Consider the following 57,671-nt stretch of genomic DNA (forward strand, 5'->3'; position numbering starts at 1 on the left):
GTGGTGCCGGATGAACTCTATAAAGACGGACTGAATAGAAATCACATTCTTCCATTCATCCGTTCTTTGAGTGAGCGAATGAGTGTCATCCATTTGGATGCGCCGACGGATTACCGCCTCGAGAAGCTCTCTGGCTCCGACACGTATCTTGAGCCGCTTGGTCCTGAAAGTCTTCAGAAAATGGAGAAACTTTGGGCTAGTATGACTTATGGCCTTCAGTGCCATCTTATTGAGTTGGAAAATAAAGGCCGGAAAATACCCGTGAGCCGCACCTGTAGCGCGATTGCCTGGTTCACATTTCAGGAATTGTGTTGCACCCCGCTAGGGCCCTCTGATTACCTGCGTATTGCACATGCTTTCAACACAGTTTTCCTCGAAGGTGTACCTGTCTTGGACAAGGCGCGTAGGAACGAAGCAAAGCGATTCATCAATCTGATTGATACGCTCTACGACAATCACGTTCATCTCGTGATTCAGGCAAGCGCAGAGCCGCAGGAGCTCTATGTTGCCTCATCTGGAACCGAAGCATTTGAGTTTGATCGGACAGCTTCGCGCTTGATCGAAATGCGTTCGGAAGAGTACTTGATGCGTGAGCATAATATCGAAATCTGAAAAAATTTAATTTTATTCAGAAATGACGTATTGAGAGCTTATCCAAACTGCTAAAAAAACGTCATTTTACGGAAAATAACGCGGATGTGTGCTTCATTTGGGTTGCGCACATCCGTCAAAACCGCTACCCACTGCGACAAATAGGCACCATATATCATGGTTCTATGTTACGTAAAGGGGAGCTCCTCATGGCGCGCAACAAGATTGCTTTGATTGGATCCGGTCAGATTGGTGGCACACTTGCACACCTCGCTGGTCTGAAAGAACTGGGTGATATCGTTCTGTTCGACATCGCTGAAGGTATGCCTCAGGGCAAAGCTTTGGACTTGGCAGAATCTTCTCCAGTTGACGGCTTTGACTCTGGTCTGTCTGGCACAAACACCTATGAAGGCATCGCTGGTTCTGATGTCGTCATCGTGACTGCAGGTGTTCCTCGTAAACCTGGCATGAGCCGTGATGATCTGCTTGAAATTAACCTGAAGGTTATGGAGCAGGTTGGTGCTGGTATTAAGAAGTACGCTCCAGACGCTTTCGTAATCTGCATCACCAACCCACTCGACGCGATGGTTTGGGCTCTGCAGAAATTCTCCGGTCTTCCAGCAAACAAAGTTGTTGGCATGGCTGGCGTATTGGATAGCGCTCGCTTCCGTTACTTCCTTGCAGAAGAATTCAAAGTATCCGTAGAAGACGTAACCGCATTCGTTCTTGGCGGTCACGGCGATACAATGGTTCCACTGACACGCTACTCCACTGTTGCTGGCGTTCCACTCACCGATCTGGTGAAAATGGGCTGGCTCACTGCTGAGCGTCTCGCAGAAATCGTTCAGCGCACCCGTGATGGTGGCGCAGAGATCGTTGGTCTTCTGAAAACAGGTTCCGCATTCTACGCACCAGCTGCATCTGCTATCGCAATGGCAGAAAGCTACCTCAAAGACAAAAAGCGCGTTCTTCCATGTGCTGCATACCTTGATGGCCAGTATGGTCAGAAAGACATGTACCTTGGCGTGCCAACTGTTATTGGCGAAAACGGCATCGAACGTATCATTGAAATTGATCTCAATAGCGATGAAAAAGCGATGTTCGACAAATCTGTTTCTTCTGTAAACGGCCTTGTTGACGCTTGTAAGAAAATCCAGCCTGCTCTGGCATAAGCCACGCAAGCTATGATCTGAAAGACTGGCAGCACTAGGCGTTGCCAGTCTAGCTCCCTGCTTCGGCAGGGCCCCTTAGAATGGGAAGGGCAGATGAACATACATGAATACCAGGCCAAACAGGTCCTGAAGGAATACGGCGCACCTGTTGCTGAAGGTGTTGCAATTTTCTCCGCTGATGAAGCTGAAGCTGCTGCAAAAAGCCTTCCAGGCCCGTTGTGGGTTGTGAAGTCCCAAATCCACGCAGGTGGTCGCGGTAAGGGTAAGTTCAAAGAACTTGGCCCAGAAGCAAAAGGCGGCGTTCGTCTTGCATTCAACTTGGATGAAGTAAAGTCCCACGCTGCTGACATGCTCGGCAACACTCTGGTGACTGCACAGACCGGTGATGCTGGTAAAGTCGTAAACCGTCTCTACATTGAAGACGGCGCAGACATTGACCGCGAACTGTACCTCTCTCTGCTCGTCGACCGCACGTGTGGTCAGGTTGCTTTCGTAGCATCCACCGAAGGCGGCATGGATATCGAGGAAGTTGCGCACAACACGCCAGAACTTATCCTCACTCTGCCAATCGATCCGCTTCAGGGCGTGACCGAAGACAAAGCATCCGCTCTTTGTGACACCCTCAAGCTTGAAGGTGAAGCACGCGCGGATGGCATGAAGCTGTTCCCAATCCTCTACAAAGCATTTGTAGAAAAGGATATGGCGCTTCTCGAAATCAACCCACTGATCGTTATGGAAAATGGTCGTCTGCGCGTTCTGGATGCGAAAGTGTCCTTTGACGGCAACGCACTGTTCCGCCACGAAGACATTGTTGCCCTGCGCGATAAGACCGAAGAAGACGAAAAAGAGATCGAAGCTTCCAAGCACGACCTCGCTTACGTTGCTCTCGACGGTAACATCGGCTGCATGGTGAACGGTGCTGGTCTGGCAATGGCGACCATGGACATCATCAAGCTGTATGGTGCTGAGCCTGCAAACTTCCTCGACGTTGGTGGCGGTGCGACCAAAGAGAAAGTAACCTCTGCGTTCAAGATCATCACGTCCGATCCAAACGTACAGGGCATTCTGGTTAACATCTTCGGTGGCATCATGCGCTGTGATGTGATCGCAGAAGGCGTTCTGGCTGCTGTTAAAGAAGTTGGTCTTCAGGTTCCACTCGTTGTGCGTCTCGAAGGCACCAACGTTGAGCTTGGTAAAAAGATCATTAGCGAAAGCGGCATGAATGTTATTCCTGCTGACGATCTCGACGATGCAGCTCAGAAAATCGTGGCTGCTGTGAAGGAGGTCGCATAATGTCTATCCTCGTCGACAAAGACACCAAAGTCATCGTTCAGGGTCTGACTGGTAAAACCGGTACATTCCACACTGAGCAGGCACTGGCTTACTTCGGCACCCAAATGGTTGCTGGCGTACACCCTAAAAAAGGCGGAGAAACCTGGTCTTCCGGACTTGAATCCGCTGCTGAACTGCCAATCTTTGCTTCCGTTAAAGAAGCTAAAGAAGCAACCGGTGCAAACGCTTCTGTTGTTTACGTCCCACCAGCAGGTGCAGGCGCAGCAATCATCGAAGCTATCGACGCTGGCATTCCTTTGATCGTTTGTATCACTGAGGGTATCCCGGTTGCAGACATGGTGAAGGTTAAAGCTCGCCTCGACGCATCCGACAGCCGTCTTCTCGGTCCAAACTGTCCAGGTGTTCTGACACCTGAACAGTGCAAGATTGGCATTATGCCAGGCTCCATCTTCCAGAAGGGCTCTGTAGGTATTGTTTCCCGTTCAGGTACACTTACTTATGAAGCAGTCTTCCAGACTTCGCAGGAAGGCCTCGGCCAGTCCACGGCAGTCGGTATTGGTGGTGACCCTGTAAAAGGCACTGAGTTCATCGATATGCTGGACCTGTTCCTGGACGATCCAGAAACAGAATCCATCATCATGATCGGTGAGATCGGTGGTTCTGCAGAAGAAGAAGCAGCTGAATGGCTCAAAGAACAGGCTGCAAAAGGCCGTTCTAAGCCAATGGTTGGCTTCATTGCTGGTCGTACAGCGCCTCCAGGCCGTACCATGGGTCACGCAGGTGCTGTGATCTCTGGCGGTAAAGGCGGAGCGGACGACAAGATTGCTGCAATGGAAGACGCGGGCATCCGTGTATCTCCATCCCCAGCTAAACTTGGCAAGACCCTTGTTGCTCTTCTCGAAGAGTTGAAGCAGGGTGCTTAAAAATTACACCTCCTATACTTTTTAGGAGGCATACTAAATCGACTGTCGGTGAATCACTTTCATCGACAGTCTTGAGAAGGCAGTAAGTCCCCAGGCTTGCTGTCAGTCGCGGGACCCAAGGGTATGTGGTGTGTGACACCCGCCCAAAGAAAGTAGGGCGGATCAACAGTCCGCTTAAAAACGATGGCTCGGCAGGACGCGAACAACGTATTCGCGCTGACGTCGTTTCTTTACGGCGCCAACGCTCCTTATATTGAAGAGCTTTATGCTCAATATCAGGAAAACCCGAATTCACTCGACCCCGAGTGGAAAGAATTCTTTTTTTCGCTTCAGGACAATCCAGAGGACGTAATCAAGGAAGCTCGCGGAGCAACCTGGCAGCGTTCTGATTGGCCAGTTCCAGCAAATGGTGAACTGGTTTCAGCTCTTGATGGCGACTGGCCTGCTGAAAAAGAAGTCAGCAAAAAGATCAAGTCCACGGCCAAGAAGAATGGTGTTGAGCTAACCGAAGATCAGGTGCTGCAAGCAACTCGCGATAGTGTTCGTGCGATCATGATGATCCGTGCTTACCGTATGCGTGGCCACTTGCATGCTGATCTTGACCCGCTCCGCCTTGCTGTTCCTGGTGACCATGAAGAGTTGCATCCCGCGACCTATGGCTTCTCTGAAGCGGACTGGGATCGGAAGATCTTCCTGGACAACGTTCTGGGTATGGAATTCGCCACCATCCGTGAGATGCTGGAAATTCTGAAACGGACCTATTGCTCCACCCTCGGTGTTGAGTTCATGCACATTTCTGATCCAGCTGCCAAAGCATGGATCCAGGAGCGCATTGAAGGTCCGGACAAGCATGTTGCCTTCACACCAGAAGGTAAGAAAGCGATCCTCAATAAACTTGTTGAGGCCGAAGGCTTCGAGAAGTTCCTTGATGTAAAATACACCGGTACAAAGCGTTTCGGTCTGGACGGTGGTGAAGCACTTATTCCAGCGCTCGAGCAGATCATCAAACGTGGTGGTGCTCTTGGCGTTAAAGACATCGTCTTGGGAATGGCTCACCGTGGTCGCCTGAACGTTCTATCCCAGGTTATGGGTAAGCCACATCGCGCGATCTTCCACGAATTCAAGGGCGGTTCTTACGCTCCCGACGACGTAGAAGGCTCCGGTGATGTTAAGTACCACCTCGGTGCCTCTTCTGACCGCTCTTTCGACAACAACAACGTTCACCTGTCTTTGACAGCGAACCCGTCTCACCTTGAGATCGTAAACCCGGTTGTTCTGGGTAAGGTCCGCGCGAAGCAGGACCAGCTTTCTGACTGGAAAGAGACATCGGAAATTGATCGCAGCAACGTCCTTCCATTGCTTCTGCATGGCGATGCCGCGTTTGCTGGTCAGGGTGTTGTTGCTGAGTGTTTCGGTCTGTCCGCACTTCGTGGTCACCGCACTGGTGGTTCGATCCATGTGATCATCAACAACCAGATCGGCTTTACAACCAACCCACGTTTCTCACGATCTTCACCTTATCCGTCTGACGCCGCGAAAGTGATTGAAGCGCCGATCTTCCATGCAAATGGTGATGATCCGGAAGCTGTGACTTTTGCCGCAAAGATTGCAACTGAATATCGTCAGAAGTTCGGACGCCCAGTCGTGATTGATATCATCTGTTATCGCCGCTTTGGCCATAACGAAGGTGACGAGCCTGCGTTTACGCAGCCAATCATGTACCGCAAGATCCGCAAGCATGAAACAACCCTTCAGATCTATGCTGACAAGCTGGTCAAAGAAGGTCTGATGTCTGCTGAGGACGTTAATAAAGCAAAAGCTGATTGGCGTTCGCATCTGGATCGTGAGTTCGAAACAGGCCAAACCTACAAGCCAAACAAAGCCGACTGGCTTGATGGCCGTTGGTCTAAGATGAAGATTGCTAAGGAAGTCGATGAGCCGCGTCGTGGTTCTACTGGTCTTTCAATGGATGAACTCAAGGAACTTGGCGGCAAGCTGACTAATGTTCCTGATGACTTCAATGCACACCGCACGATCCGCCGCTTCATGAACAACCGTGCCAAAATGATTGAGACCGGTGAAGGTATCGATTGGGCAATGGGCGAAGCAATGGCATTCGGTGCATTGCTGAAAGAAGGCCATTCCGTTCGCTTGTCCGGTCAGGATTGTGAGCGCGGTACCTTCTCTCAGCGTCACTCTGTTCTGTATGATCAGGAAGACGAAGACCGTTACATCCCGCTGAACCACGTTGGTGAAAAGCAGGGTCGTTACGAAGTCATCAACTCAATGCTTTCTGAAGAAGCAGTGTTGGGCTTTGAATACGGTTACTCGTTGACAGAACCAAATGCGCTGACCATGTGGGAAGCACAGTTCGGTGACTTCGCAAACGGTGCGCAGGTGCTGTTTGACCAGTTCATCTCCTCTGGTGAGCGTAAATGGCTTCGAATGTCCGGTCTGGTATGTTTGCTGCCGCATGGCTATGAAGGTCAAGGGCCTGAGCACTCCTCAGCACGCCTTGAACGTTTCTTGCAGATGTGCGCGGAAGACAACATGCAGGTAGCCAACTGTTCGACACCGGCAAACTACTTCCACATCCTTCGCCGTCAGTTGAAGCGTGACATTCGTAAGCCACTCGTTCTGATGACGCCAAAGTCTCTGCTCCGCCACAAGCGTGCAGTTTCCAAACTGGAAGACTTCGGCGCAGACGAAAGCTTCCACCGTCTCCTTCACGATGATGCTCAAACGAACCCGGGTTCAACTGTTGAGCTGAAGAAGGATGAAGACATCCGTCGCGTGATCCTGTGTACAGGCAAGGTCTACTATGACCTGCTCGAAGAGCGTGAGAAACGTAACATCAATGACGTTTACATTCTCCGCGTTGAGCAGCTCTACCCGTTCCCGACCAAGTCTTTGTGCGTAGAGATGGGACGCTTCAAGAATGCAGATGTAGTCTGGTGTCAGGAAGAGCCAAAGAACATGGGCTCCTGGTTCTTCATTCAACAATATATTGAATGGGTTCTGGAGCATGTGAATGCAAAAGTGCATCGTCCGCGTTACGTTGGCCGTCCACCAGCTGCTGCAACAGCAACCGGCTTGATGTCAAAGCACTTGGCTCAGCTACAAGCTTTCCTCGACGATGCATTCGCCGAGTAAGTACCTCGTAATCAGGTAAGTCCGACAGGCCTTTTAGGGGCCCTGAAACGAAAAGAGATAGAGACAATGGCGACGGAAATTCGAGTACCCACTCTGGGTGAATCCGTAACCGAGGCAACAATCGCTCAATGGTTCAAAAAACCGGGCGATGCGGTGAATGCAGATGAGCCACTGGTTGAGCTGGAAACAGACAAGGTAACTGTTGAAGTGCCTGCACCTGTAGCCGGTAAACTGGACAGCATTGATGTGAAAGAAGGCGAGACTGTTGAAGTTGGCACCCTTCTTGGTTCCATCGCAGAGGGCGCAGCTGGTGCTGTGTCCGCTCCTGCTGCCGAAGCTGCACCGGCTGCTAAAGCAGCGCCTACTGCAGCTGCTGAAACAGTTGAAGTTCTGGTACCACACGCTGGTGAAAGTGTTACCGAAGCTGAAGTTGGCGAATGGTCAGTTAAAGTTGGTGACGTTGTAAAGGCTGACGATATCCTCGTTGAGCTGGAAACAGACAAAGCTGCTCAGGAAGTACCTAGCCCAGTTGCTGGTACCGTGGTTGAAATCGCTCAGGCAACTGGCGCAACTGTTGAGCCTGGTAACCTGCTCTGCAAAATCGCTAAAGGCGACGGCGCAGCTGTTGCCGCTGCTGCTCCGGCAGCTGCCGCAACAGCTCCAGTGGTTTCTGGCACAAGCATGCCAGCAGCACCTTCTGCAGCAAAGATGATGGCTGAAAAAGGTCTCTCCGCTGATCAGGTTGCAGGCTCTGGCAAGCGCGGTCAGGTTCTTAAAGGTGATGTTCTCGCAGCTGTTGCTGCTGGCGTTTCTGCTGCTCCGGCAGCTGCTCCAGCTCCTGTTGCAGTGCGCGTCGTTTCAGCTCCGACTGACGAAGTGCGTGAAGAACGTGTTCGCATGACCAAGCTACGCCAGACGATTGCGCGCCGCTTGAAAGATGCTCAGAACACTGCGGCTATGCTGACCACTTACAACGAAGTGGACATGAAGCCGATCATGGACCTGCGCAAGCAGTACAAGGACATCTTTGAGAAGAAGCACGGCGTAAAGCTTGGCTTCATGGGTTTCTTCACCAAAGCAATTACCCATGCTCTTAAAGAAATCCCGGCTGTAAACGCTGAGATCGATGGCACTGACATCATCTACAAAAACTACGCTCATATCGGTGTTGCTGTTGGCACGCCTAAGGGTCTAGTGGTCCCTGTTGTTCGTGATGCAGACCAGATGTCTATTGCTGAAATCGAAAAAGAAATCGGCAACCTCGGTCGTAAAGGCCGTGATGGCAAGCTCTCCATGGCAGACATGCAGGGTGGTACCTTCACCGTTTCCAATGGTGGCGTCTACGGTTCCCTGATGTCCTCTCCAATCCTGAACGCACCGCAGTCCGGTATCCTCGGCATGCACAAAATTCAGGAGCGTCCGGTTGCGATCAACGGTCAGGTAGAAATCCGTCCGATGATGTATCTGGCTCTGTCTTACGATCACCGTATCGTTGACGGCAAAGAGGCAGTGACCTTCCTGGTTCGCGTTAAAGAGAGCCTTGAAGATCCACAGCGTCTGATTCTGGACCTCTGATATAAACGTGCCCGGCACTGGCCGGGCACATTTGTTTTAAGGGAAATTGGCGCACTTCTCTTCGTTGCAGCCTTCTCCCGTCTACTTACAGGGATTTGCAAATGTCCTACGATCTCGTCGTCATCGGTACCGGCCCAGGCGGTTATGTTTGTGCAATCAAGGCAGCTCAGCTCGGCATGAAAGTTGCTGTGGTTGAGAAACGTAAGACCCATGGTGGTACCTGCCTGAACATCGGTTGTATTCCATCCAAAGCTCTGCTGCATGCCTCTGAAATGTTCGAGGAAGCAAACCACAGCTTTGAAGCCCTTGGCATCAAAACTTCCAAGCCAAAAGTGGACTGGAAGGCAATGCTGGCGCACAAAGATAAAGTGATCGACGGCAATGTGACCGGTATCGATTACCTCTTCAAAAAGAACAAGATCGACGTTCACTTTGGTACTGGCCGCGTGCTGGGTGCTGGTCGCGTAGAAGTAAAAGCTGAAGACGGCTCAACTTCCATCGTGGAAACCAAGAACATCGTGATCGCAACAGGTTCTGACGTAATGCCTCTGCCAGGTATCGAGATCGACGAAAAAACTGTCGTCTCTTCAACTGGTGCCCTGTCTCTGGATAAAGTGCCGAACCGTATGACCGTTGTCGGCGCTGGCGTTATTGGTCTTGAGCTTGGTTCTGTCTACGCCCGTCTCGGTGCTGAAGTGACAGTTGTTGAGTTCATGGACAAGATCCTTGGCCCAATGGATGCAGACGTTTCCAAACAGTTCCTGCGCATGCTGAAAAAGCAAGGCCTCAAGTTCAAGCTGTCCTCCAAAGTAACTGCAGTTCAGAAAAAAGGCCGTGCTCTGGAAGTGACTGTTGAGCCAGCAGCAGGTGAAGCCGCTGCCGCAACTCTGGATGCAGACGTGGTTCTCGTCGCAATCGGTCGCCGTCCATACACGGAAGGTCTTGGTCTGGCAGAAGCAGGTGTTGAGCTGGACGAGCGTGGCCGCGTGAAGACAGACAACCACTACAAAACCAACGTTGACGGTATCTTTGCTATCGGTGATGTGATTGCTGGCCCGATGCTTGCGCACAAAGCGGAAGACGAAGGTGTTGCAGTTGCAGAAATGCTCTCAGGTCAGGCTGGTCACGTAAACTATGACGTCATTCCTGGCGTTGTTTACACCTCTCCTGAAGTGGCCAGCGTTGGCAAAACTGAAGAAGAGCTGAAAGCTGCTGGCATCAAATTCAAGTCCGGCAAGTTCCCGTTTTCCGCAAACGGTCGTGCAAAAGCAATGCTGCACACCGACGGTTTCGTGAAAGTGCTGGCTGACACTGAAACAGATCGCGTGCTCGGCGTTCATATCGTTGGCTTTGGTGCTGGCGAAATGATCCACGAAGCATGTGTTCTGATGGAATTCGGCGGTTCCTCTGAGGATCTGGGTCGCACCTGTCATGCGCACCCAACCATGTCCGAAGCAGTGAAAGAAGCTGCTATGGCAACATTCGCCAAGCCAATTCATATGTAATCTGGAATTTCTGGATTAAAAAAAGAGCCGCTTCAGGAAACTGAGGCGGCTTTTTTGCTATTGGCGGACCAGAATATAACTGCGGGTCTTGTTCGGAATTGCTGGATCATGGTTTTCGGTGCGGACATATGCCTGAATACGCTCTCCCATTGGCCGCAGCTCAATATGCTGTGCTTTGAAGAAACCACCGAACCGGAATGTTAGAACACCAGAAAAACTAAGCTGTCCTGCAGCCCAACCCCACTTGCAGTCGCGAGGGGAGCAGCTGGTGAAGGCACGAGCACGCACAACCAGCTGCCCGTCAAGGCATTGGCCTTCAACTTCAATCTGAGAGAGCTCTTTCAAACGCGCTTTGGGATTTTCCCAATCCCCCAGCTCTGCCATCTCTAATTTGCGGACTTCACAGGCGGTTGGCGCTTGAGCTGCTGAAACAAGAAAAGCAAACGTGCAGAAGAATATGCACAAAAATGGTGTTTGTCTAAGTTTCATGACTAAAAGCTCCCCGCCTAGTCCTCTCATATATCAATTTAGATGGGCTCTGCGAGGAGTAAATGCGTGTTTTATCCTATCACCCTAGGTCTTTTACGCTTTTGACGATGTCCTGAAGCTTGCGCGTAGCTGCGGATGGACTGGATGCCCCACAGATTGCTGAAATAACTGCAATCCCATCAGCTCCAGCTTTGATCACCTGATCCGCATTCGCAAGCGAAATTCCGCCAATTCCGACCACAGGCAACTGAGATTGAACCGTTAAACCGGCAAAGCTCTGCATACCCATATCAGCCGCATCATCCTTACTGTTCGTCGGGAAGCATGCGCCTATACCAAGGTAATCACAGGCGGAAATGTCCGCAGCATCCAACTCATCCTGAGTGCTGACCGAAAGACCTAGCAGCTTATCAGAGCCGATCAACTCCCGGGCTTTCGTGGCAACCATATCATCCTGCCCAACATGAACCCCGTCCGCATCAACTGCTAACGCAACATCCACACGGTCATTGATGATCAACGGCACATTCAGCGGTTTCAACGCTCGCATCAACCGCCCTGCCAGCTCAATTTGCTCGCGCGTGCTGCCGGTCTTGTCTCTAAGCTGGACCACAGTTGCGCCGTTTTGTGCAGCTGCAACTGCAATGTCGACGGGATCCTGACCGGGGCAGTCTTGCGGCCCCAGTACCAGATAAACGGAAAGATCAAGCAACGGCTTCATGCATTTCAACCCGTGTTGTTGCGTTGAGGATATCGCTGTTCAGCTGATAGAGACCGTTAATGATATCCAGCTGCAAGCTTGCTGGTCCTGCTGAATTTTTTGCAGCAATCTCACCAACAACCCCGAGAAAGACCATTGCATCAACAGCGGCATCAAACGGGTCGTCGCAAACAGCCAGTGTCGCGCCAGTCAAAGCCGTTGCCGTGCAGCCAAGACCAGTCACATAAGGCATCATCTTATCCCCGTTGGCGACTTCAGCAGTGCGTTTACCGTCTGTGATGAAATCCACCGGCCCAGAGACAACAACAACAGCGCCTGTCTGCTGCGCCAGTTCTTTCGCTCCTGCGAGAGCAGCCTCAGAGCTATCCGTGCTATCAACGCCTTTTCCACCAGCACCCAGACCAGCAAGTGCCATGATTTCAGAGGCATTGCCACGGATGACGCTCGGCTTATTCTCCAGTAATTCACCAGCTAACTTGGTGCGGAAGGTCAGCGCTCCAACCGCCACCGGGTCCAGCACCCAAGGGCGACTTGCCTTATGAGCGGCAGCGGTCGCCAACTTCATTGCCTCTGCCTGAGCAGGGGTAACCGTGCCCACGTTGACCACTAATGCACCTGCAACACCAGCAAGTTCAGGGGCTTCCTCCGGGCCATCCACCATGGCAGGGGAGGCGCCAATGGCCAGCAGGGCGTTGGCTGTGGTGTTCGCCACCACGATGTTCGTCATGTTATGGACGAGTGGACTGTTGTCACGAATTGCGGAAAGAGTTGCGCAAGCGCTTTCGACACGACCCATTTTTATCCTCGGTCTTGTTGTGCGAAAGAGAGCTGGTATCAGGGACTTGGCAAACTGCCAGACAATCTATCCCCCAACACGGCGTGAGTGCTCCCTTCGCTGGAATTATCCAGAGCAGGTTCTTCGAGTATGATCTCAGCCACAACACAAGTGTCGGGCACCCCGTTTCACAGTGCTGAACCTAGGGGATCTGCTAAGGGAGATCAAGGTGATGTGCGGGAGGGGGACAACCTATCAACGACGCGGGTGTGCCTTGTCATAAGCGTCCAACAGCTGTGCACTGTTCACTTCCGTATAAATCTGTGTGGTAGAAAGGCTTGCGTGCCCCAGTAGCTCCTGAATGCTCCTCAAATCCCCGCCTTCAGACAGCAAATGAGTTGCAAACGAATGGCGTAAAGCGTGAGGAGTTGCGGTGTCTGGTAGACCAAGAGCACTGCGGATCTTTTGCATGGCCAGCTGGATCATGCGCGCATTCAGCGGGCCACCACGAACCCCGCGAAACAGCGGTGAGCTGCCTGACAGAACATAAGGGCACTGCTTTTTGTAGGCTTCAATAGCTTCTATTACCACTGGCAGAACCGGAACAAGCCGTTCTTTGTTGCCTTTACCGCGAATCTTCAGCGACTTATCCCCCTCCTTCGGCGCTGAGGCCGATGTCAGAGACAGCGCTTCAGAGATACGGAGACCGCAACCGTAGAGCAGTGTGAACACCGCTGCGTTGCGGGATTCAACCCAGGGAGTGTCCTCAAAAGCGAGATCGCTGCTGACAATCGCTTTGGCTTCCTCAATGGGGATAGGCTTGGGCAGGCTGCGGGGAAGTCTTGGCGTGCGAACAGCAGCAGCACCAGCCGCATTCACCTCACCGCGCTCCTCCAGAAACGAGAGGAAGGAACGGATGCCAGCAAGGCCACGGGCAAGTGTTCGCGTCTGTGCGCCATCCCTCCGGCGGGTTGCCAGAAATGCGCGAAAGTCCTTTGGTTTCAAAGACTCCAGATGCCGCAGAGCAACCGGTTCACCTTCATAACTGGTCATGAAGCGCAGGAACTGACGGGTATCGCGTTCATACGCTTCCAGTGTTCGTTCAGCCAGTCGCCGTTCAGAGCCCAGATGATCAATCCAGTCTTCAATCGCTGCGGTAACATCTGGTTTGCAGATGATGAGTAAGTCTTCGCCGCTATCAAGGGAATTTGCCATTCGCAAAGTGTAAGCGCCAAATCTGGCTGAATGGTTACCAAAAGATAAACATACACGCCTTTACGAAAGGCCTGCGCAAATTTAGTTGATGACGATTGGCTGTCCGTGATCACTGATGATCCGGTCAATTTCCTGCCGAGCGGCCATCGCAAACCGTTTCTGGTTCTCGGTTGGCATCACAGAATCCCCCAGAACGACGATGTTCTCGTCATTAAACCGGTTCGCCGGGCCTGTGTAATTGAAGCTGCCAACAATCATAATGCTATCATCGATTACCATAAGCTTATGGTGAAGCTTGCCAATTCGGCTTGAACCGCGAACGAAATGCAAATCAGCGCCAGCTTCCGCTAAAGGCTGAGTGGCTGCCCAGTCCTGTCCGCCTTGCCGGGCATCAAGCGCACCACGCACCTTTCGCCCAGCCTCCATCAGCAGCAACATGGCATCATCAATGCCGGAGCTTTTGGAGAAGGTGAAGATAGCAAAGTCCACTCGTTCCTTAGCTTTTGTCATCTGTTTGGTGACTTCCATCTCTGGTGCGTGGTCCGGTGCAAAGCAAACTTTCACGCGGATGTCGTCAACAATCACTTCTTTCGGTGTGTTCTCGGCTTCGTTGTCATCAACGCTGTATCGGCCAAATCGCCCCCGTTTAATCTCCCTGAATTCCCGTTCAAAGATATCGGCAACCTTCTCATTCTTGATGATGAGAAGATGGTTCAGGTTGCGATGTGTGCCGGTCTCAGTGAAGTTTGTGGAGCCGGTCAGAACAGCATTGCCATCGCGAATGATGAATTTCTGATGGAATATCCGTGGGTTAAAGTCAGTCCGAACCCACACCTTAGAGCGCAGCAACGCCGCATGAAGTTGCCGGTTCACCTCGTTCTCAACACGAGGGTCGCTTGAGTGCGGGTCGTCTGCTGGCTCATCAACGCTCAGGTAATCCGCCTCGGATACCACTCGCACCCGCACACCGCGCCGCTTTGCGTTGATAAGTGCGTTGGTTATGCGTTTATTGTCTATTTCTTGAATTGCTATGTCGAGCGAGCGCTCTGCAGCATCAATAAACCCGATAATCTCGCCCTCAAGATCATCCAGCGGATTATCCGGTAAATGATCGAGGACTGTCTTCGGACCAACAAGGAATTTCAGATTCTCAGTTTCAACTGCCATTGTACCCTCCCACCGTCATAACACCTTACCCTAGGGTAGATGATGTGTCGGTACACAATTATGACGGTAGGAAGCGAAAAGAGGACCTGGCTAGAAACCAACCGAAATAAGCGGATTGGTGTTACCCTGAATTTCCAGGATGCGAGCATCTCGCAGTTGCTCTTCTTCAGAGACCGGATCCTCTGCCATCCAATTGTTGAACATCTCGACCTCAGTCTCTGTCAAAGGCATGCCGTAGGTGGTCTGCATGTACAGATAGATCCGCGCAATATCACCACGGGTCTCCGCCATCGGCTCGGCAACTTTCCGGCTGCTGTCAATCTCAAAATCACAGGCGCCATAAGTTCTGTTTTCGCCAGTAATAACGGCCATGCGATAATTGGAGCGGTCCCCGTTTAACTCACCAACGGCTGGAACGAGGTTATGGAGGTCAGCTTCCATGCGCTTGAAATCTGCATCAACTTTAGAGCAGCACCGGCGGCCCTTGTAGGATTTGCCCTTCTTCGTGGTACAGGCGGGGTCACCTTCACTCCAGCAAGCCCGGGTTTTGCCAAAACGTGAAGCTGGAACAATGTGCTCCCACTCAATCCGCTTGCCGCGCTTGGCGTTTTTGCGCGGGGTATACCCGCAACTGTCCGCATCAACCTGCTTCTTTCCATTGTAGGTGCAACCACAATAGAAGGTCTCACGATACTCCTCTGATGGATAAATATGCTTTTCCAGCAAGCGCTTAGCCTGAGAGAAGCTGGTTGGCGGTGCAGAAAAGGCTGCAGTTGTCCAGATGCAAGCCAAAAGGGCAGCAGAGAATACGATGAGGTTACGCATGAAGAAGTCTTTCGCAAGCGTATCCCTGAAAAGTGGTCTCCGGTTTCCAGGTGAGGATACGCATTAATAAAGATCTTGAATGAGGCGCGTGAATGAAATGCACGCGACATATTCAAGATCACCATCAGAAACTGGCGAGGGAGAGTTAAGAAACCCCTGCCAACACTGTTTGACGCGGTGGATACTGGTTTGTGCCGTTCCATTTTGACCGAATGAATGGGTGTGAACCTTGCCAAGAGTGATGAAGAGGAGAGAAATAGTACTTAGCGAAAATGCACAGCCTAAGGCTTTGCTTGTGAGGTTTTTCGGGAAATACTAGCTGTTTCTTATTTTGAACAGGGAGCATTGGCAGCTAAGTGAGGAAATACAAAGAATTTCTGCAGAAAATTATGCGGGAGAATAGCTTACGGTCTCTTCCGCAGATCTATCACCACGTGCGCAACATCCCATACGGGTCAACTGGTAACCGAGATCCAAAGGCCGTTTATACAAGCAACGTTGGTTCTTGCTCGGGGAAACACATTCTGCTGAGAGATTTTCTTCGTGAAGCTGGATATCAAGCTGAGATCATCACGATGTTCACGTACTTCAACGAGAGCACACCTGTTCATGGAAGTTTTCCGGAAGAGCTAAAAACAATCGCTACTCGTGAACGCGTGCCGGACTTTCACCACTATGTGCGGGTGTTAGAGCAGGGGGCATGGCTCAATCTGGATGCAACCTGGCATGATGGACTTGCGAGATTCGATTTTAAAGTGAACCACGATTGGGGTGGCTCAAATCACACTGCGCTTGCATCAGTTGCAGAGCGTGAATACCCCGCTATGGAGAACATAATTGATCTGAAAGCAGATCTCGTCTCTAGCCTGCCTCAAGACCAGCGTGATTTGCGAGCAAAGTACTTCCGGCTTGTGACGGAATGGATTGCAACATATGCATCGTAGGGCGTGAAAATAGAGTGAGTTAACTGCACTCTTAGTTTCTTTGCTGAATGGTTAGCTGCACAACTGCTTGGCCAAATCTTTTATCTGATGCTGAGCAAATACCTCAACGCCGTTCCTGCGCAGATCAGCAGCGACGACACCCATCCCCGAACGTGTCTGCCCATCGTGATGGCCACTATAGATGAAAGTGCTCCCGCAGGATGGGCTGCCATCAGTGAGCAATGCGAAGCGGCACCCTGTTTCAAGCGCAGTCTGCACGGCGATGCTAGCACCAAGGCGAAACTGGCTGGTGACGTCGCGCCCATTGTCTTCAAAAATTCCGCCATGGCCCTCGAGAACATCTGTGCCCAATCGGTTCTCTTCAATCTCAGTTGGTGGGCGCGGTGTTGGAAATCCTGCTGCGACTTCCGGGCAAAGGGGCACCAGAATACCGGCTTCCTTCCAACCAGTTAGAATACTGCTTTCAAGCGGTAGGCCACTGCCGTTGTAGCGGACTGGCTCACCAAGCAAGCACGCACTTATCAGGATTTTCGTGGTCATACTGCGGATACCTGAGTTTTAGATAGGCTTGGGCTGGCTGAGACTGCACGATAAAACAAAAAACGCGGACCCAAAGGCCCGCGCTTAATATCATCGCGATATGCGAAAAAACAAAGAGCTTAAACGATGCTCTGACCGGTTGCTGCCCAGTCCTTCATGAATGCTTCCAGGCCTTTGTCGGTCAGTGGGTGCTTCACGAGGCCCTTCAGTGTTGAAGGTGGGATAGTTGCAACATCAGCGCCAATGAGAGCACAGTCTTTTACGTGGTTTGCGCTACGGATAGAAGCTGCAAGAATTTCGGTGGTGAAGCCGTAGTTATCATAGATCTGACGGATTTCAGCAATCAGGTCCAGGCCTTCAATGTTGATGTCGTCCAGACGGCCGATGAATGGAGAGATGAAGGTCGCGCCAGCTTTTGCAGCCAGAAGAGCCTGGTTTGCAGAAAAGCAAAGGGTCACGTTGGTCTGCACGCCTTTGTTCGCCAGAACGCGGCAAGCCTTCAGGCCTTCCAATGTCAAAGGCAGCTTGATGCAGATGTTGTCTGCAATTGCGATCAGCTCTTCAGCTTCTTTCAGCATGCCTTCAGCGTCGGTTGCGACAACTTCTGCAGAAACAGGACCATCCACAAGCTCGCAGATCTCTGCGATGACTTCTTTCATTGGACGGCCAGATTTCATGATAAGAGATGGGTTAGTGGTAACACCATCGAGAAGACCGGTTGCAGCCAGCTCTTTAATGTCGTTGGTGTCAGCAGTATCAACGAAGAATTTCATGCCGGAAAGGCTCCTGATTTCTTAGTAGCCTCTCGTAGGGTACCGGAGGCCTAGGGGGGAATTCCGGTATGTGTTTAGCCCAGAGTGTATAGAAACAACAAGAGTAAAACCCGCTAAAGCGTATTCCCGAAAACTGGATTTCGGTTTTAGGATAAGAATGCGCGGCAAAACCAGCAAGTGCTCAACAAGGAATGGAGTTTCGTGAGTCAGCAAACTGAGTTTTTTGGCAACGGCCAGATGTGTGAACCAGAGGTGATTGTACCTGTGCTGGTTCCTGTCGCTGTCGCAGGTGCATATTCCTATAAAGTACCAGCTGACATGGACGTACGCCCCGGTTCCATCGTGCGTGTGCCTCTTGGCCCGCGTGAGGTGATCGGCGCCGTTTGGGATGGAGAACCGGACACAAAGGTTAATCCCAAAAGGCTGAAAAGCATCCTGCATGTCTACGATACGCCCCCAATCGCTGAAGATCTTAGGAAATACATAGACTGGGTCGCCGCATGGACGCTGGGCGCTCCCGGCATGGTTTTGCGCATGGTGCTGCGTTCTGAGGAGGCTCTGGAACCAGAGGCGCTGCTCTCTGGTGTGCGTTACATTGATGGCATGCAGCCGGACCGCATGACACCTGCGCGCTCAAAAGTCATGGAACTCGTCGAAAATGGCATGGCATGGACTCGCCCCGGCTTGGCGGGAGCCGCTGGTGTCAGCTCCTCGGTCATCGACGGCCTTAAAAAGCAAGGCGTGCTGGAAGAAGCAATGCTGCCAGCAACCCCGCCACTGCCTGATCCTAATCCATCTCTTCCGGGCAGAAAGCTGACGGATCTTCAGGAAGGCGCCGCGAATCAGTTGTGTGAGTCCATCGGAAAAGGCTTCAAAGCCTTCCTTATCGATGGGGTGACAGGGTCAGGAAAGACCGAAGTTTATTTCGAAGCCGTCGCCGAAGCTCTCAGAAACAACGAGCAAGCTCTGGTTCTCATCCCCGAAATTGCGCTCACCAACCAGTTTTTGGAGCGGTTTGAGCAGCGATTTGGGGTCAGACCAGCCGAATGGCACTCGCAAGTACCTCCAAAACGACGCGCAAGAACGTGGCGGGGAGTCGCAAATGGCGAAGTGAAGGTCGTTGTTGGTGCGCGGTCAGCACTTTTCCTTCCTTTTCACAGGCTAGGTTTGCTGGTCGTGGATGAAGAGCATGATACGGCCTACAAGCAAGATGATCGCGTTCCCTACAACGCTAGGGATATGGCCGTTGTTCGGGGGCATATCTCTGGTTTCCCTGTCGTGCTCGCCAGTGCAACACCATCTGTGGAAAGTCAGGTAAATGCAAAGCTCGGCCGATACACGAAAATCGTGCTTCCAGTGCGTGCTTCCGGTGCGGAAATGCCAGTAATCAAAGGCATTGATATGCGCTGCGATGGGCCTGAGCGAGGCAAATGGCTGGCGCCTGCACTGGTCAATGAGATTCAGGAAACACTGACCAACGGTAATCAGGTTCTGCTCTTTTTGAACCGTAGGGGTTATGCCCCACTGACCCTGTGCAGAACCTGCGGCCATCGGTTCCATTGTGAAAACTGCTCAGCTTGGCTTGTGGAGCACCGCTTTAAGGGTAAATTGGTATGCCACCACTGCGGCTATTCACAGCCTATGCCAGATAAATGCCCCGAATGCAGCAAGCCTGATACGCTGGTTGCGTGTGGTCCTGGCGTGGAACGAATTGCTGAAGATGTCTCAGCGTTATTTCCCGAGGCGCGCGTCCTTGTTCTCTCCTCGGATTTACCGGGCGGAACAGAGCGCATAAATCGCGAAATGAAGCTCGTTGAAACGGGCGAAGTTGACATTGTCATCGGCACACAATTGGTCGCCAAAGGGCATAACTTTCCATTAATGACCCTTGTAGGGGTGGTTGATGCTGATTTGGGCCTCGCAAATGGCGATCCTAGGGCAGCAGAGCGCACTTTCCAGCTTCTGGCTCAGGTGACGGGTCGTGCTGGCCGAATACACGGAAAAGGCAGGGGATTGCTGCAAACTTACAACCCTGACCAGCCCGTTATAAAGGCACTTCTCTCCGGAAATCCCGAGGAATTTTACGCTGCGGAAATCGAGTCGCGAGAAAACGCCGGCCTGCCTCCATTCGGGAGACTCGCAGCATTGATTATCTCTGGAGCGGATAGAACTCTCACCGAAAAATTTTCCAAAACTCTTGCAGTAAATAGTCCTAGTTCGGAAGGCGTTCAAATCCTCGGTCCGGCAGAGGCTGCAATGGCGCTGGTGAGGGGCAGATATCGGTTCCGTTTGCTCGCAATCGCACCCCGGAGTGTTGATTTACAAGGCTTTCTGAGAAACTGGTTGTCTGCCGCTCCCAAGCCAACTGGCGGTATCAGAGTGCAGGTTGATGTTGACCCCCAAAGTTTCATGTAGTGCTGCGCAGAAAGTTTGATACCTCAATGTATGCGTTGGAATACCTACGCCATGTTGCAAGGTGTTCAAGCGTGTGCTATGCGAAGCGCGGCTTTATCGGCACGGTTATCTCAGATTGTGCCATTCAAATTGAATTAGACGCGACTTATCAAGGATTTGGATTTCCGGCGAGCCAGCCGCCAGAATCTTGTATGCGCGGGAGAGCACGGATCCAGTGACTGACAACGTATCTCTCATTTCGGGCGTGGCCTTGCGTTATGCTTCTGCGCTGTTGGACCTTGCTGAGGAGCAGGGTGCGACGGCAGAGGTGGAGAAGGGTTTCGACCAGTTTGAGGCACTCTTGAACGAGAGTGCTGATCTTGATCGTCTTATCAAGAGCCCCGTTTTTAGTGCAGACGCTCAATTAAAGGCGATCTCTGCTATTTTGGAAAAGGCCGGAATTTCCGGTCTGACCGCAAATTTTGTGAAGTTGGTTGCCCAAAACAGGCGCCTCTTTGCCATTCCAAGCATGATTCAGGGTTTCCGTGAGCAGCTTGCTGCAAAACGTGGAGAAGTTACTGCTCTAGTAACCTCTGCAACGGAATTGAACGCTGAGCATGTCGCTGCTCTTAAAGAAGCACTCAACGCTTCTACGGGCAAGAATGTGAAGATTGTAGTGAAGGTGGACTCATCCATTCTTGGTGGTCTGATCGTGAAGATCGGCAGCCGGATGATTGATACGTCACTGCGAACCAAGCTCAACTCTCTTAAGTTCGCGATGAAAGAGGTCGGTTGATGGATATTCGGGCTGCGGAAATTTCCGCTATCCTCAAGGACCAGATCAAGAACTTCGGCCAAGAAGCTGAAGTGACTGAAGTTGGTCAAGTACTTTCCGTAGGCGACGGCATTGCCCGCGTTTACGGCCTGGACAACGTCCAGGCGGGTGAAATGGTTGAATTCCCAGGTGGTATCCGGGGAATGGCATTGAACCTTGAAACTGACAATGTCGGTGTTGTTATCTTCGGTAGCGACCGTGACATTAAAGAAGGCGACACGGTAAAACGTACCGGCGCTATTGTGGAAGTTCCAGTAGGTAAGGGTCTGTTGGGTCGCGTTGTCGATCCACTCGGTAACCCAATCGACGGCAAAGGTCCGATCGAATCTACTGAACGTCGCCGCGTTGACGTGAAGGCACCAGGCATTCTGCCTCGTAAGTCCGTTCACGAGCCAATGTCTACAGGTCTTAAAGCGATTGATGCTTTGATTCCAATCGGACGTGGTCAGCGCGAGTTGGTGATTGGTGACCGTCAGACCGGTAAAACCGCTATCATCCTCGACACCTTCCTCAACCAGAAGCCTTTGCACGCATCTGACGACGAACACGAAAAGCTGTACTGCATCTATGTTGCGGTTGGCCAGAAGCGTTCAACTGTTGCTCAGTTCGTGAAAGCTCTGGAAGACGCTGGTGCTCTGGAATACTCCATCGTTGTTGCTGCAACAGCGTCTGATCCTGCTCCATTGCAGTATCTGGCACCGTTCGCAGGCACCACAATGGGTGAGTACTTCCGCGACAACTCCATGCACGCTGTGATCGGTTATGATGACCTTTCCAAGCAGGCTGTTGCGTATCGCCAGATGTCCCTGTTGCTCCGTCGTCCACCAGGACGTGAAGCGTACCCAGGTGACGTGTTCTACCTGCACTCCCGTCTGCTCGAGCGTTCTGCGAAGCTGAACGAAGATCACGGCCTCGGTTCTCTGACCGCGCTGCCAGTGATCGAAACTCAGGGTGGTGACGTTTCTGCGTTTATTCCGACCAACGTGATCTCCATCACCGACGGTCAGATCTTCCTTGAAACAGATCTGTTCTTCCAGGGCATTCGTCCAGCGGTTAACGTTGGTCTGTCAGTTTCTCGTGTGGGCTCTTCCGCTCAGATTAAAGCGATGAAGCAGGTTGCTGGCCCGGTTAAGGGTGAGCTGGCTCAGTACCGTGAAATGGCTGCGTTCGCGCAGTTTGGTTCTGATCTGGATGCAACCACTCAGAAGCTTCTGAACCGTGGTGCACGCCTGACCGAATTGCTGAAACAGCCTCAGTTCTCTCCGCTTAAAACGGAAGAACAGGTTGCAGTGATCTTCGCTGGTGTGAACGGCTACCTGGACGATCGTCCGGTTGGTGAGGTTCGCGAGTTTGAAGCTGGCCTGCTGCGCTTCTTGCGTGCAGAACATGCAGACCTTCTCTCCGCTATCTGGGAGAAGAAGGCACTCGACGCCGATTTGACTGACAAGCTGAAAGCTGCAGTGGAAGCTTACGTCAAGACCCTCGGTTAATTCGAAGCAACGGGATAAGGAACGAGAGCGCCCATGGCGAGCCTCAAGGACCTAAAAAACCGCATCGCTTCGGTCAAAGCGACGCAGAAAATCACCAAGGCCATGAAAATGGTGGCCGCGGCGAAACTGCGTCGTGCCCAGGATGCTGCAGAAGCAGGTCGTCCCTATGCTGAACGCATGGGGACAGTACTTGGCAATCTAGCAGCTGGGTTCGAAGGTCGGGATGATGCGCCGAAGCTGATGACGGGTACAGGACGGGATCAGACACATCTGCTCCTCGTCTGCACCGCAGAGCGTGGCCTCTGTGGTGGTTTCAACTCGTCGATAGCACGTCTGGCACGTGAACACGCAGACAAACTTCTTTCCGAAGGTAAGACGGTCAAGATCGTCACCGTTGGTAAGAAGGGGCATGACGCCCTGAAGCGTGGCTACGGTCAGTACATTGTAGAGAATATCGAACTACGCGGCCTGAAATCTGTTGAATTCAGCGACACAAAGCACATCGGCGATCTCGTCATGGAAATGTTCCAGGATGAGAAATACGATGTTTGCACACTGTTTTACGCGCAGTTCCAATCGGTAATCAGTCAGGTTCCGACCGCCAAGCAGCTCATCCCAGCTCAGTTTGAAGCGAAAGATGAAGCTCAGGACGGTTCCTCTGAGGACGCGCTTTATGAATACGAACCAGGTGAACAGGAGATCCTTGAGACTCTTCTGCCACGTAACGTCGCTATTCAGATTTACAGCGCAATCCTTGAAAACGGTGCCTCCGAGCAGGGCGCGCGCATGGCCGCTATGGACAGTGCAACGCGTAATGCCGGCGAGATGATCGACAAACTGACAACGACGTACAACCGTCAGCGTCAGGCACAGATCACGACGGAACTGATTGAAATTATTGCGGGCGCGGAAGCGCTCTGACCGAGTTGAGACGAGGATTTAAGTGATGGCTGACACGAAAGTCGGACAGATCACGCAGGTAATCGGCGCTGTTGTCGACGTTCACTTTCCAGGTGAACTCCCTGCAATTCTGAACGCTCTGGAAACTGACAACGGCGGTAACCGTCTGGTTCTCGAAGTTGCTCAGCATCTGGGCGAAAATACAGTACGTACAATCTGCATGGACGCGTCCGAAGGTCTCGTTCGTGGTCAGGAAGTACGCGACACTGGCGAACCTATCGCAGTTCCTGTTGGTGACGGCACTCTGGGCCGCATCATGAACGTGATTGGTGAGCCTGTTGATGAAGCTGGTCCAATTGAACATGATGCCAAACGCGGTATCCACCAGGAAGCTCCAGCATTTGTAGAACAGTCTACAGAAGCTGAGATCCTTCCAACCGGCATTAAGGTTGTTGACCTTATCGCTCCTTACGCAAAGGGTGGTAAGATCGGCCTGTTCGGTGGTGCGGGCGTTGGTAAAACCGTTCTCATCATGGAATTGATCAACAACGTTGCTAAAGCACACGGCGGTTACTCCGTATTCGCTGGTGTTGGTGAGCGTACTCGTGAAGGTAACGACCTTTACTGGGAAATGATCGAATCCGGCGTGAACAAGGAAAAAGGCGGCGAAGGTTCTAAAGCTGCTCTTGTTTACGGTCAGATGAACGAACCTCCAGGAGCACGTGCACGTGTTGCTCTGACAGGTCTGACCATTGCGGAAGACTTCCGTGATAAAGGCCAGGACGTTCTGTTCTTCGTGGACAACATCTTCCGCTTTACGCAGGCTGGTGCTGAAGTGTCCGCACTTCTCGGCCGTATTCCTTCTGCTGTGGGCTACCAGCCTACACTTGCTACCGATATGGGCGGCATGCAGGAGCGTATTACGACCACATCTAAAGGTTCTATCACTTCCGTACAGGCCGTTTACGTTCCTGCGGATGACTTGACTGACCCTGCACCTGCTTCCACATTTGCTCACTTGGACGCGACTACGGTTCTTAACCGTGCGATCGCTGAAAAAGGCATCTATCCTGCAGTGGATCCACTGGATTCCTCCTCTCGTATGCTTGACCCGCGCATCATCGGTGACGAGCACTACGAAGTTGCGACCCAGGTCCAGGAAACACTTCAGCGCTACAAAGCACTTCAGGACATCATCGCCATCCTTGGCATGGATGAACTTTCTGAAGAAGATAAGCTGGTTGTTGCTCGCGCACGTAAGATCGAGCGCTTCATGTCCCAGCCGTTCTTTGTTGCTGAGGTCTTCACTGGTTCCCCAGGTAAGCTGGTTGCGCTCGAAGACACCATCAAAGGCTTTAAAGGCCTTGTTGCTGGTGAATACGACCACCTGCCAGAAGCTGCATTCTACATGGTTGGCTCTATGGATGAGGCAATCGAGAAAGCGGCTAAGCTGGCTGAGGACGCTGCTTAATCTCGGTTCTTTTGAACCGGTGACTTCTTTGGGTGACGCTTTTGGCGTCACTCTTAGAAACGGATAGAGGATGAGCTAAATGGCTGAAGCATTTCAGTTTGAGCTGGTTTCACCAGAGCGCCTTCTGCTCTCGGCAAAGGTTACTGACGTAATCGTGCCAGGTTCTGAAGGTGAATTTGGTGTTGGCGCTGGTCACTCGCCGTTCTTGTCAACCATGCGTCCGGGTGTTGTTAAAGCGCTCAGCGAAGATGGTTCCAAGCACGAGTACTTCGTGCGGGGTGGTTTTGCTGACGTTTCCGCGTCTGGCATGACTGTTCTGGCGGAACAGGCGATCCCGATGGCCGATCTTGATGCAGGTTACATCGCACAGCAGATTCAAGATGCGAGTGAAGATGTAGCTGATGCTAAGGACGAAGATGCACGTCAGGCTGCACGGCTGGTACTTTCCCAGCTGCAAGAGCTGCAGGCAGCTATCAAAGCTTCCTGATTGCACTTCGATGCCAAGAAAAACAAAAGCCTCGGCAGTGCCGAGGCTTTTTTGTATCTGCCTATGCAGAAAGCAGGCTCTTTAAACCGTTAGCGGGAGAAAAGAGCGCAGGATGAACGAGCAGCCCAGTCGATTAGGCTGCAAGTCTCTTTTTGTTTGCTGCTGCGTTTGCAGCGCGCATTTCCTCAGCACGCGCTTTACGTTGCTCAGGTGTCTCGTAAACAATCTTGCGATGGTGGTCGCAATAAGAGCCATTTTCAGCGCGGTTCTTGCAAGGGAATGTATAGCTCCCGCTGTCACCTTCAGTCCACTTACACTGGCCCGCCTTAGGCATAACTGGTGCTTTCATTTACCTACCCTTGTTCTTTGGAGCCAGTCGATCAACACTTGCATGCACGCGGGAGGAGCGTGAATACCATGCTCGCCGTTGGATCGTTGGAACCATTTTTGATTATGGGATCACCGGAATTTTCTTTTGCTACATTAAAAGCAAACAAATTTACCGGACGGGAAAAGATTATCTCTCCCCTTTCCAAATTGCCAGATATTTTTAGCTGTGTAAAAATGCTTACACAAGAAAATCTGGATAAAATATTTTTCTGATTTTCAATAGTGCAAGTAAAACAAATAGATAACAGAGTGGATGTGTATGCACCAATATTAACCACCACGTGAATTCTGCTGAATTGTTGTGGTTACTGCACCAAATTGATTCATCAATTGTGGCGAATTATGGTTTTTCAGAGTGCCTTCCCAGCACACCACCGGCATTGTGAAGTGCTTCGGGATCATCCAAATCACGTCGCGCCGCTTCTCCAAGCTCCACGGTGTAAACCACCGAAGGGTTCTGCTGAATGATTGGTTTGCCGCCAATATCACCTCGCAGACTAAGGAGATCATCAAAAAACGCACGATCCCAAAGCACTGGGTTGCCTCGTTTGCCATGCGTTGTAGAGACGCCGATCAGCTGATCCTGCATGGAATCGTGATTCTTTAAAAGCTTATTGATGTCATCCGTAGATACGAAAGGCATGTCACCGAGCAGAATGAGTGCAGCCTGTGATTGGTCGTTGACGCTCTCGATTCCCTTTTTGACGGAGGATGAGATCCCTTCATCGTACTCAGCATTATGTCTGAACCGGATCGGCAACCCGGAAAGTGCCTCTTCTACCTTAGAGGCCATCGCGCCTGTGACGACAATGAGCTCATTCAACTTACTTGCAAGCGCATGCTCGGCAACGAGCCGGACGACAGGCTTCCCATCAATAAGCGCCAGCAGTTTGTTATGGTCCCCCATGCGAGAGGAGTTACCTGCCGCAAGTAGAATGCCGCTGCAGATGGCTTTGTCAACCTCCTCAGAGAGAGGATGGTCTCGGGGTTGAGGACGACTATGGATTTCTTTCAAAAGCCCGCCAACCCCCATCGACATGATGTCTCTGCTGGTAATGCGGATATTGGCCAGCAAGCGCCGTAGGATCCAGTCAAACCCGTTCTCTTGCGGACTACGCGCACATCCTGGTGCACCAACAACTGGGGTGCCATTCAGCTCCCCAAGAACGAGCAGGTTGCCCGGATCAACCGGCATCCCAAAATGGATGAGCTCGCCGCCAGCGGCTTGAAGGGCCGCAGGAATAACATCCCCTTGATCCACCACCGCTGATGCGCCAAACACAACAATCAGGTCAGCGTCCTGCACTTGCGCTGTACCGAGCGCATTCGTGAGCGCGTCTTCGTCATGAGGCACACGCACATCCGCAGCAATCCTACTCGCTGCAATGTCCAGCCGTTCCTGCAAAACACGAAGGCTCTTTGCAATAACGGTCTCTTTCAAATGCGGAAGCGTCGTGGAAATGACTGCAACCGATTTAGGCGTATAAGCAGCCACCGAGATAGCCTCGGAAATCTTGTCAGCAGCGCTCTGTGCCAACTTTTGACCAACGGCCAGCGGAATAATCTTGGCAGTCGCAAGCATACGCCCTTCGCGAACTTCTGTGAACGGAGGCAAGCAGGCAAACGTGATAGCCGGATCAATCAGGTTAGCTTCTGTCACTTTCTCAGCATCTACCTGTAAAATCCCGCTTTGCGAGGCATAAAGGTTGGACCGTCCTGTAAAGGGCGTAGAAGCAGAAACAGCTGCGCCGCAAGCATGGTTGGCCAGCAAAGCAGCGGCGTCATCTTCGTGCAAATCAGTTGCCTCAACTTGCGCAACAATAACCTCCGCAAACCCTGCTGCAATCAACTGGCTCACATCCGCATCACTGAGCTGATGTCCTTTGGAGAGGGAGAGGCCATTATGTTTGATGGAGTGGGCAAGGTAACATCCTGCACTCTCTGCAGCTGATCTGCTTCCAAATTTCACGTCAGCCCTCCTTCTTCTGGTCTGCCTTGGTCCCACGCAAAGTTACGATGATCTCTGCGAGCACGGCCACCGCAATCTCGGCTGGGTTAGCAGCGCCAATATCAAGGCCAATCGGCGCTTTGATACGGACAAGGTCTTCTTCGCTTATGCCAGCAGCGAGAAAGCGCTCACAGCGCTTTGCATGTGTCTTGCGGCTTCCTAACGCGCCAACATAAAAGCAGCCAGCTTTCAGCGCTTCCATCAGCGGCACATCATCAATTTTCGGATCGTGGGTCACCGCAGCAACAGCTGTGAAAGGATCAAGCTTCAACTGTGCCATCACATCTTGCGGCCATTCAGCCAGCAGCGGCACCTCAGGGAAGCGCTCTTCAGAGGCAAACGCAGTGCGTGGATCGACTATCGTAATGTCAAACCCTGCCGTTTGTGCAATCGGGACCAGCGCCTGCGTGATGTGAACAGCGCCCACCGCCACAATCCGCGTGGCCGGAACCTGCATGCTCAGGAAGTACTCTTCGCCGTCTTGCGCCTGCACTCGCCCTGATTTGCCACTGCGAACACCGTTTTCAAAAGCAGCGGCAATGGCACTGTCCTCTGCATCATCTCCATAAAGCATCACAGAGGACAGACCGGTTGCCAGATTGGTAAGCAGCGCTGCTGGCTGGCGTGCAGCTCTCGACGTGTTCAGCAAGCGAACATGTCCGTGATCCGCCTCTGATGTCAGAGGCTCTAGATACACGCCAATCTTACCACCACAGGAAAGGCCAACGCGCCACGCAGTTTCATCGGCGACACCAAACTCAATCTTTCGCGCTTTACCGTCTTCCAGCACATCCATGGCTTCAGCAACCACAGCGCCTTCCACACAGCCGCCGGACACTGATCCCTCGAACTCTCCACTCTCATCAATAATGAGATGGCTGCCAACAGGGCGCGGCGCTGAACCCCACGTCTCAATCACCGTCGCCAGCACCAGTCTACGCCCCTCTGATTGCCAGCGCTCAGCAACACCAAGGACGTCGAGGTTTTTGGAAAGCTCTTGAGGCAAAGTGGAAACAGACATGACAGGCTCGCAAATAAACAGGGTCCCTAAGCGTCCTCCTATGCGAAAAACCTGAGAGATCTCACATAGGACGATGCCCTAATAGAATGAGGAGCCTAGCCTGCTTGTTCAAGGGGATGCAACAACAGAACAGTGTTCAGTAAAACAAAAAAAGCGCCGGGGCTTTCGCTCCAGCGCTCTCTTCGGGGGACTGATGACTACTATTCAGCAGCAATTTTGGTGATCGGGCCTGCATGAAGGACCAGATCATCAACGTGATCCTGGAAGATTTGGAAGTTCGCAGCGAACATGTCGACAAGCTTTGCCGCCTGCACGTCATACTCAGCTGGATTGCTCCAGGTGCTCCGTGGATCAAGGATACTGGTATCAACACCTGGCACCGCAACAGGAACCATAAAGCCGAAGTTCTCATCCTTGCGGAATTCAGCGGTGTTCAAAGAACCGTCCAATGCAGCACGAAGCAGGGCACGGGTTTCTTTGATTGGCATACGGTGACCAACGCCATACGCACCACCGGTCCAACCGGTATTCACCAGCCAGCAATCCACGCTGTGCTCACGGATCAGATCTTTCAGCAAAGCACCATATTCTGATGGGTGACGCGGCATGAACGGCGCACCAAAGCAGGTGGAGAATGTCGCCTGCGGTTCAGTGACCCCACGCTCTGTGCCAGCAACTTTCGCGGTATAACCGGAAAGGAAGTGGTACATCGCCTGAGCATCACTGAGCTTCGCGATTGGAGGCAAAACACCAAACGCATCAGCCGTCAGCATGATGATGTTCTTAGGGTTCGGTGCGCGGCCACTTTCACTAGCATTCGGAATGAAGTGAATAGGGTAGGAGCAGCGGGTGTTTTCCGTTTTGGAACCATCGTCAAAGTCTGGAACACGAGCTTCATCCAGCACAACATTCTCAAGAATGGTGCCGAAGCGCTGGGTGGTCGCAAAAATCTCTGGCTCGGCTTCTGCTGAAAGACGAATGGTTTTCGCGTAGCAGCCACCTTCAAAGTTGAAGATGCCCTCTGGCCCCCAACCGTGCTCATCGTCACCGATCAGCGTACGGGCTGGATCAGCGGAAAGCGTGGTCTTGCCGGTGCCGGACAGGCCGAAGAAAACGGCAGCATCGTCGTTATCGCCAACATTCGCGGAGCAATGCATTGGCATCACACCGTCTTCTGGCAACATGTAGTTCAGCATGGAGAAGACGGACTTCTTCATTTCACCGGCGTAGGCAGTACCGGCGATCAGAACGATCTTGTTGGTCAGATCACAAGCAATAACCGTCTCGCTCCGGCAACCATGACGCTCTGGGTCAGCCTTGAAGCTTGGCAGATCGATGATGGTCATCTCTGATTCAAAGCTTTTCAGGTCTTCGCGGGACGGGCGAAGAAGCATGTTGCGGATAAAGTGGTTATGCCATGCCAGCTCGTTATAAACGCGAACGTTCAGCTGATGCGCAGGGTCAGCGCCTCCATAAAGGTCCTGTACATACAGGTCCATGCCTTCAGCATGATCCAGCATATCTTGCAAAAGAACATTGAAGTTCTCCGGGCTCATCGCCCCGCTGTTTTCCCACCAGATCGTATCTTCGGTCTTGGTATCACGAACAACAAACTTGTCTTTTGGAGAGCGTCCTGTGTGAGCACCTGTTTCGGCACAAAGAGCACCGCCAGCGGCGATCTGTGCTTCACCATTCCTGATAGCATGCTCATAAAGTTCAGCTTCGGTCAGGTTCCAGTACACACTGTTGAGGCCCTTCAGTCCGAAGGTGTCACACCCAAACGCGGAATTCCGTAGTCCGAACTCGTTCATGTTCAGTAGTCCTTAATCGGCTCACTATTTAGCTTGCGTCATTCAATGGCACTGTGCCAGTGAATTTAGCGATAACGCCCCTTGGATGGGGCAGTCATGCTTACAAAAGCAAGACCAGAAATCCTGCGTTTTTCTATTAAACCGATTGAAATACGACCTTTTGCTGGCATAGATTTATTTTGCTTATAAAAATAAACTCGACACAAACTTGGTTTTCACTTTTAAGCGTTTAACGATACACTTCATGAAGAACACATGGCACTTGGCAGGCGAAACCTTGTCAAAAGTAGCGCTAAATAAGGAATTTTTCCGAGTATCTTGCTAAAACAGGGTTTTGCCTTATTTCGAGGTTAGGGATCGCGCAAGTTAATCTCAAATCCCAACTAAGTAGCGAAACGTGCAAGAGAGGAATAAGGTCTCTGATATGCCAACGATTGCTCTGGTCGATGACGACCGTAACATTTTGACATCCGTCTCAATAGCTTTGGAAGCCGAAGGATATCGGGTCCAGACCTATACAGACGGAACAGTCGCACTGGAAGGGCTTCAGGCCGACCCGCCGGACCTTGCTATCTTTGATATCAAGATGCCGCGTATGGATGGAATGGAGCTGCTGCGCCGTTTCCGCCAGATGTCCGACCTGCCTGTGATCTTTCTGACGTCTAAGGACGACGAGATTGATGAGTTGTTTGGCCTGAAAATGGGCGCCGACGACTTTATCCGGAAGCCATTCTCCCAGCGCCTGTTGGTTGAGCGTGTGAAGGCTGTTCTGCGCCGTGCTGCACCGCGAGATCCTGCAAGTGCTGCGACTGAGACTTCCAAGCTGCTGGAACGTGGCAACCTTGTCATGGATAAAGAGCGCCATACCTGCACATGGCTTGCAAAGCCGGTCACGCTGACAGTGACAGAATTTCTAATTCTCTTTGCTCTCGCTCAGCGTCCAGGCGTTGTGAAAAGCCGTAATGCGCTCATGGATGCTGCCTACGATGATCAGGTCTATGTTGACGATCGCACCATCGATAGCCATATCAAGCGCCTTCGCAAGAAGTTCAAAGTGGTTGATGATGACTTTGATATGATCGAAACACTCTACGGTGTAGGTTATCGCTTCCGCGAGAACTAATCTGAAGCAGCCCATGCTGGGCTGTCTGAAGCTTGGAAAAGCCTGAGAACACCCGTTCCTGAGAATTCGATAAGAGCGAATGTCGGAAAATAAAGAAGAACAAAAGCGGGAAGACATCGAAGCAGACGACGCTCCTGATACTCTTGACCCGCAACATACAGGTGCGTTCCGTTGGTTGGGACGTAGGCAAGTGCGCCAACGCGTCTTTACGCGCTGGATCTCGCTCGCCGGTATCTATGCCTTTTCTTCTTTGACCCGCCGCATTCTGGTGCTCAACCTCGTCGGTCTTCTGGCGATGGTGATCTCCATTCTGTACTTGAACCAGTTTCAGGCCGGTCTGATCGATGCACGCGTTCAATCATTGCTGGTTCAGGGCGAGATCATTGCAGGCGCCATTGCGGCGTCCACCACAAGCGATGGTGATTCTCTTATGGTTGATCCGGAGATGCTGCTGCGTCTGGAAGCCGGAGAGTCCACCAGTGCTCGCTCAACGCTGGGAAGTCTGGACTTCCCGATCAACCCTGAGATTGTCGGACCTATACTACGGCGACTGATATCGCCCACCAAAACACGGGCCCGAATCTACGACCCCGAAGGCATGTTGATGCTGGATTCACGCCAGCTCCATGCCCAAAACCAAATTTTCCGCTTCGATCTGCCGCCGCCGGACGAAAGCAAGGATCCCTTCTTCCAGAAAATGTGGGAGGAGCTGAAACTCTGGATCCGCCGTGGCGAGTACCCGCCATATAAAGAAGTCGGACGGACGGAAGGGCGCGAATACCCTGAGGTCGAGGCCGCACTGGCTGGTTCCCCTGCATCCGTTGTACGTGTTGGCGCAAAAGGCGAAATGGTTGTCGCCGTGGCTGTGCCAATTCAACGCTTCCGCGGTGTCCTTGGTTCACTACTCCTGTCGACACAAGGCGGGGACATTGACGATATCGTCGCCGCAGAACGCAATGCGATCCTGAAGATCTTTCTCGTTGCTGCTGTTGTGGTGATGATCCTGTCCGTGCTGTTAGCCGGTACTATCGCAGGACCAGTCCGCCGCTTGTCAGAAGCTGCGCAAAAAGTGCAATCAGCGATCAATACGCGGGAAGAAATTCCCGAGTTTGAAGATCGTTACGATGAGATTGGTCATTTGGCGCGTGCGCTGAGGAATATGACCAAGGCTCTGTATGGCCGTATGGATGCGATTGAGAGCTTCGCCGCAGATGTGGCACATGAGCTGAAAAACCCGCTGACATCCCTTCGAAGTGCCGTTGAAACACTGCCATTGGCAAAGAACGAGCGATCACGTGAACGCTTGCTAGAAGTCATCCAGCATGATGTAAAGCGCCTTGATCGCTTGATTACAGACATCTCTGAAGCATCGCGAATTGATGCAGAAATGTCTCGCGCAGAATCCCACGATGTTGATATGGCAACGTTGTTGCAGGCTGTCGTATCCATTGCCAATGAACGCGCTTGTGATGATATCCCTCATGTCGACTTGAAGTTTGAGCCATCCAAGACTGACAAGAATTTCCAGATGCAGGGCAATGACCAGCGTCTCGGTCAGGTCATCAATAACCTGATCGACAATGCGCGCTCGTTTGCACCAGAAGGAACTCCTGTTACAGTTACGGCGAAGCGCAAGAACAATCAGATTATCATCTGGGTCGAAGATTCTGGTCCTGGTATTAAAGAAGAACTCCGCGAACGCGTCTTTGAGCGCTTCTATACGGATAGACCGGAATATGAGGGCTTCGGAAACAACTCTGGCTTGGGTCTCTCTATCTGCCGCCAGATTATTGAAGCACACCGGGGTGAAATCTCGGTCATGAACCGAACCTCTGAAGAAGAGGGGCAAGAGCCGAAAGTGCTTGGTGCCCGGTTCGTGATCAAACTGAGGGCCAAAACAACCACATGACGACACTGGATCAGAAGCAAAGTGTACAGGCAGCAGAGGGACAAGCGATCCACGCGACGTGCCTGGTGGTTGGCACGAAAGGCATTCTGATCCGCGGCCCCTCTGGTACCGGCAAATCAGCGCTGGCGCTGGAATTTATACAGCGCGCGCATCTTAAAGGCAGTTTTGCAGCCCTCGTTGCTGATGATCGTGTCTACATTGCTGAGAAAAATAGTCGATTAATAGGGGCTTGCCCAAATCCAATTAAGGGAAAGGCCGAGCTGCGAGGCTATGGCGTTGTCGATGTTCCTTACCTCGATACTGCAGTAATCCATATGGTTCTGGATCTGGAAGCCCGAGAGGAAATCGATAGATTGCCGGAGGAGCAAGCGCAGACTTGTGAACTTTGCTCAGTCAAATTAATTCGACAACAAGTACCTAAAGAAGATCATTTAGCCGCTCTTCGGCTCGCGAATGCACTTATTTTTACTAATCCAGTGCACAACTATTAGCCCTCTGTGTATGAGCATGCCGATTTTTCTTGCACTGCAGCGTGTCCTTCAACAAAGTAGGATTGGAATAACCTAAGAGTAGACACTCTGTTAGTTCGCGGGAAATATATGATTGGTCTAGTTCTTGTCACCCATGGTCGGTTGGCAGAAGAGTTCAAATCGGCTCTTGAGCATGTTGTGGGTCCACAGGACCGGGTAGCAACCATTAGCATCGGCCCAGATGATGATATGGAACAACGTCGTCAGGACATCCTGCGTTCCGTTGAAGCTGTCAACGACGGCTCTGGCGTTGTCCTTCTTACCGACATGTTTGGCGGTACGCCTTCTAATCTCGCTATTTCTGTGATGGATGGTGGTAGCGTTGAGGTCGTAGCTGGTGTAAACCTGCCGATGCTCATAAAACTGGCAAGCGTTCGAAATGAAAAATCGCTCGCCGAAGCGGTAGAAGAAGCCCGCAGTGCAGGACAGAAGTATATCTCCGTAGCTTCGCAGGTCCTGTCCGGGCAAGGCTAAGAAAATATGGATGAATGCACTGTGTTAGCTCGCGATCTGACCATCGTGAACACCCGTGGTTTGCACGCGCGCGCCTCAGCTAAGCTGGTCAAGCTGGTTGAGACTTTTGATGCCCACGTAAGAGTTTCTAAGGACGGCCAAACTGTTGGTGGAACCTCCATCATGGGGCTGATGATGCTTGCAGCCAGCCCAGGCTGCTCAATCCACGTTGTCGTAACCGGCAATCAGAAAGAAGAAGCTATCTCCGCGATCGCGCATCTGGTGGAAGATGGTTTCGGTGAAAGAGACTAAATAAGGCCAGCACCTAGAGGATCTCATGAAAAAGCGCCCAGCTTCCCGCCTGTTGGTGGTTGATCCTCAAGACCGAATTCTCCTCTTCAATTTCAAGTTCGACAAAGGCCCTCTCAAAGGCCAGGACTATTGGGCCACCGTTGGCGGTGGTATTGAGCCGGGTGAGAGCTTTGAAGAAGCCGCCCGCCGCGAACTTCTGGAAGAAACCGGAAGCACCGAACCTGTCGGTGAGGTGATCCACGCCAGAAGAGCGGTTTTTCAGACACCATCCGGTGAGGTGGTAGATGCTGAAGAGCATTTTTTCTTTGTCACCGTTTCCGACTCGAAAATCGACTATTTCCCCCACACAGTGATAGAAACTCAGGTAATGAGAGTGCATCACTGGTGGACGCGGAAAGAGCTCGAAGCCACATCACTGACGATCTTCCCTGAAAATATCCTAGAAATTCTAAAGCCTTACCTTCCAAGAAGCGTATAAGCCACTCCGCATTCCTGAATTCACCTGTACTTTAGGTTGATATAAAGAAACCTTTATATCTTTATTGCGTTCGTCTTCTCCTGTGATGTATAACAGCATGCAGTGTACGCTCATTTTGCGAGCACTCATCAATCACGCGGGAGGGGACTATGGGCCCGGGCTTTCAGGAAGATTTAATGACTGCGTCTAACGATTACTACGTCAAAGACATCTCACTTGCAGAGTGGGGTCGTACTGAAATTGAAATTGCCGAAACCGAGATGCCGGGCCTGATGGCTTGTCGTGAGGAATTTGGTGCAAGTAAGCCTCTGAAAGGCGCGCGCATCGCTGGTTCTCTGCACATGACCATCCAGACAGCGGTTCTGATTGAGACCCTCATTGAGTTGGGTGCAGAAGTTCGCTGGGCATCTTGTAACATCTTCTCCACGCAGGATCAGGCTGCAGCTGCAATCGCAGCAGCTGGTGTTCCGGTGTTCGCTGAAAAAGGCGAAACCCTTGATGAATACTGGACCTATGCGGACAAAATCTTCGATTGGGGCGACGGCCAAACCGCAAACCTCATTCTGGATGATGGCGGCGACGCAACTCTGATGATTCTTCTCGGCGCGAAAGCTGAGAAAGACCTATCCGTTCTCGACAACCCGTCCAACGAAGAAGAAACCGCTCTCTTCGCAGCGATCAAGCGTCGCCTCGAAAAAGACCCGGGCTTCTACTCCAAAGTTAAGGGCAACATCCAAGGCGTCTCCGAAGAGACAACCACGGGTGTTATGCGCCTATACGAAATGCAGAGGAAGGGCGACCTGCCATTCCCTGCGATCAACGTGAACGACTCTGTCACCAAGTCCAAGTTCGACAACCGCTATGGCTGCCGTGAATCTCTCGTAGACGGTATCCGCCGCGGCACTGATGTCATGATGGCTGGTAAAGTTGCTGTTGTCGCTGGTTACGGCGACGTTGGCAAAGGCTCTGCGCAGTCTCTGGAAGGAGCTGGTGCCCGTGTGATCGTGACTGAGATCGATCCGATCTGTGCACTTCAGGCTGCGATGGATGGCTATGAAGTGAAGACGATGGAACAGGCCATCGGTGAAGGCGATATCTTTGTCACCACCACCGGCAACAAAGACGTCATCACAGCTGACCACATGCGCGACATGAAAGACATGGCGATCGTCTGTAACATCGGTCACTTCGACAACGAGATTCAGGTTGCTGCGCTGCGTAACTACAAATGGCGCAATGTGAAGCCACAGGTTGACCTGATCGAGTATCCGGATGGCAAGCGTCTGATCCTTCTCTCCGAAGGCCGCCTGGTTAACCTTGGCAATGCGACCGGTCATCCATCCTTTGTTATGTCCGCCAGCTTCACCAACCAGGTTCTGGCGCAAATGGAGCTGCACACCAAAGGCGACGACTACAAAAACGAAGTCTACGTGCTGCCGAAGCATCTGGATGAGAAGGTTGCGCGCCTGCATCTTAAGAAGCTTGGTGCAACCCTGTCTGAATTGACCGATGATCAGGCCAACTACCTCGGTCTCGACAAATCCGGTCCGTTCAAGGCTGAGCACTACAAGTACTGATACGCGTTCTTCGTAATTGCTGTTAACGCTAAGGGACTTAGCGTTAACAGCTCCATGAATTCTACTGGGTCCAATAAGCACACTTTCAATATATTGGGGGTGCGCTTGTTGGGCTTACTACAGATTGTGGTGGATGATTATTTCGCCCACAGGATTTGTTTACTTTTTGTAAAGATCCTCTTCTTCCCAAAAATCAATCAGGTTATGTTGATTATCGAATCAGTCGTTAAGTTAGGCAGTTGAGCGACTTATTCGCGATTCGTGACACCAATGCGGCGTGTGACACGAATCTGAGGCGGCGAAGAAAGGGGCACAACATGCCAGCATCCTGGCATAAACACGCGCGTGTTAACGTGCTGTGGCGTAGAAGGTTTAGGCTCGTTCTGAACCTGATGGGCGTTGCTGTGTTTGCTCTCCTGGGTGCTGCTGGTTTCTCTCAGGCTATGGATATTCTGCCAGCTCTTTCAGGTAGTTCTGTTGACGCCTTCAAGGTTGTCTGGGTCGCGGCAACGGCCGGCATAGCCTTGTACGCAGTCGCAGCCTCCGTCGTGCTTGTCCGCATCCGCAGGAATGACTCATTGTCGATCCTGCAACTGCGTCAGGACCGAGCCGATGCGATGGCGCGCATTGACCGCCTTGAAAGCTTGCTGGAAACAGAAGACAGTCTCCTTTTGGTCTGGGATGGTGAGGCCAAGCATCCCGGTGTTGCCGGACATCTACCTGAAAACCTTGAACTTGCAGGCGGCCTTTCGCAGCTCGTCGAGTTCGAGACATGGTTGGACGTCAAATCCGCCGAGGCCCTGCGCGCTTTCTTGGAGCATTTGCGCGGCCACGGCGAAGTCTTCCGGTTAACCTTAACGACCACCGAAGGGGTCTATCTGGAAGCATCCGGCCATACAGCAGGTGGGCTGGCAGTCCTGCGTCTGCGTGATCTGACCGGAGACCGTCAGCTCAGCGCCCGCCTTGCTGAGCAAAACAAAGAACTGCGCGAGCAGATCTCCTCGCTTCATAGCCTGTTGGACGCATTGCCGGGGCCTGCATGGCAACGCGACAACCATGGCCAGCTCGTCTGGGTCAACTCAGCTTATGTGGATGCTGTCGAGGCCGAAAGCACCCGCACTGTGGTTGATGAACAGATCGAGCTTCTGGAAGCTAAAGGCCGCAACAAACTCAACATGATGCGCCAGACTGACGGTGTCTATCATTCGCCAATGCCAGTTGTGGCAGCGGGTGAACGGCGCGTCTTTGAGTTGACTGACGTGAATTCTGAGCATGGCAATGCCGGTCTTGCTCAGGACATTTCCGAGCTTGAACGTGTACAGGGGCAGCTTCGCCGCACACTAGAGTCCCATACGCGCACGCTCGATCAGCTTCAAACACCTGTGGCCGTGTTTGGCGCTGATCATCGTCTCCAGTTCTACAATGCAGCCTATCGCTCCCTATGGGATATCGATCAGAGCTTCCTGGAGACCAAGCCGGAAGAAGGCGAGCTGCTCGACGCCCTGCGCGCAGCTCGTAAACTGCCAGAGCAGGCTGACTATCGTGGTTGGAGAAACAAACATCTGGAATGCTACCATGCCTTGGATGCACAGGCGTATTGGTGGCATTTGCCAGATGGACGGACCCTCCGCGTGATCGCCAGCCCGCATCCGCAAGGTGGTGTGACGTACTTCTATGAGAACGTGACCGAGCAGTTGGATCTGGAAAGCCGCTTCAACGCACTCACCCGGGTACAGCGAGAAACGCTCGACCACCTGACAGAAGCTGTCGCCGTGTTCGGCTCCAACGGACGCATGCGCCTGTCTAACCCGGCCTTTGCCGAGGTCTGGGGCCTGTCTCAGGAGTTCCTCGAAGCAGATCCGCATGTCAATGACCTGCTGGACACCTGCAAGGAGCTGATGGGTGAGTCCGATCGTTGGCAAGAGCTCGCCCGTGGCGTAACAGGCCTGTCCGACAACCGCACCAGCGTTTCTGGTCGCATGGAGCGGATCGACGGGTCTGTTATCGACTACGTCACCGTACCGCTGCCAGATGGTGGAACGCTACTCACCTTCGTGAACGTCACTGATACGGTCAACGTGGAACGTGCCCTCCACGCCACCAATGATGCGCTTCAGGAAGCCGACCAGCTCAAGAACGCCTTTATTCAACACGTGTCTTACGAGCTGCGATCTCCGCTGACCACCATCATCGGCTTCGCTCAGTTGTTGGGTGATGCCAAGTTCGGCGATCTGTCTCCGAAGCAGGAAGAATACACCGACTACATCCTGTCATCCTCGTCTGCTCTGCTGCACATCATCAACGACATCCTTGATCTGGCAACCGTTGATGCCGGCATCATGGAACTCGAAATCTCCGAGGTCGATGTTGCGCAGACGGTATCTGAAGCTGTCGAAGGCCTGAAAGATCGTCTGGTCGAATCCAACATCACGCTCCGCACCCACATGCCTGAGGGTATTGGCCATCTCAAAGCAGATGAGCGTCGATTGCGTCAGGTTCTCTTCAACCTGCTCTCCAACGCAATCAGCTACTCCAACAAAGGCGGCTTGGTAGACATCAGCTGCCAGCGAGAGGAAAACGAAATCCGCTTCCGCATCAAGGATCATGGTGCAGGCATCCCTCAGGAGATGCTGGATCAGGTCTTCTCGCGCTTTGTAGGCCGCGGTGCAGGTGGAAATCGTCAGGGCGTTGGCCTTGGCCTGTCGATCGTGAAAAGCTTTGTCGAGCTCCACGGCGGTAAAGTCGATATTTCCTCCGCCGAAGGGCAGGGCACCACAGTGGATTGCACCTTCCCGCTTGAGCCGCATGTCCATTCGCTGGAAGCGGCGGAATAACTCATCCTTCAGTTTTCGGTCAGATAAATGCCTCTGGGGCTTGAGTTCCCTTGCTGGTTTTGGCAAGTGCTTACTCTTGAGGAATTCCGAGCGCGTCGTGTGTCTGCAAATGAACGCGACCTGCTCTAATAGATTGGTACGTATCCTTGGTAAGTAAGTTCAGTCTTTCTTTAAGGGGACGCTTGGAAAGTATAGATTAGAGCATTCTGCGTGAGCGCGATTATGTGCAGCTGCTCTTGAGGCGAATTGTATGAAGGTACTTCTCGACAATCAGAGAGCAACAGAGCTCTTTGCTGCGGATTTGGCTGAGCTGCTGAAAGAGGGAGACGTACTTGCTCTTTCCGGAGATCTGGGCACGGGCAAATCCACTTTGAGCAGAGCACTGCTGCGGCATCTGGCAGCTGACCCTCATCTGGAAGTCCCAAGCCCCACCTTCACACTCGTTCAAACCTACGACCTGCCGAGAATGTCTGTCGCCCATCTCGACCTCTATCGCATTGAAGAGCCGGAGGAGTTGGAAGAGCTCGGGCTCGACGAATATCTGGAAACCGGCGTCGCGTTGATTGAATGGCCAGAGATGGGAGATCCCTCCTACTGGCCAGAAGCGCTGGACCTGAAGCTGACAGAAGGCACCGAGCCAGACACCCGCGAGATCACCTTCACAGCCAACTGCGAAAGCTGGCAAAACCGTCTTGATCGCCTCGCCGCCCGCCGCGCTCTGCTGCAAAAATCCGGCTGGATTGATGCCGAGCGTGAGCACGTGCAGGGCGATGCCTCTATGCGGACCTATTTTCGTCTTCACAAAAACGGTGAGACAGTCGTCTTTATGGATAGTCCGCCAACTGGGCCAGAGCCGCGTCTGCCCACTGGCAAAACCTACGGCGAAACCGTACATCGCGCCAGGGACGTTACTGCCTTCTTCGCGCTCAGTAACGCCTTGGCGGATCATGGGTTCCGCGTACCAAAACGACTGGCCGCCGACCCTGAAAACGGATTGGCGCTGCTGGAGGATTTCGGCGACCAGATCATCACCGAAAACGGTGAGGCGGTCAAAGAGCGCTACGAGCTGGCCATTGATGATATCGCCCGGCTCCACAGCTGCAACTGGCAAACAGAGCTGCAGGCGGATGGCAAACCCCATCAGCTGAAACCCTGTGATTTCGAAGTACTGATCACGGAAGCTGACCTCTACCTCCAATGGTACCTGCCTTACGCCAGTGGAGAGCCTGCAACTGAACAGCAAGGCCGCGACTACGTTGAAGCGTGGCGAGAGCTGCTGGAGCCAGTCTTCCAGAGCGAACCGACACTGCTTTTACGGGATTACCACAGCCCAAATATCATGTGGTTGCCAGAAGCATCAGGCCTCAATAAGCTAGGTCTTATTGACTACCAAGATGCAATGATAGGCCCTGCGGCCTATGATGTTGCCTCGCTCGTGTACGATGCACGCGTGGACATGCCAGCCGACCTGCAGGAGCATTTGCTGCAGCGATATTGCGACTTGGCAAGAAAACATAAACCCATTTTTGATGAAATGGCGTTTCGGAATGCTGTTGCTGTGTTGGCGTTGCAGCGCAATGCCAAAATCCTTGGCGCGTTTGTACGTCTTGATAAGCAGCTCGGAAAACCTAAATACATGGAGATGCTTCCTCGCATCCGCAATTACGTGCGGCAGTGCTTTGCACAATTAGGGGAAGTTAAACTCAAACCCATGTTCACTGTCATACTCTCGTCAAATGAGACGAGCCAAAGTGACGACTGAAACAAGAGAACAAAACAACAGAGACAACGAGATGCCTAAAGAAATTTCCTTCCACCCTAAATCGGCAATGGTTTTGTCCGCGGGGCTGGGTAAACGTATGCGGCCCCTGACGGCGACAACCCCAAAACCTCTCATCGAGGTGGATGGTAAGTCGATGTTCGCGCGCGCAGCATCACGTTTGAAGGATGCTGGCCTCGAAACCTGCGTTGTCAACGTGCACTACCTTGCAGACCTTGTAGAGGCCCATGCCCGCAGGTTTGAAGGCTTGGATGTAAAAATCTCAGATGAACGCGAAGAGCTTTTAGATACCGGTGGTGGCATCAAAAAAGCCCTGCCAATGCTTGGTACTGATCCGTTCATTTTGAAAAACTCCGACAGCTTCTGGCTGGAAGGGGTGAAGCCCAATCTGGATCTTCTCGTAGAAACTTGGGATGACCATCAGATGGATATGCTGATGCTGCTCGCGCCAACCGTGAATGCGGTTGGGTATGACGGCAAAGGCGATTTCCTGATGAGTGATGAAGGCAAGCTGGAACGCCGCGATGAGCGTTCTGTGGCACCTTTCATCTATTCCGGCACAGCGATGATCCATCCACGGTTGTTCAAGGATACGCCGGAAGGCCCATTCTCCCTCAACCTGCTTTTTGACAAAGCGATTGAGAATGGCCGCCTCTACGGTGTCGAAGGCGATGGCCTTTGGCTGCACGTTGGAACGCCTCAAGGCCTTGATGACGCAGAACGCGCCATCGCCAACAGCACAAACTAAACCCAAAACAGGACGGCCCGCCAAATCGCGCGGGCCACCTCAGCTCACACCCTCCTAAGACTGAAGTACCAATACTCAATGCATTTTGGCGACTTTCACAAACACCTGCAATCTTGGCACTGGATATCGGACATCCACTCCGCTCGTCTAGCAGGACGGCAAGTGTTACCAGAGGCGAGGCATCACCTCCCTCGTCATCCCGGCCCCCGAGCCGGGACCCATAACCCTTTGAGTTTGCGGGTTAACAGAGCATATCCCACAAAGAACATGCCCTAAATCCAAACTCCATCAACGCATCTGAAAACACACACGAAGATGCTGGCCTGCGGGCACAATTCGCCCGGCCGCAGACCAGCAGGACACTCATGAAGGGCTGTGCAAGGGTAGTTGAGGCAGCCCTTGGAGTGCCGTTCACAGTGATCTAATCAAGAGACACAATATTGGTTTCGACCGGAGGTGGAGAGGCGACGCTGCGTGTCGCGTGACCGGAAAATCCTTTAGGGAAGGACGTGTCGGACAACGCATCAGTTAAAGTTCCGCAGGTCTTATCAAGTGCCTCTAGGCGGTTACATAAAGCGTAGTGCAGAGTGACTAAAACGTCACGTTCGCAACTGTTCTTCATCCGCTCGCTCAGCACCATATGCTGCATATAAGCAAGGTTCTGAAGATCAGAAACAGCAAAGTTCACGTCGTCAAATTTATTCTGAAGAGTATTTGTGGCGCCACAGGCGCATGCAGTGTCGTCCATAATCAAAGCCTTTCTGACTTGGCTGTTGAATGAACCGCACGACATTGAGCTTTCGACGGCCCGCTGGCGAGCGGGAGGTTCGAAACCTGAGTCAGACAGGCGAGTTTATTCCCCTCCGAAGGAGGTGTTGTATTCACCGCCCTCCCGCTCATAGCAAAGGGTTTGCGCCCTTAGAAAAAGACACAAAAAATCCGCTAGTTGACGGGAGCGGTTACCGCTGACAAAGAGGTTTCGAAGCCTCACATATGAATGTGGAATGGAACCGCCCACCTGTCAACGAAAAGTTGCAAAAGCAAAAGAAGTGTTGCCGTTGGGATACGCCGAGAGAATGGGTAAAAGAGTAATTATTGCCAGTTACCACTTATCGTGGCTTATGTTAGTTACTTAAAGCTCTTTTCAAAATGAGGCTGGAAAATGAGAAGTGAGCTGCCAACACAAGGTTGGCAGCAAAAGTTTTGGTTTACTACGCTATTAGGTCCATAGCTTCAGTTGTTGCTGTAGCTGCGGCTGACAAGTTGTACAGATCTGCACCAGAGAACTGATCTGTAGAAAATCCATCCAACACAGCAAAAGAGTCATCAATTTTTACGAGTGTTGACCCAATGTATTTACCTTCAAGCGAAGCAATTCCAGCAAAGGTTTCAGCAGTGATTTCTGCATTCTGAATAACCTGAGCCACCTCTCCATAGTAGCCGATGAGATCGACACCATCTGTAAAATCAGTGACAACGCTGAGGCCATCACCTGGGCCAAACATGAATACGTCGGTGTCTGCACCGCCGGTCACGATATTGTTGATCCCACTACCGCCGCGAATAAAGTCAACACCAGCACCACCATCAAGTGTATCGTCTCCATCGCCACCTTGGAGAACGTCACTTCCGTCACCACCCAGAATGGCGTCATTTCCAGAACCACCTAGGATAACATCATTTCCGTCACCACCTAGGATGGTATCATTTCCACCACCACCATTGATTTTGTCTACACCACCATTGCCGTAGATGGTTTCACCAGCAGAAGAACCATTTAAGGTGTCATTTCCAGCAGAACCATTGATTGTGACTGCACCATTAGTCTGGAAGTCTAATTTTGTTAGTGTCGTACCATCAGAAAACACAAACTTCTCGATTGGGGAGGATGCACTTGCCCCGTCTTGGAGTGTGATCACATCAGTAATCTGACTAAGGGGCTGATCTGGATTTGCTGGGTCGATGATATAGATTTTGAGATCATTGGGGTTTACTGGGTCCACGGCAACCCTGACATGGTCTAAATTGATACCAGAACCGAACTTAATAGTGTCATTATTACCTGAAGTATCGATGATTTTATCTTTTTCATTGCCTCTATTAAACTTGTAAGTGTCGTTTCCGCTCCCGCCATACAAAATGTCATCGCCACTCTCTCCGTCTAAGTAATCGTCGCCGTTACCGCCACTTACACCATCATCACCGGTGCCACCGTAAAGAGTATCGTTACCACCATCGCCACCAAGCCAATCGTCGTCTGCTTCCCCCCAAATAATGTCATCACCGTCGCCACCAGTCAGAAAATCATCACCACTTTCTCCATGGATAAAATCATTACCATGATGAGTGCGGATACTGTCATTACCAGCACCTGCATATACAAGGTCAGCTACTAAGTCATAGTTGCTGAAATTATCATCGCCGCTGCCAAGTCGGGTAGTCTTTGCCATTTTCCGCTTCCTTGAGTTCTATAAGTTTATATACAATAAGTTGTACAAATAGTATGAGCTCTTCATGCTTGTGTTTGACTGACCACCCCTGTCTTGAAATATTAAGTTAGATTTTACTCTTTCAAAGAGATGCAATGAAAGCGGTAGATGCGGTGTCGCTGAACAAGCGGCACACATCATGATGCCCATTTGCTCTATCTTCGTTGAACAAAAATACGCCATATCTGCATGTGGGAAATGTGCTTAGCAAAAAGTCCATTATTCATGGTCAAACCACCCACTTTACTTTTCAACCGATTGATTTCAGCGCCCCGACTATCTCGGAGCGGCGGTTTTCAATCCAACCTCGCCAACCGTAAGGAATTTATCCCGCCAGTCCTTCAAATCTGCTGTCCTCCGCCTCTGGAATTACCTAGAGGCGCACATGGAAGCTTGAGGTGATTGAAGCACTTAACCCGTCATAGTGCGATCTGTATTCGGATTTAAACTGAGGTCTTCATGAAGGATTCTGCCACCCCGGCAAGGCTGGTCTCAATCTCAGCAACCGCAATACCCACGCCGTCTTCGCTTTGTAGATGCAGAGCAAGATCATGTGCGTTCTTCTTCAGCACAGCGTCATCGACTGCAAGGTGAATGGAGTGCGCCAACCTGTCAGAAGTTAGGGCTTTGCGAGGCACAGGTGGGGCGCCAACGCCCAGAGCAACACTCTTTTGAGCCCAGTAAGGCTGATCGCCGAAGAAGGGGCACAAAACGCAAGGCACGCCTGCACGAAACCCTTGGGCAGTGGTTCCCATGCCACCATGATGCACAACAGCTGCCATCTTCGGAAACAGCCACTCATGCGGAACATCAGAAACACTCAGGATATCGTCGCTCTCAATGGCGTCAAACCCAGCCCAGCCAGTTGAGAGGACACCGCGAACATTTGCCTTTCGCAGGGCTTCAACAAGAACCTCTTGCAACGCTTTGGGGTCCTCAACCGTCATACTGCCAAACCCAATGTAAACGGGTGGAGGGCCATGCTCGAGGAAACTGCACAGATTTGCTGGTGGTTCATAGTCCCCGTCAGACTTCAAACTCCAGTAACCGCTCATAACCGCTTCATCTGGCCAGTCTTTTGGCCGGGGAATAACCCATGAGCTGATTGCGTGAAGCGTCTTGATTGGCAGGGCGCCACGGGGAAACAAAACCTCATTGCGACGTCGAATTCCTGGAAGTTTCAGTATCTCGGTTCGCAGCATATTGACCGATTTCCGGAAAGCCGAATAAGAGAGTTTGACCAGTGCGTATCCCAGCTTGTTGTAGCCCGGTATCGGCAGGTTGGGCATCCCTGCGACTGGGAACTCGCTTGTCGGGACGATCATCGGTTGCAACAATCCCATCACAGCAGGGATGTTAAGGGCCTCTGCAATATGAGGCGCAGCCATCACCTTGGGGTGGAAGACAATGAGATCGGGCTGAACGGCTTGTGCGGCCCGCCACGCATCACGGTTGAGCCCATCATTCAGCCGACCAGATTTTTTCGCTAGCCGTGCACCTGCTGCGATCCTCTTTAAAAACCCGGAGGCCCCCTCCAGTGCTGCGATCCCGTCAGGAGTGGTCATCAGATCAATCGTGTCATTTGAAAGCGGCTCAAATGCCAGACCGAAACTCTTGACCCAGTCACCATATTTCTCAGCACTGCTGATTGTGACGGTGTGACCACGAGCTGTAAGCCCGCAGGCCAAAGCGATAAAGGGCTCAACATCTCCGCGAGAGCCATAGGTCAATATGAGAATCTTAGCAGGCTGCAACATCTGTCAGAGTATAGACCTCTTGCAAAGATGCTCCAGACCCAAATGCTCTTTCTCACTGGCTTGAAAGGAAAGCCGAAAACAGCATTTGTTGTTTGTCAGGCCATATCATCCCCTCGATGGGCAGAGGAGTTCCCCTGCTGCCCATCGAGGGGATTACGTAACAGGTGCAGGTGCTATGCAGGCACAGTCAGGTCCTGTGCCAACATCATCGCATTGCCGTCTGGATCATAGAAGGTCGCAGTGCTCACCATGCCTTCAATGGTTTCGGTGGCGCCATCAAACTTCACGCCTGCAGCTTCCAACGAGCCGCGCGCACTCTCAATGTCACCAATACCAAAAACCGGAACCGTATTGCCTGGAGAAGGCTTGGCCTGTTCGCCGAGACCAAGAGTAACGCCTTCCGTCTTGGTCTTCATTTCACTCCAGCCGGCTTCATCAATATGATGGATCAGCTCAAAGCCAAGCATGGTGCTGTACCACTCAGCGCTTACATGGCGGTCACGAACAGAAATGGCGAGGGTAATCGTATTTTCCAAAGAAACGAGAGACATCAAACTTTCCTTTTGCTAAAAAATAAAGTAACTATACATTATGGACATTGCGACGCTTGTCAAGCTCACGTCTCGGGCTTGGTCTCTAAATATTCTGGCTCTCTTGCATTCCGGTGTTCCCGGCAGGCAGGCCCCGTTGTTGGCTGCATCGGGCGCTGGCCGCACGTCATTCGCGGCAAGTCTTGAGCATCTTACCCAGCTTAAACTCCTGGAGAGGAACCCAGGTCACGGTCATCCGCTGCGCCCCGAGTTTCGCTTGACCCCGGCAGGCATCAAGGCCGCCGAAATCGCCAGCAAAATCGTGACCGCAGTTCCGGATGAGAAGGAATTCGCCCTATTGCGCAAAAGCTGGACGGTCCCCATTCTGGCGCTCACCGCCGCTCCTCAGCGCTTCTCAGGAATAAGAACGAACCTGGTGCCAATCACCGATCGCGCGCTATCAGCCTCGCTGGTTCAGCTTGAGGAGCGAGAGTGGATCAAACGCGACATCAACACTGCTGCCCGCGTCCCATTCCCCACCTACTGCGCCGCAAACGCCGGACAACAAATCAACCGCGCAATTGATCTGCGGGTGTGATTTATAAGGAGAATCAGATTGTCAAAGGTTGTTGACGTTTCGTCGTGGCACAAATATCACGTATGACATTTAAGCTTGGAGGTTCGAATGGCACGCCAATATTTTTCTACGTGCAGCTTTGAGGTTGATGGGGAGCAGGAAACGAATGAAGCCTTATCAATCTTGTGTATTGATACAGAATTAGCACAATCAATATCCCATTTGTTTGGGTGTGTACCACTTGCGCTAGATACAGATGAAAGTGGATTGCTTATTCGCGTTGCGATGGGGCAAGGTGAGGCAGCGCGTTCTGCTACGTTATCAGATTTAGATGATTGGCCTCCTATCGAAGATTGGATGCGTCTAACTGGGGATCTGGAGACCACAGGTTTTGATAAACACTTAGGTAAGGTGCGTGTTCCTAACTTTACTGCAAATCAACAACACGAGTTGAAGGCAGAAAGATCTGGTCGTAGCCAACTGGGAGGTGATGTTCCAATTGGGTTCTCTCCAGCAAAAACCGGCAAACCAAATGATACCCAATATATTGGTACTTTAGCTACTCAAGACTTTCCGGTGTTACCCTTCGATCTTCATTTATCGATTCCAATTTTTGATGAGTACAGCACTTTGATTTTGGACTACCATGATCCGATGGCCCCGATTATTGTTGATCGAGACCAAGTTGAAGAGAAGTATATTCAAAGTTTGAGCGGTGTAGTGGAGAATGCAACGCAAGCGGGCTGGGAGCCTGTTTCTTTTGGGGTAGAAAGCACCAGTAAGTGGATAAAAGAACCTGATCTTGGAGTGTCTGGTGTACCTGCATTTATACAAGACTCTGTGCTTCCAAAATCTCCGAAAACAGGCCGATTGATGCCGTTCCTATGTCAGTTTTCTTCAATAAATGGGCCAAAACTGAAACAATCATCAATTGGGGCGATTGAGGATCCCGAGTATTTCAACGACCACATGGCATTCTTTGGTGATGGTGCTGTGTTTCTATTTTGGGAAAAAGAAACTCGTTTGCTTGCATTTGTGATGCAAAATACCTGACGCAAGTGAGGCGTGTTCACTGTCATTTGGAAGCGCGTTCGAATTTATTTGTATTCACGCGGGGATATAAAACCGTGCTGTGCTTTTTGCTGTGTGATCCGCCGAAAACTGAACTAAAAAGGAGCATTCGGTTCTTTTCAGGAGGCTCCGGTGGCGGCCACCCCAAATATTTTCAGCGTTTCTCCATCCACGCCATTTCTGCAGGCAACCGTGGAAGCGTTGCTCTCTGGGCAGTTGATCCCGGGGTTTCAGGCGGACGATAACCCGCTGGCGCTGGCTGATGTCACCATCTACGTGCCAACCCGCCGTGCTGCCAGAACCTTGCCGGATGTCCTGCGCAGAGCCTTGGGCTCCAAAGCCGCCTTGTTGCCTAAGATCCTGCCACTCGGTGATGTAGACGAAGAAGAGCACATCCTGAAAGGTCATGGGGATGGCGAAGCGCTGCCACCCGCCATGTCCACCATGGAACGCAAGCTCGCGATGACGCGTCTTGTATGGGCATGGAAGGGTCAGCTCCGCCGCCAGATCTTGCAGCTCAAAGAAGATGACCCAGCCCGCGTTCCAGCGTCCTCCGCGGATGCCGCATGGCTCGCGGGCAACCTGCTCACACTCATGGATGAGGTGCAGACAGAAGAGGCCAGCTGGACAGAGCTGGGCAACCTTGTCCCCGACGATCACGCCGAATACTGGAAAATCACGCTTGAGTTTCTGAAGATTGTCACCGACCTGTGGCCCGAGCACCTGAAGGCCATCGGCATGATGGACCCAAAGGAGCGCCGCTCAGCCCTCATCCGCGCCGAAGCCGCCCGCCTGCGCACAACACCACCACGCGGTCCGGTCATTGTAGCTGGTGCAACCGGTTCCTTCCCGGCAACGGCTGAGCTGATGAAAGCCGTGCTGAACTTGGAGAACGGAGCCCTTGTCCTTCCTGCGCTCGATATGGGCATGGATGCCGAAAGCTGGCAGGCGCTTGGCAGCCCGACAGAACCACAACGCGTTCCCGGCCATCCCCAATACAGCCTCCGCCAACTACTTCTTGCGCTGGGCATAAAACGAGAAGACGTTACACAGCTGGGCGCACCGGAAAGCGAAGCCTTGCGCCTGCGCTGCGAGATCGTCAACGAAGCGCTCCGCCCAGCAGAAACAACGGAAGAGTGGCAAAACTTCTTCACCTCAGAGCTGGCAGAACACAGAGAGACCGCCTTCGCAGGCACGCAGCTGATCACAGCGCGAAACGAATCCGAAGAAGCGCTCTCAATCGCCTTGTTGCTGCGTGAGGCGGTGGAAGCAGGCAAATCGACTGCGCTGATCTCGCCAGACAGAACACTGGCCCGCCGCGTGGCATCAGAGCTGACCCGCTGGGGCATCATCGTAGACGACACTGCAGGTCGCCCATTAGAGCAGACACCACCCATGGTGCTTGCCATCCTCACCGCAAAGCTTGCCCTGCAAGGCCTCGATCCCGTCAACCTGCTGGCTCTGCTCAAACATCCGCTCGCCTTCCTCTGTATGAAGGCCAAGGAAGTCCGTTCCGCCGCCCGTGCATTGGAACGCGGTGTCCTGCGTGGCCCGCATCCAAGGCCGGGCCTCAGTGGTCTGCGTGAAGCGGTGGCAGCTGCCCATGATCTGGCCATGGAGAAGGCCGACAGACCAGTTTCCCGCTGGCGCAAGCTGGTGGAAGAAGACTGGAACGCCATCAACACCCTGCTGGACCGTTTGGAACAAGCGCTCGGCCCACTGGAAGCCCTGCTGCAAAATCCAAATGAGATCCCGGTCGAAGACATCATCAAAACCCACGTGGATGCGGTCCTGCTGCTTGGGGCTGATGAAAACGGCTCCACGGAAGAGCTGTTCAGTGGCGAAAACGGTAAGGCGCTTGCCGAAACCCTGACGTCATTGCTGGAGGCTGATGCTGCGGGCCTCTGCGTGCCTGCCAATGAATGGCCCGGCGTGTTTGGTGCCCTCATCACTGGCGGCGCCGTCCGCTCCCGCACACCTGCCGATCCCCGCATCCATCTGCTCGGCCCCATGGAAGCCCGCCTCCAGCGTTACGACCTCGTCGTCCTCGGTGGACTGAACGAAGGCACATGGCCGCAGCGCACCCGCAATGATCCATGGCTCAACCGCCCGATGAAAGGCCAGATCGGCCTTGACCCGCCAGAGCGTAAAATCGGCACCTCCGCCCACGATTTCCTCTGGAACCTTGGCGCGCCGGAAGTGGTCCTGTCCCGCTCTGAGCGTGTAGATGGCTCCCCAACCGTGGCCTCCCGCTGGCTTCAGCGCATCGTGACACTCGCTGGCCAAAGTGTTGAGCAGCAGATGCGCGCCAAAGGCAAACGCTACACCGAGCTGGCTCTCGTGCTCGACCGCTCAGAAACACCGGTTCGTCCAGCCAAGCGCCCGGAACCAAAGCCACCAGTGGAAGCCCGACCAGTCCAGCTTTCTGTCACAGCAATTGAAAACCTGATCCGCGATCCATACCTCATCTACGCCAAAAACGTGCTGAAGCTGGACGAGGTTGACCCGATTGGCGGCGAACCAGGTGCTGCAGACAAAGGCAACATCATCCACGATGCGCTGGCAAACTTCCTTGAGGATTGGGATGGCCCGTTTGATGAGAAAGCCGTCCGTGCCCTGATAACTGAAGGGGGACGCCTGTTCCGCCCGCTGGATGCCTTCCCCGCCATTCGCGCCCTGTGGTGGCCGCGCTTTGAGCGTATCGCGGAAGAGTTTGTCGCTTACGAAGGCGAAGTCGCGCCGAAGATCTACGACCGCTTCCTTGAAGAGTACGGCAAAGTGGAAATGCAACGCCCGGAGCGCAACTTCACGCTCACAGGCCGTGCAGACCGCATCGATCAGATGAAAGACAACAGCTTGCGCGTGGTAGATTACAAAACTGGCCAACCGCCCTCTGCCAAACAGGTCGAAGCGTTGCTCTCACCACAGCTGCCGCTGGAAGTCGCCATGATCCGTCGGAAGGGTTTTGAGGATCTGCCCCATGACATGCCAATCTCCGACATGCTCTACATCCAGCTCAAAGGCGGCAGCGATGCTGTGAAGTTAGAGAGCCGTGTGCCAAAGGAAAGCACCGCCGAAGAATTGGCAGAAGAAGCATGGAAACGCTTGGAACAACTCGTCGCTGCCTATGAAAACCCTCGCAAAGGCTATCTCTCCAGAGCACGTGTGCTGAAGGAAAGGGAATGGGCCGCCTCCTATGATCATCTCGCCCGCGTGCAGGAATGGTCCCTCGGAGAAGACGGGGAGGATGCATAATGGATATTCCAGCAAAAACCCTCGATAGCCAACAACGTGCAGCGCATCCTGAAAACTCAGCATGGGTGAGTGCAAATGCAGGCTCCGGCAAAACATTCGTGCTTGCCCGCCGCGTGGTCCGCTTGCTGCTGTCCGGCACCGACCCATCCCGCATCCTCTGCCTCACCTTCACCAAGGCAGCAGCGGCGGAGATGGCAACCCGCGTATTCGATTCCCTCGCCAAGTGGACACAGCTGAGCGATGCTGAGCTTGCCGCCGAGATCGAGGATATCGAAGGCCGACCGACTTCAACAAAACAGCTGGCAAACGCCCGTCGCCTCTTCGCAAAAGCACTGGAAACACCGGGCGGTCTGAAGATCCAGACCATCCACGCTTTCTGTGAAGCGCTGCTCCACCAGTTCCCGCTGGAAGCCAACGTGGCAGGCCACTTCTCCGTGCTGGATGATCGCCTCGCGGAAGAGCTGCTCAATGAGGCCCGCGCCAGCGTTCTGCACAGTGCAGAGATTGAGCCGGACTCCGACATCGGGTCAGCTCTGTCCCAGCTTATCGAACTATTACCGGATTCAGGTGTTGAGAAAGCTCTCTCTGAGTTGATCAGCCGCCGCGATGCATTCTATCGCTGGGTCGCTCCTTATGGGGACCTGGAAAGCGCAGTTTCCGCGCTATATGCTGATTTCTCCGTCATGCCGGCTGATGATATGTCTGGCTTTGCATCTGCGTTGCGACGGAATTCTTCTCTCAGTGACGACGAAGTAAAAGCGTTTGCAGAAGCCTTACGCGTCGGCTCCAAGACAGATCAGGACCGAGCCGCTGCTCTGGATCAGGCCATCACGCTCAAAAGCGATGAAGCCTGGCGCATCGCATGGTTGAAGATCTTCCTCACTGGAACCCTTAGTCCGCGCAAGTCTCTCGCCACCAAGAAGGTACAAACAGCCTTCCCGGAAGTGGTCGAGCGCTTGTTTGCCGAGCAAATGCGCGTATTGGAGGCTCTGCAGCACCTGAATGCCGTCATAACGGTTTCTGGAACCAAAGCGATCCTCACCCTATCAGATGCGGTTCTACGCTATTACGAGACGGAAAAACTCCGTCGCGGTTACCTCGATTTTGAAGATCTGGTGGTCAAATCTGCGCAGCTCCTCTCCAGAGCTGAAGCCGCTCAATGGGTGCAGTACAAACTGGACCAAGGCCTCGACCACATCCTAGTTGATGAAGCGCAGGACACCAGCCCGCGCCAGTGGGAGGTAATCCGCGCGCTGGCAGAAGAATTCTTCGCTGGTGACAGTGCGCGAGAGAAAGTCCGTACCATCTTCGCGGTAGGCGACGAGAAGCAATCCATCTACTCTTTCCAGGGCGCTGTTCCGGCTTACTTTGCTGAGATGCGCAAGTTCTTCGCCCGTCGGGCTGAGGAAGCGCAGAAGAATTTCGAGGGCATTGAACTCAACCTCTCCTTCCGCTCCACACCGGATGTGTTGGGTGCGGTTGATAAGGTGTTTGACACACCGGAAACCTACAAAGGCCTGTCACAGGACAATGTTGCACCGGTACACGAAGCGATCCGGCACAACGATCCGGGACGTGTTGAAATCTGGCCACTGGAAGAAGCCGTTGAAACGCTGGAACCAGACGATTGGACCCAGCCCATTGATGCAATCGGCACAGGCAACCCGATGTTGCGCCTCGCCACCCGCATTGCAGAGCAGATCAAGGACTGGGACCAACGCAAAATCGCAGGCCCGGGGGATGTGCTGGTACTGGTCCGCAAGCGCGGTCAGTTTGTGGAAGCGCTCAACCGCGAGCTCAAACGTCTGGATGTACCCGCCGCGGGGTCTGATCGCCTTGTTCTGACGGATCACATCGCCGTCAAAGACCTTGTCGCGCTGGGCCGCTTTATTCTGCTGCCGGAAGATGACCTGTCTCTCGCCTGCGTTCTCAAAAGCCCGCTCTTTGGCTTGCTGGATGATGACCTCTTTGAGATCGCCCACGAAACACCAGGTGTCCCAAGACCGGGGACTCTCTGGCATGAGCTGCTGAGAAAGTCAGAGAACAGCGAGAAGTGGCAAGAAATTCGCAAGCAGTTGGTCGTCTGGCGTGACCGTGCCGACTTCGTTCCACCCTTCGAGTTTTTCGCCAAGATCATGGGAACCGACGGCTATCGCCAGAAGTTCCGTGAGCGCCTCGGCACAGAAGTGGATGACGTGCTTGATGAGTTCCTTTCATTGACGCTCACCTATGAAAAGAGCGGCACACCCGGCATGGAAGGCTTCCTTGCATGGCTGGCTGAAGCGCCAACTGAGATCAAACGCGAGCTCAACGCCGCTAAAGGCATGGTCCGCATCATGACCGTTCATGGCTCAAAGGGATTGGAAGCGCCCTACGTTATTCTCGTTGATGGCTGCAATGCACCCGTCTCCAGCCTGCATGCGCCGGTGATGGTTGAAAAACAACGGGCAGGGGATACGGAAGCAGCGCCCGCTCTCGTCTGGCTCCCCAACAAAGCACAGCGCACCGAATGGCATGAAGAAGCGCTGGAACTGCTGGCAGAAGAGCAGAAAGAAGAATATCGCCGCTTGCTCTATGTAGCTCTCACCCGCGCCAAGGATCGGCTTGTCGTGTGTGGCTGGTCACCCAAGCGTGGCCCGCATGAGGAATGCTGGTACACACTCACCCGCAACGGCTTGATTGAGGAAGCACGTGAGCAAACAGATGCCAACGGTGAAGTGTCAGCGTGGATCTGGACCAAGAATGGTATAGAAAAGCCAGAACCGATCTTGCCGCAATCTGAAAAGATTGAGAGCCGGAAACAAGCTGTTATGCCGGACTGGGTCTCAACAAACGTCAGCACGCCTGAGCGTATCCGCCGCGTAAAACCATCTGCCGCCTTTGAGGAGATGGAAGCAAAAGAGAACATCGAGCAGCAAGATCCGAAAGATGCTCTGGAAGCAGCCCGCCAGCCAGAAGACTGGCCACTGGTCCGTGGCCGCATCGTTCACAGATTGCTTGAGTTCCTGCCTGATCTGTCCGAAGAACAACGCGTGGTATCTGCTGAAAGGTTCCTTGCCAGTTCCCTGCCGGAGCGCTTTGCGGACAATAAGGAACGTCTGCTGGATGATGTGTTGGGTACGCTGGGCAACCCTGAGTTTGCAGAGCTGTTCAGCGCCAATGGCAGGGCCGAAGTTCCAATACAGGGCATGCTCACGGGTGAGGATGGCAAACCGGTTGAGATCTTCGGTCTGATTGACCGTTTGCTGGTCAATGACAAAGAAGTGATCATTCTCGACTTCAAGACAAATGCCTACGTTCCAAGGAGCGTGCACGAAGTCTCCGAAACGTATGTTGCGCAGCTGGCTGTTTATAGAAAATTGCTTTCTGAGCTTTATCCTGATCGGAGAATAAGAGCGCTGCTCCTCTATACGTCAGGTCCTCATTTGGTAGAAATACCAGTGGAACTGATGAAATCTTTTAAATTCTAGTCGAATGTTGAGAATTCGTTCGCTTGACGCTCGGCACTTGCGTTCTTACTTTCAGGGCAACAGAGTTTGCTCAGTTGGGGCGACTCAACCTGCACTATGAAAAGAGGCAAAAATGGCCACTGTGAATGTTGAAGACGGTAACTTCGAAGCTGAAGTACTTCAGAGCTCGACCCCTGTTCTCGTAGATTTTTGGGCGACCTGGTGTGGTCCTTGTAAAATGATTGCGCCGTCCCTCGAAGAAATCTCTGAGGAAATGGCTGGTCAGGTCAAAGTTGCTAAGTTGGATATCGACAGCAACCAGCAGAGCGCAATGAATTATGGCGTTCGCTCTATCCCAACCATGATCCTGTTCAAGGATGGTCAGCCTGCTGCAACCCTCGTAGGTGCACAGCCTAAGGGCAAAATTGCTGATTGGATTAAGCAGTACTCTTAATTTTGAGGGTATCTGCAACGAAATGCTGAGTAAAATCGGGCATTCTGAGGATCTCCGGTCATGGAAGTGGCCGGAGGTCTTTTGTTTTTGTCAAACAGCGACTAAATAAAGACCGGATAGATTTTTGCGCGGGCGCCTTAGGGCAGCCCTTGCAGTGCTTTGCTCCTTGGTAAAAAGAGCAAGTTTTAAGAGACGGGATGACGATGAGCGATCAAAATAAAACTCCGCAGGCAGAAGAGCAGGTAAATCCGGAAGCTGTGGTTGACGAAACTGCGAATGGAGCCGAGCAGGCAGAAGTTGCTGCGGAAGTAGATCCAATCGAGGCGCTGAGAGAAGAAAATGCTGCCCTGAAGGACCGCGCTTTGCGCACCATGGCAGAAATGGAAAACCTGCGCCGTCGGACTGAAAAAGAAGTCAAAGACGCCAAAGCCTACGCAGTCGCAGGCTTCGCGCGTGACATGCTGGTGGTCAATGACAACCTTGGCCGTGCAATCGATGCATTGCCAGATGACGCACGTGAAAACGACGAAAACCTGAAGGCGCTGGTTGAAGGCGTTGAAATGGTAGAGCGCGAAATGCTTAACCACCTGGAAAAGCACGGTGTGAAGCGTCTTTCACCTGAAGGCGATAAGTTCAACCCGCACTTCCATCAGGCGATGTTTGAAGTGCCGAACACAGAAGTTCCAAATAACACTGTGGTTCAGGTTGTTCAGGCTGGCTACGTCATCGGCGAGCGCGTCCTGCGCCCTGCAATGGTCGGGGTCTCCAAAGGCGGCCCAAAAATCGCTCCAGTTGCCGACAAAACAGCAGAGCCAGGCTCCACAATCGACAAAGAAGCCTAAAAACAAAAGCCCTCAAGACACTGAGGGCTTCTCAAAAGAATTCCAAAACGGAGGTCGATACACGGCCTCCGTTTTTTGTTGTGGGGATGCCAGAAGCTCTGCAAGAAACGCAGGGCTGAGTTGAACTTCTCGGCGCTGTCCCCAAACGCTTCACAGGATCTAAGGCTATTTAAATCTCACAAATGAAGTAGTGTAGTTCTCCGGTTGATTTTTTAAGATGGCTGTCTAATACCAGCAGACTTGAATTCAACGACTTTGCGGGCATGACGTAGATGCATTCTGAGATCTGGCAGTACCTGGACTTTTTTGGCGTGGCCGTATTCGCCGTGACTGGTGGGCTGGTCGCTGCACGTCTGCGTCAGGATTTTATCGCTTTTCTGTTCTTTTGCTCTTTGACAGGTATCGGTGGCGGCACCCTGCGGGACACCTTGCTTGATGTGCCGGTCTTCTGGATCGAAGACGAGAGCTACCTCTATGTCTGTGTGGCCGTCTCAATTGCCATGTGGTTCATCGCTCATAAGGTCGAAGCATGGGGCCGCCCGTTGCGTTGGCTCGATGCGATTGGTGTCGCGTCCTATTCGGTAATGGGCGCTGCAAAAGCGATTTCACTGGGTGATACTGCTGCGGTTGCTGTCCTCATGGGTGTTGCTACGGCGACATTTGGTGGAATCTTGCGCGATATCATCGCTGGCCAGCCATCTGCACTGCTGCAAAGAGAGATCTACCTTGCGGCTGCGCTTGCTGGTGCGATCACATACACCTCTACGCTCATGGCAACAGGAGAAAGCAACCTCGCTGCTGCTTTGGGTTTTGCTGCAGCGATGATTTTACGTGGTGGCGCAATCGCAAGAGACTGGTATCTACCAAGCTACACACCACCAAAGAAAAAAGACATGGATGAGCTGGACTAAGGTCCTCAGCTACAGCGTAATCCTGAAGAGCAGCTCCGATTTGCGAATGAGACTACGCACGCAATAAAGAACTAGAGCTTCATGTGCGAACGCACCTGCACGCCACATGCTCTAAACGCGCAAA

49 protein-coding genes and 1 riboswitch (2 of these 50 running past the window's edge) are annotated in these 57,671 nt (G+C 52.5%); of the genes, 32 read left to right on the top strand and 17 right to left on the bottom strand.

The window, feature by feature from the left end; genetic code table 11:
* The 7 genes from zapE to lpdA all read left to right on the top strand — a co-directional run.
* A protein-coding gene (gene zapE / locus PsAD37_RS02885; protein ID WP_063294849.1) for a cell division protein ZapE crosses the window boundary here: on the top strand, window positions 1-612 show its 3' portion. It extends 546 nt beyond the left edge of the window; the window shows 612 of its 1,158 coding nt (coding positions 547-1,158); its start codon lies off the left edge, out of view; its stop codon occupies window positions 610-612.
* Window positions 613-800: 188 nt separating this feature from the next.
* Window positions 801-1,763 (top strand): malate dehydrogenase, encoded by a 963-nt coding sequence (gene mdh / locus PsAD37_RS02890; protein ID WP_063294850.1) that lies wholly within the window; start codon window positions 801-803, stop codon window positions 1,761-1,763.
* Between the two features lie 93 nt (window positions 1,764-1,856).
* Window positions 1,857-3,056, top strand: a complete 1,200-nt coding sequence (sucC, locus tag PsAD37_RS02895; protein ID WP_063294851.1) for an ADP-forming succinate--CoA ligase subunit beta — start codon at window positions 1,857-1,859, stop codon at window positions 3,054-3,056.
* Entirely contained in the window at window positions 3,056-3,979 is a 924-nt protein-coding gene (gene sucD / locus PsAD37_RS02900; RefSeq protein ID WP_063294852.1) for a succinate--CoA ligase subunit alpha, read from the top strand. Before sucC ends, sucD begins: the two co-directional genes overlap by 1 nt.
* Window positions 3,980-4,162: 183 nt before the next feature.
* Complete coding sequence (locus PsAD37_RS02905; protein WP_063294853.1) at window positions 4,163-7,132, top strand: 2-oxoglutarate dehydrogenase E1 component; 2,970 nt, start codon at window positions 4,163-4,165, stop codon at window positions 7,130-7,132.
* Window positions 7,133-7,198: 66 nt separating this feature from the next.
* Window positions 7,199-8,707: a 2-oxoglutarate dehydrogenase complex dihydrolipoyllysine-residue succinyltransferase gene (gene odhB / locus PsAD37_RS02910; protein ID WP_063294854.1), complete on the top strand. Its 1,509-nt coding sequence runs from the start codon at window positions 7,199-7,201 to the stop codon at window positions 8,705-8,707.
* A gap of 101 nt (window positions 8,708-8,808) precedes the next feature.
* Window positions 8,809-10,212, top strand: coding sequence for a dihydrolipoyl dehydrogenase (gene lpdA / locus PsAD37_RS02915; RefSeq protein ID WP_063294855.1), 1,404 nt, complete (start codon window positions 8,809-8,811; stop codon window positions 10,210-10,212).
* 57 nt (window positions 10,213-10,269) lie between these two features.
* Here lpdA and PsAD37_RS02920 read toward each other — a convergent pair whose 3' ends face one another.
* The 6 genes from PsAD37_RS02920 to PsAD37_RS02945 form a co-directional block, all read right to left on the bottom strand.
* Window positions 10,270-10,701 carry a hypothetical protein gene (locus PsAD37_RS02920; protein WP_063294856.1) on the bottom strand — a complete coding sequence of 144 codons (432 nt, stop codon included), beginning with the start codon at window positions 10,699-10,701 and terminating at the stop codon, window positions 10,270-10,272.
* 79 nt (window positions 10,702-10,780) lie between these two features.
* Window positions 10,781-11,422 carry a thiamine phosphate synthase gene (thiE, locus tag PsAD37_RS02925; RefSeq protein ID WP_063294857.1) on the bottom strand — a complete coding sequence of 214 codons (642 nt, stop codon included), beginning with the start codon at window positions 11,420-11,422 and terminating at the stop codon, window positions 10,781-10,783.
* Window positions 11,406-12,218 carry a hydroxyethylthiazole kinase gene (gene thiM / locus PsAD37_RS02930; RefSeq protein ID WP_063294858.1) on the bottom strand — a complete coding sequence of 271 codons (813 nt, stop codon included), beginning with the start codon at window positions 12,216-12,218 and terminating at the stop codon, window positions 11,406-11,408. The genes thiE and thiM overlap by 17 nt, the downstream gene beginning before the upstream one ends.
* 72 nt (window positions 12,219-12,290) lie before the next feature.
* Window positions 12,291-12,393, bottom strand: a riboswitch (TPP riboswitch).
* Between the two features lie 59 nt (window positions 12,394-12,452).
* The gene (locus tag PsAD37_RS02935) at window positions 12,453-13,412 is read right to left on the bottom strand and encodes a tyrosine recombinase XerC (RefSeq protein ID WP_063294859.1); all 960 of its coding nucleotides are present in this window, start codon (window positions 13,410-13,412) and stop codon (window positions 12,453-12,455) included.
* 81 nt (window positions 13,413-13,493) lie between these two features.
* Window positions 13,494-14,579 carry a phospholipase D-like domain-containing protein gene (locus PsAD37_RS02940; protein ID WP_063294860.1) on the bottom strand — a complete coding sequence of 362 codons (1,086 nt, stop codon included), beginning with the start codon at window positions 14,577-14,579 and terminating at the stop codon, window positions 13,494-13,496.
* A 90-nt stretch (window positions 14,580-14,669) separates the two neighbouring features.
* The gene (locus tag PsAD37_RS02945; RefSeq protein WP_063294861.1) at window positions 14,670-15,404 is read right to left on the bottom strand and encodes an endonuclease; all 735 of its coding nucleotides are present in this window, start codon (window positions 15,402-15,404) and stop codon (window positions 14,670-14,672) included.
* Between the two features lie 389 nt (window positions 15,405-15,793).
* Between PsAD37_RS02945 and PsAD37_RS02950 the strand changes: the two genes are divergently transcribed.
* Window positions 15,794-16,348 (top strand): transglutaminase domain-containing protein, encoded by a 555-nt coding sequence (locus tag PsAD37_RS02950; protein WP_063294862.1) that lies wholly within the window; start codon window positions 15,794-15,796, stop codon window positions 16,346-16,348.
* 51 nt (window positions 16,349-16,399) lie between these two features.
* On the opposite strand, the gene PsAD37_RS02955 is transcribed toward PsAD37_RS02950, so the two are convergent.
* Together PsAD37_RS02955 and fsa are read right to left on the bottom strand one after the other, a co-directional pair.
* Complete coding sequence (locus PsAD37_RS02955) at window positions 16,400-16,888, bottom strand: DUF523 domain-containing protein (protein WP_063294863.1); 489 nt, start codon at window positions 16,886-16,888, stop codon at window positions 16,400-16,402.
* A 119-nt stretch (window positions 16,889-17,007) separates the two neighbouring features.
* Window positions 17,008-17,661 (bottom strand): fructose-6-phosphate aldolase, encoded by a 654-nt coding sequence (gene fsa / locus PsAD37_RS02960; RefSeq protein WP_057462970.1) that lies wholly within the window; start codon window positions 17,659-17,661, stop codon window positions 17,008-17,010.
* A gap of 237 nt (window positions 17,662-17,898) precedes the next feature.
* Between fsa and PsAD37_RS02965 the strand changes: the two genes are divergently transcribed.
* From PsAD37_RS02965 to PsAD37_RS02990, 6 genes are all read left to right on the top strand, one after another.
* Window positions 17,899-20,076 (top strand): primosomal protein N', encoded by a 2,178-nt coding sequence (locus PsAD37_RS02965; protein ID WP_063294966.1) that lies wholly within the window; start codon window positions 17,899-17,901, stop codon window positions 20,074-20,076.
* Between the two features lie 214 nt (window positions 20,077-20,290).
* On the top strand, window positions 20,291-20,851 hold the full coding sequence (locus PsAD37_RS02970; RefSeq protein ID WP_084407647.1) for a F0F1 ATP synthase subunit delta: 561 nt from the start codon (window positions 20,291-20,293) through the stop codon (window positions 20,849-20,851).
* Window positions 20,851-22,380 carry a F0F1 ATP synthase subunit alpha gene (gene atpA / locus PsAD37_RS02975; protein WP_057462968.1) on the top strand — a complete coding sequence of 510 codons (1,530 nt, stop codon included), beginning with the start codon at window positions 20,851-20,853 and terminating at the stop codon, window positions 22,378-22,380. Before PsAD37_RS02970 ends, atpA begins: the two co-directional genes overlap by 1 nt.
* Window positions 22,381-22,413: 33 nt before the next feature.
* Window positions 22,414-23,301: a F0F1 ATP synthase subunit gamma gene (locus PsAD37_RS02980; RefSeq protein ID WP_057462967.1), complete on the top strand. Its 888-nt coding sequence runs from the start codon at window positions 22,414-22,416 to the stop codon at window positions 23,299-23,301.
* 25 nt (window positions 23,302-23,326) lie between these two features.
* A complete protein-coding gene (gene atpD, locus PsAD37_RS02985; protein ID WP_063294865.1) occupies window positions 23,327-24,751 on the top strand; it encodes a F0F1 ATP synthase subunit beta in 1,425 nt (474 codons plus the stop codon).
* A 79-nt stretch (window positions 24,752-24,830) separates the two neighbouring features.
* Window positions 24,831-25,238, top strand: coding sequence for a F0F1 ATP synthase subunit epsilon (locus PsAD37_RS02990; protein ID WP_063294866.1), 408 nt, complete (start codon window positions 24,831-24,833; stop codon window positions 25,236-25,238).
* A gap of 133 nt (window positions 25,239-25,371) precedes the next feature.
* Here the strand turns inward: PsAD37_RS02990 and PsAD37_RS02995 are convergent, their stop codons facing one another.
* The gene (locus tag PsAD37_RS02995) at window positions 25,372-25,587 is read right to left on the bottom strand and encodes a hypothetical protein (RefSeq protein ID WP_063294867.1); all 216 of its coding nucleotides are present in this window, start codon (window positions 25,585-25,587) and stop codon (window positions 25,372-25,374) included.
* A 68-nt stretch (window positions 25,588-25,655) separates the two neighbouring features.
* Between PsAD37_RS02995 and PsAD37_RS28260 the strand changes: the two genes are divergently transcribed.
* The gene (locus tag PsAD37_RS28260) at window positions 25,656-25,841 is read left to right on the top strand and encodes a hypothetical protein (RefSeq protein WP_193778204.1); all 186 of its coding nucleotides are present in this window, start codon (window positions 25,656-25,658) and stop codon (window positions 25,839-25,841) included.
* Window positions 25,842-25,968: 127 nt separating this feature from the next.
* On the opposite strand, the gene PsAD37_RS03000 is transcribed toward PsAD37_RS28260, so the two are convergent.
* The 3 genes from PsAD37_RS03000 to PsAD37_RS03010 all read right to left on the bottom strand — a co-directional run bounded on the left by PsAD37_RS03000 (window position 25,969) and on the right by PsAD37_RS03010 (window position 30,468).
* Window positions 25,969-27,597: an NTP transferase domain-containing protein gene (locus PsAD37_RS03000; protein ID WP_063294868.1), complete on the bottom strand. Its 1,629-nt coding sequence runs from the start codon at window positions 27,595-27,597 to the stop codon at window positions 25,969-25,971.
* A gap of 1 nt (window position 27,598) precedes the next feature.
* Window positions 27,599-28,657 carry an XdhC family protein gene (locus PsAD37_RS03005; protein ID WP_063294869.1) on the bottom strand — a complete coding sequence of 353 codons (1,059 nt, stop codon included), beginning with the start codon at window positions 28,655-28,657 and terminating at the stop codon, window positions 27,599-27,601.
* A gap of 200 nt (window positions 28,658-28,857) precedes the next feature.
* Window positions 28,858-30,468 carry a phosphoenolpyruvate carboxykinase gene (locus tag PsAD37_RS03010; protein WP_063294870.1) on the bottom strand — a complete coding sequence of 537 codons (1,611 nt, stop codon included), beginning with the start codon at window positions 30,466-30,468 and terminating at the stop codon, window positions 28,858-28,860.
* Window positions 30,469-30,892: 424 nt separating this feature from the next.
* On the opposite strand from PsAD37_RS03010, the gene PsAD37_RS03015 reads away from it, so the two are divergent.
* The 10 genes from PsAD37_RS03015 to PsAD37_RS03065 all read left to right on the top strand — a co-directional run bounded on the left by PsAD37_RS03015 (window position 30,893) and on the right by PsAD37_RS03065 (window position 42,212).
* A complete protein-coding gene (locus PsAD37_RS03015) occupies window positions 30,893-31,591 on the top strand; it encodes a response regulator transcription factor (RefSeq protein WP_063286425.1) in 699 nt (232 codons plus the stop codon).
* Window positions 31,592-31,670: 79 nt separating this feature from the next.
* Window positions 31,671-33,500, top strand: a complete 1,830-nt coding sequence (locus tag PsAD37_RS03020) for a sensor histidine kinase (RefSeq protein ID WP_063294871.1) — start codon at window positions 31,671-31,673, stop codon at window positions 33,498-33,500.
* Complete coding sequence (locus PsAD37_RS03025) at window positions 33,497-33,991, top strand: HPr kinase/phosphorylase (RefSeq protein ID WP_063294872.1); 495 nt, start codon at window positions 33,497-33,499, stop codon at window positions 33,989-33,991. Before PsAD37_RS03020 ends, PsAD37_RS03025 begins: the two co-directional genes overlap by 4 nt.
* Before the next feature lie 108 nt (window positions 33,992-34,099).
* Window positions 34,100-34,504, top strand: coding sequence for a PTS sugar transporter subunit IIA (locus PsAD37_RS03030; RefSeq protein WP_057462958.1), 405 nt, complete (start codon window positions 34,100-34,102; stop codon window positions 34,502-34,504).
* A 6-nt stretch (window positions 34,505-34,510) separates the two neighbouring features.
* Window positions 34,511-34,795 (top strand): HPr family phosphocarrier protein, encoded by a 285-nt coding sequence (locus tag PsAD37_RS03035; RefSeq protein WP_063294873.1) that lies wholly within the window; start codon window positions 34,511-34,513, stop codon window positions 34,793-34,795.
* A 25-nt stretch (window positions 34,796-34,820) separates the two neighbouring features.
* Complete coding sequence (locus PsAD37_RS03040) at window positions 34,821-35,273, top strand: NUDIX hydrolase (protein ID WP_063294874.1); 453 nt, start codon at window positions 34,821-34,823, stop codon at window positions 35,271-35,273.
* Between the two features lie 176 nt (window positions 35,274-35,449).
* Window positions 35,450-36,850, top strand: a complete 1,401-nt coding sequence (gene ahcY, locus PsAD37_RS03045; protein WP_063294967.1) for an adenosylhomocysteinase — start codon at window positions 35,450-35,452, stop codon at window positions 36,848-36,850.
* A gap of 317 nt (window positions 36,851-37,167) precedes the next feature.
* Window positions 37,168-39,684 carry a PAS domain-containing sensor histidine kinase gene (locus PsAD37_RS03055; RefSeq protein ID WP_208991652.1) on the top strand — a complete coding sequence of 839 codons (2,517 nt, stop codon included), beginning with the start codon at window positions 37,168-37,170 and terminating at the stop codon, window positions 39,682-39,684.
* A gap of 250 nt (window positions 39,685-39,934) precedes the next feature.
* Entirely contained in the window at window positions 39,935-41,446 is a 1,512-nt protein-coding gene (tsaE, locus tag PsAD37_RS03060; protein ID WP_063294877.1) for a tRNA (adenosine(37)-N6)-threonylcarbamoyltransferase complex ATPase subunit type 1 TsaE, read from the top strand.
* 31 nt (window positions 41,447-41,477) lie between these two features.
* Complete coding sequence (locus PsAD37_RS03065) at window positions 41,478-42,212, top strand: nucleotidyltransferase family protein (protein WP_063294968.1); 735 nt, start codon at window positions 41,478-41,480, stop codon at window positions 42,210-42,212.
* A gap of 421 nt (window positions 42,213-42,633) precedes the next feature.
* On the opposite strand, the gene PsAD37_RS03070 is transcribed toward PsAD37_RS03065, so the two are convergent.
* From PsAD37_RS03070 to PsAD37_RS03085, 4 genes are all read right to left on the bottom strand, one after another.
* Window positions 42,634-42,960: a hypothetical protein gene (locus PsAD37_RS03070; protein WP_063294878.1), complete on the bottom strand. Its 327-nt coding sequence runs from the start codon at window positions 42,958-42,960 to the stop codon at window positions 42,634-42,636.
* Window positions 42,961-43,423: 463 nt separating this feature from the next.
* Window positions 43,424-44,662: a calcium-binding protein gene (locus PsAD37_RS29360; protein WP_063294879.1), complete on the bottom strand. Its 1,239-nt coding sequence runs from the start codon at window positions 44,660-44,662 to the stop codon at window positions 43,424-43,426.
* Between the two features lie 482 nt (window positions 44,663-45,144).
* A complete protein-coding gene (locus PsAD37_RS03080; protein ID WP_206600055.1) occupies window positions 45,145-46,431 on the bottom strand; it encodes a glycosyltransferase in 1,287 nt (428 codons plus the stop codon).
* Between the two features lie 200 nt (window positions 46,432-46,631).
* The gene (locus tag PsAD37_RS03085) at window positions 46,632-47,009 is read right to left on the bottom strand and encodes a VOC family protein (RefSeq protein WP_063294881.1); all 378 of its coding nucleotides are present in this window, start codon (window positions 47,007-47,009) and stop codon (window positions 46,632-46,634) included.
* Window positions 47,010-47,145: 136 nt separating this feature from the next.
* Between PsAD37_RS03085 and PsAD37_RS03090 the strand changes: the two genes are divergently transcribed.
* From PsAD37_RS03090 to PsAD37_RS03120, 7 genes are all read left to right on the top strand, one after another.
* Window positions 47,146-47,586 (top strand): winged helix-turn-helix transcriptional regulator, encoded by a 441-nt coding sequence (locus PsAD37_RS03090; RefSeq protein WP_208860016.1) that lies wholly within the window; start codon window positions 47,146-47,148, stop codon window positions 47,584-47,586.
* 87 nt (window positions 47,587-47,673) lie between these two features.
* Window positions 47,674-48,618, top strand: coding sequence for a hypothetical protein (locus tag PsAD37_RS03095; RefSeq protein ID WP_063294883.1), 945 nt, complete (start codon window positions 47,674-47,676; stop codon window positions 48,616-48,618).
* A 150-nt stretch (window positions 48,619-48,768) separates the two neighbouring features.
* Entirely contained in the window at window positions 48,769-51,891 is a 3,123-nt protein-coding gene (gene addB / locus PsAD37_RS03100; RefSeq protein WP_063294884.1) for a double-strand break repair protein AddB, read from the top strand.
* Window positions 51,891-55,361, top strand: a complete 3,471-nt coding sequence (addA, locus tag PsAD37_RS03105; RefSeq protein WP_063294885.1) for a double-strand break repair helicase AddA — start codon at window positions 51,891-51,893, stop codon at window positions 55,359-55,361. Before addB ends, addA begins: the two co-directional genes overlap by 1 nt.
* Before the next feature lie 112 nt (window positions 55,362-55,473).
* Window positions 55,474-55,794: a thioredoxin gene (trxA, locus tag PsAD37_RS03110; RefSeq protein WP_063286502.1), complete on the top strand. Its 321-nt coding sequence runs from the start codon at window positions 55,474-55,476 to the stop codon at window positions 55,792-55,794.
* Window positions 55,795-55,997: 203 nt separating this feature from the next.
* Window positions 55,998-56,636 carry a nucleotide exchange factor GrpE gene (gene grpE, locus PsAD37_RS03115; RefSeq protein WP_063294969.1) on the top strand — a complete coding sequence of 213 codons (639 nt, stop codon included), beginning with the start codon at window positions 55,998-56,000 and terminating at the stop codon, window positions 56,634-56,636.
* Between the two features lie 272 nt (window positions 56,637-56,908).
* Window positions 56,909-57,547, top strand: a complete 639-nt coding sequence (locus PsAD37_RS03120; RefSeq protein WP_063294886.1) for a trimeric intracellular cation channel family protein — start codon at window positions 56,909-56,911, stop codon at window positions 57,545-57,547.
* Between the two features lie 111 nt (window positions 57,548-57,658).
* On the opposite strand, the gene PsAD37_RS03125 is transcribed toward PsAD37_RS03120, so the two are convergent.
* Window positions 57,659-57,671 carry the 3' end of an ornithine cyclodeaminase family protein gene (locus PsAD37_RS03125; protein ID WP_063294887.1) on the bottom strand. It continues 950 nt past the right edge of the window, so the window shows 13 of its 963 coding nt (coding positions 951-963); its start codon lies off the right edge, out of view — the gene reads right to left on this strand; its stop codon occupies window positions 57,659-57,661.

Source organism: Pseudovibrio sp. Ad37 (assembly GCF_001623075.1).
GTDB lineage: Bacteria > Pseudomonadota > Alphaproteobacteria > Rhizobiales > Stappiaceae > Pseudovibrio.

Coding starts and splice junctions, on each gene's coding strand:
- mdh (WP_063294850.1), top strand. CDS start 801: ATGGCGCGCAACAAGATTGCTTTGATTGGATCCGGTCAGATTGGTGGC.
- sucC (WP_063294851.1), top strand. CDS start 1,857: ATGAACATACATGAATACCAGGCCAAACAGGTCCTGAAGGAATACGGC.
- sucD (WP_063294852.1), top strand. CDS start 3,056: ATGTCTATCCTCGTCGACAAAGACACCAAAGTCATCGTTCAGGGTCTG.
- PsAD37_RS02905 (WP_063294853.1), top strand. CDS start 4,163: ATGGCTCGGCAGGACGCGAACAACGTATTCGCGCTGACGTCGTTTCTT.
- odhB (WP_063294854.1), top strand. CDS start 7,199: ATGGCGACGGAAATTCGAGTACCCACTCTGGGTGAATCCGTAACCGAG.
- lpdA (WP_063294855.1), top strand. CDS start 8,809: ATGTCCTACGATCTCGTCGTCATCGGTACCGGCCCAGGCGGTTATGTT.
- PsAD37_RS02920 (WP_063294856.1), bottom strand. CDS start 10,701: ATGAAACTTAGACAAACACCATTTTTGTGCATATTCTTCTGCACGTTT.
- thiE (WP_063294857.1), bottom strand. CDS start 11,422: ATGAAGCCGTTGCTTGATCTTTCCGTTTATCTGGTACTGGGGCCGCAA.
- thiM (WP_063294858.1), bottom strand. CDS start 12,218: ATGGGTCGTGTCGAAAGCGCTTGCGCAACTCTTTCCGCAATTCGTGAC.
- PsAD37_RS02935 (WP_063294859.1), bottom strand. CDS start 13,412: ATGGCAAATTCCCTTGATAGCGGCGAAGACTTACTCATCATCTGCAAA.
- PsAD37_RS02940 (WP_063294860.1), bottom strand. CDS start 14,579: ATGGCAGTTGAAACTGAGAATCTGAAATTCCTTGTTGGTCCGAAGACA.
- PsAD37_RS02945 (WP_063294861.1), bottom strand. CDS start 15,404: ATGCGTAACCTCATCGTATTCTCTGCTGCCCTTTTGGCTTGCATCTGG.
- PsAD37_RS02950 (WP_063294862.1), top strand. CDS start 15,794: ATGCGGGAGAATAGCTTACGGTCTCTTCCGCAGATCTATCACCACGTG.
- PsAD37_RS02955 (WP_063294863.1), bottom strand. CDS start 16,888: ATGACCACGAAAATCCTGATAAGTGCGTGCTTGCTTGGTGAGCCAGTC.
- fsa (WP_057462970.1), bottom strand. CDS start 17,661: ATGAAATTCTTCGTTGATACTGCTGACACCAACGACATTAAAGAGCTG.
- PsAD37_RS02965 (WP_063294966.1), top strand. CDS start 17,899: ATGTGTGAACCAGAGGTGATTGTACCTGTGCTGGTTCCTGTCGCTGTC.
- atpA (WP_057462968.1), top strand. CDS start 20,851: ATGGATATTCGGGCTGCGGAAATTTCCGCTATCCTCAAGGACCAGATC.
- PsAD37_RS02980 (WP_057462967.1), top strand. CDS start 22,414: ATGGCGAGCCTCAAGGACCTAAAAAACCGCATCGCTTCGGTCAAAGCG.
- atpD (WP_063294865.1), top strand. CDS start 23,327: ATGGCTGACACGAAAGTCGGACAGATCACGCAGGTAATCGGCGCTGTT.
- PsAD37_RS02990 (WP_063294866.1), top strand. CDS start 24,831: ATGGCTGAAGCATTTCAGTTTGAGCTGGTTTCACCAGAGCGCCTTCTG.
- PsAD37_RS02995 (WP_063294867.1), bottom strand. CDS start 25,587: ATGAAAGCACCAGTTATGCCTAAGGCGGGCCAGTGTAAGTGGACTGAA.
- PsAD37_RS28260 (WP_193778204.1), top strand. CDS start 25,656: ATGCTCGCCGTTGGATCGTTGGAACCATTTTTGATTATGGGATCACCG.
- PsAD37_RS03005 (WP_063294869.1), bottom strand. CDS start 28,657: ATGTCTGTTTCCACTTTGCCTCAAGAGCTTTCCAAAAACCTCGACGTC.
- PsAD37_RS03010 (WP_063294870.1), bottom strand. CDS start 30,468: ATGAACGAGTTCGGACTACGGAATTCCGCGTTTGGGTGTGACACCTTC.
- PsAD37_RS03015 (WP_063286425.1), top strand. CDS start 30,893: ATGCCAACGATTGCTCTGGTCGATGACGACCGTAACATTTTGACATCC.
- PsAD37_RS03020 (WP_063294871.1), top strand. CDS start 31,671: ATGTCGGAAAATAAAGAAGAACAAAAGCGGGAAGACATCGAAGCAGAC.
- PsAD37_RS03025 (WP_063294872.1), top strand. CDS start 33,497: ATGACGACACTGGATCAGAAGCAAAGTGTACAGGCAGCAGAGGGACAA.
- PsAD37_RS03030 (WP_057462958.1), top strand. CDS start 34,100: ATGATTGGTCTAGTTCTTGTCACCCATGGTCGGTTGGCAGAAGAGTTC.
- PsAD37_RS03035 (WP_063294873.1), top strand. CDS start 34,511: ATGGATGAATGCACTGTGTTAGCTCGCGATCTGACCATCGTGAACACC.
- PsAD37_RS03040 (WP_063294874.1), top strand. CDS start 34,821: ATGAAAAAGCGCCCAGCTTCCCGCCTGTTGGTGGTTGATCCTCAAGAC.
- ahcY (WP_063294967.1), top strand. CDS start 35,450: ATGACTGCGTCTAACGATTACTACGTCAAAGACATCTCACTTGCAGAG.
- PsAD37_RS03055 (WP_208991652.1), top strand. CDS start 37,168: ATGCCAGCATCCTGGCATAAACACGCGCGTGTTAACGTGCTGTGGCGT.
- tsaE (WP_063294877.1), top strand. CDS start 39,935: ATGAAGGTACTTCTCGACAATCAGAGAGCAACAGAGCTCTTTGCTGCG.
- PsAD37_RS03065 (WP_063294968.1), top strand. CDS start 41,478: ATGCCTAAAGAAATTTCCTTCCACCCTAAATCGGCAATGGTTTTGTCC.
- PsAD37_RS03070 (WP_063294878.1), bottom strand. CDS start 42,960: ATGGACGACACTGCATGCGCCTGTGGCGCCACAAATACTCTTCAGAAT.
- PsAD37_RS29360 (WP_063294879.1), bottom strand. CDS start 44,662: ATGGCAAAGACTACCCGACTTGGCAGCGGCGATGATAATTTCAGCAAC.
- PsAD37_RS03085 (WP_063294881.1), bottom strand. CDS start 47,009: ATGTCTCTCGTTTCTTTGGAAAATACGATTACCCTCGCCATTTCTGTT.
- PsAD37_RS03095 (WP_063294883.1), top strand. CDS start 47,674: ATGGCACGCCAATATTTTTCTACGTGCAGCTTTGAGGTTGATGGGGAG.
- addA (WP_063294885.1), top strand. CDS start 51,891: ATGGATATTCCAGCAAAAACCCTCGATAGCCAACAACGTGCAGCGCAT.
- trxA (WP_063286502.1), top strand. CDS start 55,474: ATGGCCACTGTGAATGTTGAAGACGGTAACTTCGAAGCTGAAGTACTT.
- grpE (WP_063294969.1), top strand. CDS start 55,998: ATGAGCGATCAAAATAAAACTCCGCAGGCAGAAGAGCAGGTAAATCCG.
- PsAD37_RS03120 (WP_063294886.1), top strand. CDS start 56,909: ATGCATTCTGAGATCTGGCAGTACCTGGACTTTTTTGGCGTGGCCGTA.